The 57,671-nt window shown below is 71.7% G+C and carries 49 protein-coding genes and 1 pseudogene (2 of these 50 cut by a window edge); 38 read left to right on the top strand and 12 right to left on the bottom strand.

What is annotated here, in order from left to right:
* Nucleotides 1–284 carry the final stretch of an SAM-dependent methyltransferase gene (locus ABZU32_RS03175; protein WP_354916411.1) on the top strand. 571 nt of this gene lie to the left of the window's left edge, so only the last 284 of its 855 coding nucleotides appear in the window; its start codon lies off the left edge, out of view; the stop codon is at nt 282–284.
* Nucleotides 285–443: 159 nt separating this feature from the next.
* On the opposite strand, the gene treS is transcribed toward ABZU32_RS03175, so the two are convergent.
* Together treS and ABZU32_RS03185 are read right to left on the bottom strand one after the other, a co-directional pair.
* Nucleotides 444–2,132: a maltose alpha-D-glucosyltransferase gene (treS, locus tag ABZU32_RS03180; protein ID WP_354841727.1), complete on the bottom strand. Its 1,689-nt coding sequence runs from the start codon at nt 2,130–2,132 to the stop codon at nt 444–446.
* 304 nt (nt 2,133–2,436) lie between these two features.
* On the bottom strand, nt 2,437–4,176 hold the full coding sequence (locus ABZU32_RS03185; protein ID WP_354916414.1) for an asparagine synthase C-terminal domain-containing protein: 1,740 nt from the start codon (nt 4,174–4,176) through the stop codon (nt 2,437–2,439).
* A gap of 114 nt (nt 4,177–4,290) precedes the next feature.
* Here ABZU32_RS03185 and ABZU32_RS03190 point away from each other — a divergent pair, with 114 nt between their 5' ends.
* The gene (locus ABZU32_RS03190; protein ID WP_354916417.1) at nt 4,291–6,465 is read left to right on the top strand and encodes a hypothetical protein; all 2,175 of its coding nucleotides are present in this window, start codon (nt 4,291–4,293) and stop codon (nt 6,463–6,465) included.
* 324 nt (nt 6,466–6,789) lie between these two features.
* Here ABZU32_RS03190 and ABZU32_RS03195 read toward each other — a convergent pair whose 3' ends face one another.
* Nucleotides 6,790–7,422: a Uma2 family endonuclease gene (locus ABZU32_RS03195; RefSeq protein ID WP_354916420.1), complete on the bottom strand. Its 633-nt coding sequence runs from the start codon at nt 7,420–7,422 to the stop codon at nt 6,790–6,792.
* A 181-nt stretch (nt 7,423–7,603) separates the two neighbouring features.
* Here ABZU32_RS03195 and ABZU32_RS03200 point away from each other — a divergent pair, with 181 nt between their 5' ends.
* From ABZU32_RS03200 to ABZU32_RS03215, 4 genes are all read left to right on the top strand, one after another.
* On the top strand, nt 7,604–7,945 hold the full coding sequence (locus ABZU32_RS03200) for a VOC family protein (protein ID WP_354916423.1): 342 nt from the start codon (nt 7,604–7,606) through the stop codon (nt 7,943–7,945).
* A gap of 176 nt (nt 7,946–8,121) precedes the next feature.
* Nucleotides 8,122–8,550, top strand: coding sequence for a hypothetical protein (locus ABZU32_RS03205; protein WP_354841745.1), 429 nt, complete (start codon nt 8,122–8,124; stop codon nt 8,548–8,550).
* A complete protein-coding gene (locus ABZU32_RS03210; protein WP_354916427.1) occupies nt 8,544–8,777 on the top strand; it encodes a helix-turn-helix transcriptional regulator in 234 nt (77 codons plus the stop codon). Before ABZU32_RS03205 ends, ABZU32_RS03210 begins: the two co-directional genes overlap by 7 nt.
* Nucleotides 8,774–9,751, top strand: a complete 978-nt coding sequence (locus ABZU32_RS03215) for an NAD(P)-dependent alcohol dehydrogenase (protein ID WP_354841750.1) — start codon at nt 8,774–8,776, stop codon at nt 9,749–9,751. Before ABZU32_RS03210 ends, ABZU32_RS03215 begins: the two co-directional genes overlap by 4 nt.
* Before the next feature lie 45 nt (nt 9,752–9,796).
* Here the strand turns inward: ABZU32_RS03215 and ABZU32_RS03220 are convergent, their stop codons facing one another.
* Entirely contained in the window at nt 9,797–10,144 is a 348-nt protein-coding gene (locus tag ABZU32_RS03220) for a VOC family protein (RefSeq protein ID WP_354916632.1), read from the bottom strand.
* A gap of 47 nt (nt 10,145–10,191) precedes the next feature.
* Between ABZU32_RS03220 and ABZU32_RS03225 the strand changes: the two genes are divergently transcribed.
* Nucleotides 10,192–10,887 carry a transcriptional regulator gene (locus ABZU32_RS03225; protein WP_354916430.1) on the top strand — a complete coding sequence of 232 codons (696 nt, stop codon included), beginning with the start codon at nt 10,192–10,194 and terminating at the stop codon, nt 10,885–10,887.
* Nucleotides 10,888–10,938: 51 nt separating this feature from the next.
* Here ABZU32_RS03225 and ABZU32_RS03230 read toward each other — a convergent pair whose 3' ends face one another.
* The 6 genes from ABZU32_RS03230 to ABZU32_RS03255 form a co-directional block, all read right to left on the bottom strand.
* A complete protein-coding gene (locus ABZU32_RS03230; RefSeq protein ID WP_354916433.1) occupies nt 10,939–11,247 on the bottom strand; it encodes a helix-turn-helix transcriptional regulator in 309 nt (102 codons plus the stop codon).
* A gap of 214 nt (nt 11,248–11,461) precedes the next feature.
* Nucleotides 11,462–15,145 carry a S8 family serine peptidase gene (locus ABZU32_RS03235; RefSeq protein WP_354916435.1) on the bottom strand — a complete coding sequence of 1,228 codons (3,684 nt, stop codon included), beginning with the start codon at nt 15,143–15,145 and terminating at the stop codon, nt 11,462–11,464.
* A gap of 283 nt (nt 15,146–15,428) precedes the next feature.
* Entirely contained in the window at nt 15,429–15,857 is a 429-nt protein-coding gene (locus ABZU32_RS03240; RefSeq protein ID WP_354916438.1) for a VOC family protein, read from the bottom strand.
* 61 nt (nt 15,858–15,918) lie between these two features.
* A complete protein-coding gene (locus ABZU32_RS03245; RefSeq protein WP_354916441.1) occupies nt 15,919–16,884 on the bottom strand; it encodes a hypothetical protein in 966 nt (321 codons plus the stop codon).
* 221 nt (nt 16,885–17,105) lie between these two features.
* Nucleotides 17,106–17,312, bottom strand: a complete 207-nt coding sequence (locus tag ABZU32_RS03250) for an SDR family oxidoreductase (protein ID WP_354916443.1) — start codon at nt 17,310–17,312, stop codon at nt 17,106–17,108.
* Nucleotides 17,313–17,357: 45 nt separating this feature from the next.
* A complete protein-coding gene (locus ABZU32_RS03255) occupies nt 17,358–18,317 on the bottom strand; it encodes an NADP-dependent oxidoreductase (RefSeq protein ID WP_354916446.1) in 960 nt (319 codons plus the stop codon).
* 159 nt (nt 18,318–18,476) lie between these two features.
* On the opposite strand from ABZU32_RS03255, the gene ABZU32_RS03260 reads away from it, so the two are divergent.
* Nucleotides 18,477–18,860 carry a helix-turn-helix domain-containing protein gene (locus ABZU32_RS03260; RefSeq protein ID WP_354916449.1) on the top strand — a complete coding sequence of 128 codons (384 nt, stop codon included), beginning with the start codon at nt 18,477–18,479 and terminating at the stop codon, nt 18,858–18,860.
* Nucleotides 18,861–19,005: 145 nt separating this feature from the next.
* A complete protein-coding gene (locus tag ABZU32_RS03265; protein WP_354916453.1) occupies nt 19,006–19,527 on the top strand; it encodes an SRPBCC domain-containing protein in 522 nt (173 codons plus the stop codon).
* A gap of 16 nt (nt 19,528–19,543) precedes the next feature.
* Here the strand turns inward: ABZU32_RS03265 and ABZU32_RS03270 are convergent, their stop codons facing one another.
* The gene (locus tag ABZU32_RS03270; protein WP_354916456.1) at nt 19,544–19,810 is read right to left on the bottom strand and encodes a YciI family protein; all 267 of its coding nucleotides are present in this window, start codon (nt 19,808–19,810) and stop codon (nt 19,544–19,546) included.
* Between the two features lie 138 nt (nt 19,811–19,948).
* Between ABZU32_RS03270 and ABZU32_RS03275 the strand changes: the two genes are divergently transcribed.
* From ABZU32_RS03275 to ABZU32_RS03310, 8 genes are all read left to right on the top strand, one after another.
* Nucleotides 19,949–20,632 carry a Crp/Fnr family transcriptional regulator gene (locus tag ABZU32_RS03275; protein WP_354916459.1) on the top strand — a complete coding sequence of 228 codons (684 nt, stop codon included), beginning with the start codon at nt 19,949–19,951 and terminating at the stop codon, nt 20,630–20,632.
* 16 nt (nt 20,633–20,648) lie between these two features.
* Complete coding sequence (locus ABZU32_RS03280) at nt 20,649–22,211, top strand: phosphotransferase (protein WP_354916462.1); 1,563 nt, start codon at nt 20,649–20,651, stop codon at nt 22,209–22,211.
* A 5-nt stretch (nt 22,212–22,216) separates the two neighbouring features.
* A complete protein-coding gene (locus ABZU32_RS03285) occupies nt 22,217–23,119 on the top strand; it encodes a hypothetical protein (RefSeq protein ID WP_354916466.1) in 903 nt (300 codons plus the stop codon).
* A 127-nt stretch (nt 23,120–23,246) separates the two neighbouring features.
* Nucleotides 23,247–24,629, top strand: coding sequence for a diaminopimelate decarboxylase (lysA, locus tag ABZU32_RS03290; RefSeq protein WP_354916469.1), 1,383 nt, complete (start codon nt 23,247–23,249; stop codon nt 24,627–24,629).
* Nucleotides 24,626–26,044 carry a homoserine dehydrogenase gene (locus ABZU32_RS03295; protein WP_354841788.1) on the top strand — a complete coding sequence of 473 codons (1,419 nt, stop codon included), beginning with the start codon at nt 24,626–24,628 and terminating at the stop codon, nt 26,042–26,044. Before lysA ends, ABZU32_RS03295 begins: the two co-directional genes overlap by 4 nt.
* 135 nt (nt 26,045–26,179) lie before the next feature.
* Complete coding sequence (locus tag ABZU32_RS03300) at nt 26,180–27,454, top strand: family 2 glycosyl transferase (RefSeq protein ID WP_354916472.1); 1,275 nt, start codon at nt 26,180–26,182, stop codon at nt 27,452–27,454.
* A gap of 43 nt (nt 27,455–27,497) precedes the next feature.
* Nucleotides 27,498–29,408, top strand: coding sequence for a glycosyltransferase (locus ABZU32_RS03305; RefSeq protein ID WP_354916475.1), 1,911 nt, complete (start codon nt 27,498–27,500; stop codon nt 29,406–29,408).
* A gap of 352 nt (nt 29,409–29,760) precedes the next feature.
* Nucleotides 29,761–31,431: a glycosyltransferase gene (locus ABZU32_RS03310; RefSeq protein ID WP_354916478.1), complete on the top strand. Its 1,671-nt coding sequence runs from the start codon at nt 29,761–29,763 to the stop codon at nt 31,429–31,431.
* A 44-nt stretch (nt 31,432–31,475) separates the two neighbouring features.
* Here ABZU32_RS03310 and ABZU32_RS03315 read toward each other — a convergent pair whose 3' ends face one another.
* Complete coding sequence (locus ABZU32_RS03315; RefSeq protein WP_354916481.1) at nt 31,476–32,504, bottom strand: methyltransferase domain-containing protein; 1,029 nt, start codon at nt 32,502–32,504, stop codon at nt 31,476–31,478.
* Nucleotides 32,505–32,806: 302 nt separating this feature from the next.
* On the opposite strand from ABZU32_RS03315, the gene thrC reads away from it, so the two are divergent.
* From thrC to atpD, 21 genes and pseudogenes are all read left to right on the top strand, one after another.
* Complete coding sequence (thrC, locus tag ABZU32_RS03320; protein WP_354841803.1) at nt 32,807–33,865, top strand: threonine synthase; 1,059 nt, start codon at nt 32,807–32,809, stop codon at nt 33,863–33,865.
* Between the two features lie 269 nt (nt 33,866–34,134).
* Complete coding sequence (thrB, locus tag ABZU32_RS03325) at nt 34,135–35,073, top strand: homoserine kinase (RefSeq protein WP_354916635.1); 939 nt, start codon at nt 34,135–34,137, stop codon at nt 35,071–35,073.
* A 451-nt stretch (nt 35,074–35,524) separates the two neighbouring features.
* On the top strand, nt 35,525–37,633 hold the full coding sequence (gene rho / locus ABZU32_RS03330) for a transcription termination factor Rho (RefSeq protein ID WP_354916484.1): 2,109 nt from the start codon (nt 35,525–35,527) through the stop codon (nt 37,631–37,633).
* A gap of 735 nt (nt 37,634–38,368) precedes the next feature.
* Nucleotides 38,369–39,661 carry a sensor domain-containing protein gene (locus ABZU32_RS03335; RefSeq protein WP_354916487.1) on the top strand — a complete coding sequence of 431 codons (1,293 nt, stop codon included), beginning with the start codon at nt 38,369–38,371 and terminating at the stop codon, nt 39,659–39,661.
* Nucleotides 39,662–39,940: 279 nt separating this feature from the next.
* The gene (locus tag ABZU32_RS03340; protein WP_354916489.1) at nt 39,941–40,588 is read left to right on the top strand and encodes a response regulator transcription factor; all 648 of its coding nucleotides are present in this window, start codon (nt 39,941–39,943) and stop codon (nt 40,586–40,588) included.
* Nucleotides 40,589–41,140: 552 nt separating this feature from the next.
* Nucleotides 41,141–41,359: a 50S ribosomal protein L31 gene (gene rpmE, locus ABZU32_RS03345; RefSeq protein WP_354841816.1), complete on the top strand. Its 219-nt coding sequence runs from the start codon at nt 41,141–41,143 to the stop codon at nt 41,357–41,359.
* Nucleotides 41,360–41,479: 120 nt separating this feature from the next.
* On the top strand, nt 41,480–42,532 hold the full coding sequence (prfA, locus tag ABZU32_RS03350) for a peptide chain release factor 1 (RefSeq protein ID WP_354916492.1): 1,053 nt from the start codon (nt 41,480–41,482) through the stop codon (nt 42,530–42,532).
* Nucleotides 42,533–42,614: 82 nt separating this feature from the next.
* A complete protein-coding gene (gene prmC, locus ABZU32_RS03355) occupies nt 42,615–43,469 on the top strand; it encodes a peptide chain release factor N(5)-glutamine methyltransferase (protein ID WP_354916496.1) in 855 nt (284 codons plus the stop codon).
* A gap of 58 nt (nt 43,470–43,527) precedes the next feature.
* A pseudogene (locus ABZU32_RS03360) lies at nt 43,528–44,160 on the top strand (L-threonylcarbamoyladenylate synthase); the annotation flags it as partial.
* A gap of 674 nt (nt 44,161–44,834) precedes the next feature.
* Nucleotides 44,835–46,997, top strand: a complete 2,163-nt coding sequence (locus ABZU32_RS03365) for a hypothetical protein (RefSeq protein ID WP_354916499.1) — start codon at nt 44,835–44,837, stop codon at nt 46,995–46,997.
* 16 nt (nt 46,998–47,013) lie between these two features.
* A complete protein-coding gene (locus ABZU32_RS03370) occupies nt 47,014–47,391 on the top strand; it encodes a hypothetical protein (protein WP_354841827.1) in 378 nt (125 codons plus the stop codon).
* Between the two features lie 866 nt (nt 47,392–48,257).
* Nucleotides 48,258–49,481: a serine hydroxymethyltransferase gene (glyA, locus tag ABZU32_RS03375; RefSeq protein ID WP_354841830.1), complete on the top strand. Its 1,224-nt coding sequence runs from the start codon at nt 48,258–48,260 to the stop codon at nt 49,479–49,481.
* Nucleotides 49,482–49,542: 61 nt separating this feature from the next.
* Complete coding sequence (locus ABZU32_RS03380) at nt 49,543–50,781, top strand: MraY family glycosyltransferase (RefSeq protein WP_354916502.1); 1,239 nt, start codon at nt 49,543–49,545, stop codon at nt 50,779–50,781.
* 209 nt (nt 50,782–50,990) lie between these two features.
* Entirely contained in the window at nt 50,991–51,419 is a 429-nt protein-coding gene (locus tag ABZU32_RS03385) for a hypothetical protein (RefSeq protein ID WP_354841835.1), read from the top strand.
* A 289-nt stretch (nt 51,420–51,708) separates the two neighbouring features.
* A complete protein-coding gene (gene atpB / locus ABZU32_RS03390) occupies nt 51,709–52,500 on the top strand; it encodes a F0F1 ATP synthase subunit A (RefSeq protein WP_354841838.1) in 792 nt (263 codons plus the stop codon).
* 91 nt (nt 52,501–52,591) lie between these two features.
* Nucleotides 52,592–52,825 (top strand): ATP synthase F0 subunit C, encoded by a 234-nt coding sequence (gene atpE, locus ABZU32_RS03395; RefSeq protein ID WP_354841841.1) that lies wholly within the window; start codon nt 52,592–52,594, stop codon nt 52,823–52,825.
* Between the two features lie 32 nt (nt 52,826–52,857).
* Nucleotides 52,858–53,397, top strand: coding sequence for a F0F1 ATP synthase subunit B (locus ABZU32_RS03400; protein WP_354841844.1), 540 nt, complete (start codon nt 52,858–52,860; stop codon nt 53,395–53,397).
* A complete protein-coding gene (locus ABZU32_RS03405; protein WP_354841847.1) occupies nt 53,397–54,206 on the top strand; it encodes a F0F1 ATP synthase subunit delta in 810 nt (269 codons plus the stop codon). The genes ABZU32_RS03400 and ABZU32_RS03405 overlap by 1 nt, the downstream gene beginning before the upstream one ends.
* Nucleotides 54,207–54,246: 40 nt before the next feature.
* Nucleotides 54,247–55,896: a F0F1 ATP synthase subunit alpha gene (gene atpA / locus ABZU32_RS03410; protein WP_354841849.1), complete on the top strand. Its 1,650-nt coding sequence runs from the start codon at nt 54,247–54,249 to the stop codon at nt 55,894–55,896.
* A gap of 3 nt (nt 55,897–55,899) precedes the next feature.
* Nucleotides 55,900–56,802 (top strand): F0F1 ATP synthase subunit gamma, encoded by a 903-nt coding sequence (locus tag ABZU32_RS03415; RefSeq protein WP_354916505.1) that lies wholly within the window; start codon nt 55,900–55,902, stop codon nt 56,800–56,802.
* 9 nt (nt 56,803–56,811) lie between these two features.
* Nucleotides 56,812–57,671: the 5' portion of a F0F1 ATP synthase subunit beta gene (atpD, locus tag ABZU32_RS03420; RefSeq protein ID WP_354841854.1), read on the top strand. 568 nt of this gene lie beyond the right edge of the window; 860 of the gene's 1,428 nt are visible here — the first part of the coding sequence; the start codon lies at nt 56,812–56,814; its stop codon lies beyond the right edge, outside the window.

Raw genomic sequence — 57,671 nt, forward strand, 5'->3', positions numbered from 1 at the left:
CGCTCCCGTCGGGCAGCTTCCTGGCCATGTCGAACTTCTTCGACGCGCAGGACGAGCATCCTGAGTCGCACAAGCAGGCCGAGGTCATGGAGAAGGTCTTCAACGAGCACCTGGGCACCGGAAGGTGGCGCACCCGCGAGGAGCTCATGGGCTTCATCGGCGACTTCGAGCTGCTGGAGCCCGGCCTGGTGCCGCTCGCGGACTGGCGCGCCGAACCCGGGGAGTCCTGGGAGCGCTCGGCCACCTACTACACCTTCAGCGGCGCCGTCGCCCGCAAGCCGTAACCCGCCGCATCCTGGGACGAAGCCGGCGCCCTCGCGCCGGCTTCTTCTTCGACGATCGCGGGGCCGGAGCCGTCACCCCGCGGGCCCGGCGCCCGAGGCCGGTCCGCCTCGGAGTGGGAGAAGCCGTCGGCGCTTCCCCCACTCTTCCAGGGCCGTCTTCTAGGGGCGGGTGAGCGAGAACCAGTAGAAGCCGTGCCCGGGCAGCGTCAGCAGGTAGGGCAGCTCGCCGATGACCGGGAAGCTGACCCCGCCGCGGCACTCGACCGGCGTCATGCCCGTGAACCGGCGCAGGTCCAGCTCGACCGGCTGAGGGTGCTTGGAGAGGTTGTTCACGCACAGCATGCGGTCGTCGCCCTCCTCGCGGACGAAGGCCAGCACGCTGTAGTTCGGCGACCACAGCTCGGTGTAGGCGCCGGTGCCGAACACCGGGTGCTCCCGCCGCACCGCCAGCATCTTCCTGGTGAAGTGCAGCAGCGACGAGCCGCTCTTCATCTGGGCCTCGACGTTGACGGCCTGGTAGCCGTAGATCGGGTCCATGACGGCCGGCAGGTACAGCCGTCCGGGGTCACCGCCGGAGAAGCCGGCGTTGCGGTCGGGGCTCCACTGCATCGGCGTGCGGACCGAGTCGCGGTCCTCCAGCCAGATGTTGTCGCCCATGCCGATCTCGTCGCCGTAGTACATGACGGGGGAGCCCGGCATGGACAGCAGCAGCGCGGTGAACAGTTCGATCTGGTCGCGGTCGTTCTCCAGCAGCGGCGCGAGGCGGCGGCGGATGCCCAGGTAGGCGCGCATGCGCGGGTCCTTGGCGTACTCCGCGTGCATGTAGTCGCGCTCTTCCTCGGTCACCGTCTCGAGGGTCAACTCGTCGTGGTTGCGGAGGAAGATGCCCCACTGGGCGTTCTCCGGGAGCTTGGGGGTGCGCGACATGATCTCGGAGATCGGCTCGCGCGACTCGCGGCGCACCGCCATGAAGATGCGCGGCATCAGCGGGAAGTGGAAGGCCATGTGGCACTCGTCACCGCCGGTCGTCGGGTCGCCGAAGTACTCCACGACGTCCTCGGGCCAGCCGTTGGCCTCGGCCAGCAGCACCCGGTCGGGGTACAGGCGGTCCACCTCGGCCCTGACGCGCTTGAGGTAGATGTGGGTCTCGGGCAGGCCGGAGCAGGCCGTGCCCTCGCGCTCGAACAGGTAGGGCACCGCGTCCAGGCGGAAGCCGTCGATGCCCAGGTCGAGCCAGAACCGCAGGACCTCCAGCATGGCGTCCTGGACGGCGGGGTTCTCGTAGTTCAGGTCGGGCTGGTGGTGGAAGAACCGGTGCCAGTAGTACTGCCCGCGCACCGGGTCGTAGGTCCAGTTGGACTCCTCGGCCCCGACGAAGATGATCGGCGCGTCGGGGTAGCGCGTGGGGTCGTCCGACCAGACGTAGAAGTCGCCGTAGGGGCCGGTGGGGTCGTGCCGGGACGCCTGGAACCAGGGGTGCTTGTCGCTGGTGTGGTTCATCACCAGGTCGGTGATGATGCGCAGGCCCCGCTTGTGCGCCTGCTCGATCAACTCCACGAAGTCGGCCAGGTCGCCGAACTCCTGGAGGATCTTCATGTAGTCGGCGATGTCATAGCCGCCGTCGCGCAGCGGCGACTCGTACAGCGGCAACAGCCACAGGCAATCGACGCCCAGCCACTGCAGGTAGTCGAGTTTCTCGATCAACCCGCGCAGGTCGCCGGTGCCGTCGCCGTTGGAGTCGCGGAAGCCGCGGACCAGCACTTCGTAGAAGACGGCTCTCTTGTACCACTGGGGGTCGGATGAGATGAAGTCTTCGGAAACGGATTCCGGGCATGGTGAAGCGCTCATAGGTATCGCTCGCATCAAGGGAGTAGGGCGGTACAACACAGGGGCTCGCGCCGACGGAGCCGTCATCCCTGCGGCTCCCGCCCGACGCCGTCACCGAAGGGGTGGCTCGGTGCTCAGCGTGTTTCGGCGCTGTTTCGCCGAAGACTAGCAGGCCATTAGGGTCCCTCGGAGTCGATCAGTGGAGGTCACCCAGCGTGCCAACCGCGTAATCGACCGCACTCCCTCGAATGCTCGCGTATTTCGGCCGCCACCCTCCGTGTCCCCGCTGATGGGACGCGGAATTCGCCGGTATTGGTGAAACGGTTCACAATGTCTGCGCCCACGGTGGCGTGAGGTCGCCCAGCGCGTCCTCGTAGTCGGTCAGCCAGGAACCGAAAAGCACCAATCCACGGAGCCAGAACCGCGAGTTCCACGACCCGAACGCCGTCAGGGCGTCCGGGCCCCGCTCGACCGCCTCCAGCATCGGGCCCGACATCAGCCCCGGCACCGTCGCGGCCTTCACCAGCATGCGGTGGTTCCACTCGCGCGCGGCCGGGCCGTTCGAGCGCAGCGGCACCCGCCGGTGCGGCAGCGCCCCGTTGGTCGACGGCAGGGCGGCGACCCGCCGGTTGGCCGCCGTCAGGATCTCCCGGTAGAACCGCCCGCCCTCCTTGCGGTCCACCGGCACCGACAGGGCGGCGTCGAAGAGCTCCGGGTGCAGGAACGGGAAGACAGGAGTGATCTCCGGGCCCACCAGGTTCACCGGGGAACGGGCGATGCCCCGCGCGGTGCGGGTGTGCAGCACGCTCAGCGGCAGCTCCGAGCGGTGCCCGCGCAGCATGGACGTCGCCTGGCCGAACGCCGCGCCCACCCGGTCGTCCACGAAGGCCAGCGCCCGGTCCGACAGCATCGGGACGTGCGGCTCGCCGGTCGCCAGCGCCGACAGCAGGGCGGCCTGCCGGTCGGCCGAGGTGCCCGCTCCCACGGCGTCGGCGGTGATGAGGAAGTTCTTCATCAGCGGCCCGCCCGCCAGCCCGTCCACGACCGCCCGTCCCGCCTGGTGCACCTCGCGGGCGAAGGGGGAGTACCAGGCGTGGTGGCTGGTCAGGTACTCCAGTCTGCGCGCCGCCCACCGCGCCTCGCCGGGGTAGGCCGCGGCGTCCTGCGGGACGACCCGGTGCGGGATGCCGAGCTCGCGGGTGACGTGGCGGGCGAAGTCGATGTCGTTGTCCAGCCCGTCGTCCGGGCTCGTCGTCCAGGACACCACGTCCATCTTGCGGGCCACCGCCACCGAGGCGAGCAGCCGCGAGTCGTACCCGCCGCTCACCGGCACCAGCAGCGGCCGGTCGTCGAAGGGCTTGAGCGCCTCGTGCAGCAGCGCGACGATGTCCCCTCCGGTGACGCCCCGGTCGAAGGGCTCCTCGCGCACCCAGCGGGGGGCGCGCCTGTCCACGCCGATCCTGCGCGCGGAGCGGGACCACACCAGGGCGGTCGCGCCGGGCAGCCGCCTGACCTGCCGGTAGGGGGTGTCCTCCAGCAGCGGATAGGTCAGCTTGAAGATGGCCGCCCAGGCGTCCCAGTTCACCTCGTGCGGCCGGCGGGCCAGGGCCAGCAGCGGCTCGATGTTGCCCGCGAAGTAGACCGCGTCGCCCTCCGGGCCCGGCTCGGTCAGGTAGTACACGTCGATCAGCCCGAAGGCGCCGGTGTGCAGGGTCACCGTGTCGGGCTCGTCGATCAGGCCGGGCGTCTCCCACGTCTCGGCCACCGCCCACCACGGCATGGCGCCGGACGGCCGGCCCTCCGCCCACGCGAACCGCGCCCCGCCGCTCGCCGGGTGTCCGGAGGCGGCGTCCTGGCCGTCGTCATGGTCGGTTGGCGGTTTCGGCGGGGCCGCGTAGGGGGCCACGGGGGCCGAGCTCAGCAGGGCGGCCCCGGCGGCCCGGTAGACCTCGCGCACGGCCGGGCCCGCGCCGGCGAGCAGTCGCAGCCGGTCGGGGTCGTAGGCGCCGATGGCGCCGCAGACGTACGGCCGCGCGGCGTACTCCGGCCACTTCCCGTTGCGCACTGTGACGTCTCCCCTCAGCGAGTACCTGCCGAGTGTACGGACTTGCGGCGGTTCGAGATGGTCGGGCCGGATCTGCGATTATTCTTGCTCGACGTCTGGGGACACGGTGATGGCATGAGTGAAGAGTTGGAGAGCACCCGTCGGGCCCTCGAAGCGGCCGTGGCGGCGGCTTCGGGCGCGGCCGAGCTCACCCGCCTGCTGGCCGACTACCAGGAACGGCTCGCCCGCGCCGCCGTCTCGGAGGCCGAGGCGCTCACCCGCCTGCGCGAGACCGAGGCCAGGCTGAAGACCGCCGAGCGGCAGGTCGCCCAGCTCGCCAAGAACCTCGCCGAGCAGCGGTACCAGACCGAGGTCGCCCAGTGGCGCCTTGAGTCGGTGCAGGCCAGCCGGTGGTCCAAGCTCGGCGACGCCATCCACACCAAGAACCCCGGCGAGGTCGCCCGCACCCTGCGCGCCCCCGTCGGCAAGCGGCCCGCGCCCAGGCGCTCCGACTTCGCCCCCACCCCGCCCGCCGTCGAAACCGCGCCGGTGGCGGCCGTCACGCCGCAGACCGCCGGCCCCGAGGTCTCCACGGCGATGGCCGAGGGCTTCGTCGTGCCCAAGGGCCCGCTGACCCGGCCGTACCTGACCGTCGCCGCCATCGTGGACCGGCAGTCCGAGGCCCTGTTCCGGTACGAGTGGCGGCAGGTCACCAACTTCGGCCCGGACAACTGGCAGGCCATGCTCGACCAGCACCGGCCGCACCTGCTGTTCGTCGAGTCCGTCCAGGCCGGGCCGCGCCAGGGCAACGGCGGCCGGTGGCTGGAGGAGCTCGCCGGGCGCTCCCGCGGGCTGCGCGACCTGGTCGAGGAGTGCTCCCGCAGGGGCATCCGCACGATCTTCTGGCACTCCGCCGGCCCCGTCTCGACCGCCGTCCCGATGGCCTCCTACTTCGACCACGTGCTCGCCACCTCCGAGGCCAGGGCGCGCGAATGGCGCGCCGCGCTGCGCCACGACCGCGTCGGCATCCTGCCGCACGCCGTGCAGCCGCGGGTCCACAACCAGATCTCCGCCGCCGAGGGACGGCACGGGGTAGGCCTGCTCGGCACGGCCACGCAGGCCGCGGAGGTGCCGCCGGAGGCCGGGTGGCGGCCGCTGGTCACCCCCAAGGCCACCTACGACGACCTGCTGACGGCCTACCGCTCCGTCTCGATGGTGCTCGCCGGGCCGGACGCCGACGCGCGGACCGTCGAGGAGGTCTCCGCCTGCGGCACGCCGATCATGCAGCTCACCGCCCCGGTCGACCAGGCGTCACTGCCGGCGGCGCTCGACTCCGTCCGCGACTACCTCGCCGCCGAGGCCGAGTGCGCCTCCGAGGCCCACCTGGCCTGGCGCTCCACCGTGCCGGTGACCCCGCTGCTCGACCCGATCCTGCACACCGCCGGGCTCGCCTCGGTGCGCAACTCCGCCGCCGTCACCGCCATCGCCGCCGTCTTCGGCGCGGCCGAGCTGGACAACCTGCTGGCCCAGCTCGAACGCCAGGCCCACGCCCCCGGTCAGCTCGTCATCGTCACCGACGGCCTGGACACCGCCGTCGTGGAAAAGGCCGTTCGCGACCGCCTCTCCGGCATCCAGCGGTCCGGACGCCCCTTCGGCGACCCCCCGGTGACCGGCTCTCCCGAGACGGCGCACTCGCCCGGAAAGACGGACCTGTCCGAGACGGCCCACTCGCTCGGCAAGGCGGGCCTGTCCGAGACGGCCAACTCGCCCGGGAAGGGTGGCCTGTCCGGGGTGGCCGGCTCGCCGGGATTCGAGGATCTGATCGTCCGTGCGGCCGGCTCGCCCCTGACCCGGGGCGCCGCGCTCGACCGCGCACTGCGCCTGGCGGACGGCGACCTGGTGGCCGTCCTGGACCCCCGCGACCTGTACGGCGAGCACTACCTGGCCGACCTGTCGCGGTACTTCGCCGCCGTCGACGCCGAGATCGTCGGCAAGGCCTCCTTCTACGCGCACATCGCCGACACCGGCGCCACCCTGCTGCGCCAGCCCGGAGCCGAGCACCGCTTCCTGCCCGAACTCGGCGGCGCCACCCTGCTCGCCCGCCGTCCCGCCCTGGTCGAGCTCGGCATCGCCGACATGTCAGAGGAATGGGACGAGGTCCTCATGCGGCAGTGCCGCACCGACGGCGTCCGCGTCTACTCCGCCGACCGCTACTCCTACCTCTGCCGCCGCCCCTCCACCGAAGGCCGCCTCCTCACCTCCGCCCACTTCGAAGGCTACGTCCAACCCCACCCCCTGGCCCTGATCTAGCCGCTTCCAGGCATACGGTCCTCGCCGACGCGCGCTGCGCGCACTCCGGCTCGGCCTGTGTTCCCCAGGGGGCTCCGCCCCCTTCGACCCCCGATCGAAGGGCTCCGCCCCTCGAGCTCCCCCGACCGGGCGCCTGTGAGGCGGATCCGCGCTCCGCTCGCATGGCGTCATGCTGGGCCTTGGGAGGATCGACGTGTGCTGTAACCCGTGCGTCGGAGTTCAGTGCCGCCGCCGGCGGTCGCGGCAGGGGCGACGGTCGGCGGAGTTCCGCCCTCTTCGAAGGCTACGTCCAACCCCAGGCGGGTACGGTCGTCGTCCTGGTGTTCAGAACTGGAGGTCCGTCCAGTTGATGACCATGGGGATGGGGTTGGTCACCCTAGGAGCCTCGCCGAACTCGGACTCGTCCTTCATGAAGGTGCCGACGTGCTTGTACAGCATGGCCGCGGGGTCCAGGCGGTAGCGTTCGATGATCGATACGCCCGTTCGGTCCAGGCGGACGATCCAGTAGTGGGGAATACCTGCTTTGGCGTACTCACCCAGCTTGTCGGTCGTGTCCTGAGTCTCCGATCCGGGAGACACGATCTCCACGACCAGCAGAGCATGGTCGGCGCGCAGCCGTTCGCCCCGCTCTCTGTCGAGGCACCTGTAGAGCGCGACGTCAGGCCGCCGATTGAGCAGTGGCAGATCACGCAGGCGTAGATCCACATCATTGTTCACGGTCAGGCACTCGTAGCCCGCGTCCATCGCGGATTTGGCGTGACGTTCCAGCAGGTTGGCCAATCGCCTGCCGGCGGTCTGGTGATCAGGCGTCGGCGCCGCGCAGTAGACCACGTAGCCGTCGACGATCTCTATGGCTCGGGCGATCTCTTCGGGCACCGCGTCGTACTCTTCAGCGGTGACCCGCGCTGGTTGCGGGCGGATGCTGAGAAGCCAACTGTCATCCGGCAGGGCTGTCATCCGGCGTCTCCTCGTCACTGTCCGCGTCTGACGACGCAAGACTACGGTTACGGCCGGCGCTGCGCTCTGTGACGGACGACGACCCCGCTTCCGCGTCGCTCCGCCGCGAAGCAGGGACCGCCGAGTTCGGCCGTGATCCTCAGGGGGACGGAGTGTCGTAGTCGGTTCGTACCATCGCGGCATGGCTCTCGACTTGTTCGCCGGAATCCCGGTCACCCACTACGCGGCGGCGCTGGAGTGGTACGAGCGACTGCTGGGCTCCCCGCCGGCGTTCTTCCCGAACGACACCGAGGCCGTGTGGGAACTGGCGGAACATCGCTACGTGTACATCGAGGCCCGCCCGGAGCACGCCGGGCACGCCAGGAACACGCTGTTCGTCGGCGACCTCGACGCGCGCGTCGCCCAGATCGCCGGACGAGGGCTCGATCCCACGGCCCGGGAGACCTACTCCAACGGTGTCCGCAAGATCACCTATCGCGACCCGGACGGCAACGAAACAGCCTTCGGCGGCGCCTCCACCTGAGCGACCGGACCACCGGGCGGCGGGGCGAGACGCTCTCGGCGAGTCGCCATCCTTGCGACTTTTCACGCACCTGCCAGGGTCGGTGCGGGTCTCGTATGTAAAAAATTCTGTACATGAAGTCTAGGATGGCTTACATTGGAGGTGTCAAAGATTCTTAACATCTGGGAGGGCTGATCATGACGCTCGAGGAGAAGCGCGCGTGGATCCGGTTGTTCGCCGCCGTGATCTCGTACGCCGTGTACCTGGTCATCGTGCTGGGACGCGTGGACGGGCGCGCCTTACCCGACGTGCCCTACGCCACCGTCCTGCTGTGGACGGTGGGCGCGAGCATCGCCGGGGCGATCGTGGCCGAGATCGTCCTCGGCGCCCTGACGCCGGGCGCGTCACGCGCCAAGGACGTGCGCGACCGCGAGATCGGCCACCGCGGTGACCACATCGGCCAGTCGTTCGTCGTCATCGGCGGGGTCGCGGCGATGCTCATGGCGATGGCCGGATGGCATCAGTTCTGGATCGCCAACGTCATCTACCTCTGCTTCACCCTCTCGGCCGTCCTCGGCAACATCGCCAAGATCGGCCTGTACCGCGGGGGTTTCCCCCAATGGTGAAGGCGACCCGTGTCACCAACCGCATCCGCGCGCTGCGCTTCGAGCACGGCGAGATGACTCAGGCCCAGCTCGCCGAGCGCATCGGCGTGACGCGGCAGACCATCCTCGCCATCGAGCAGGGCCGCTACTCGCCGTCCCTGGAGATGGCGTTCCTAATCGCGCGGGTGTTCGGCGTTCCGCTCGACGACGTGTTCCAGTACCCCGACTCTCCGGAGGAGATGTCATGAAGGCGATCACCCAGGACGTGTACGGCTCGGCCGACGTGCTGGAACTGCGTGACATCGACCGCCCGTCGCCCGCCGGGGACGAGGTGCTCGTCCAGGTGCGTGCCGCCGGCGTGGACCCGGGCGTGTGGGTCTGCATGACGGGCAGGCCCTACGCCGCGCGTGCGGCGTTCGGGCTGCGCGCCCCCAAGGTCGGGGTGCGGGGTCTCGCCGTGGCCGGGGTGGTGACGGCGGCCGGTTCCGGCGTCACCCGATTCCGGCCCGGACAGGAGGTGTTCGGCACCTGCCGCAGCGGCTCGTTCGCCGAGTACGCGACCGCCAGTTGCGGACGGCTGGCCGCCAAGCCGCCGGGCATGTCGTTCGAGCAGGCGGCGGCGGTGCCCATCTCGGGGATGACGGCACTGCAGGGTGTGCGCGACGCCGCCGCCGTGCGACCGGGGCAGCGGGTGATGGTCATCGGCGCGGCGGGCGGCATCGGGTCGTTCGCGGTGCAGATCGCCAAGGCGTTCGGCGCGCGGGTGACCGGCGTGTGCGGCGCCTCGAAGGCCGACCTGGTCCGCTCCCTGGGCGCCGACGACGTCATCGACTACACGCGTGAGGAGGTCGACCGCGACGGCCCGCGGTACGACGCCATCATCGACACCGCCGGATGCCGGCCGCTGTCGCTGCTGTGCCGCGCCCTCACCGCGCGCGGGACGCTCGTGCTGGCCGGCGGCGGCCACGACGCCGGCGGGCTGCTGGGCGGCTACACGCGTCAGCTCCGCGCGCCGCTGGCGTCGGTGTTCACCCGCCGGCGGTTACGCGGCCTGATCTCCAAGGAGCGCGCCGAGGACCTCGCGGAGCTGGCACGTCTCATCGAGTCCGGCGCGGTCACCCCGGTCATCGACCGCACCTACCCCCTCCCCGGCGCGCCCGACGCCATCCGCTACCTCGCCCAGGGGCATCCGGCGGGGAAGGTCGTGGTCACCGTCCCCTGATCGCCGGCCCGTGACGATCACTGCGCTTGGTGGAGCCCGCCGGGGTCAGGCTCCGGCGCCGGGCAGTGTCTCCGACAACTCGGACATGTTGCCCCACGGGTCGCGGAAGAACGCCAGGCGGCGGCTGATCTCCTCCACCACGAACGGTTCGCCGACCAGGTCGACGCCCCGGCGGGCCAACTCCGCACGAGTCTGGTCGACGCTGTCGACGTGGAGGCACACGTGCTGGTAGCCGCCGTGCCTCAAGCTCACTTCCAGGTCGTCGAGGACCTCTTTGGGGAACTGGACCGGCCCCGCGAGGATCTCGACATGGAAGTCGTCGTCGTTCGGCGGGCTCAGGTAGGCCAGGCGAAGCCCGCCGTACGGCCACTCGTGCAGGACGCGGAAGTCCAGTTTCTCGGTTGACCGGCATCGGCATGACGAACTCCTGGAGCCTTCGAGTGAGGGAGGCCCTCCACCTTGATCCGCTGGAGCGGCGGCACCTGTTCGACCTGGTTAGGACCGCCTCTGGGCCCGCCGTCGATCTCGGCTCGGCCGAACGCCCACGAGCCCGGCCCGCGCTGCGCATGATGCTCGACGCCCTCGATCCCGTTCCCGCCGTGCTCCACGGTCCCTGTCTGGACGTCGTCGCGATCAACCGCATGGGCAAGGTCCTGCTGGACGACTTCACGGCTCCGGACGTCGGCCGCAACATGCTCCGCTGGATGTTCCTCAACCCCAAGGCCCGGCAGGTCTACCCGGACTGGGCGACCATCGCCGAGCAGATGGTCGCGATCCTGCGCGTCACCGCCGGTCAGGGCATGCACGACCCGTACCTCGGCCGGTTGGTCGACGACCTCGGCGGCCGGTCGCCGGAGTTCGCCCGATTCTGGGCGGACTACAGGGTCTACCAGCACACCCACGGGACGAAACGCATGCACCACCCACAGGTGGGCATCATGACTCTCAACTACGAGTCGCTGGTTCCGCCGACGGACCCGGGCATGTGGCTGATCCTCTACTCGGCGGCCACCGGCTCCCCCTCAGAGGACAAACTCAGGTCCCTCTCAGAATGGGCTGCCACCCACGACCCGCCCCCCCGCGGCCGAGCCACCCCCGCCGAACCTCCCCACGCGAACGAGCAGTCGGCCCCCTGACTCCTCACGCGACCGCCGGACACCGGACTGGGACGCTCGGTCCTCGCGCGCTCAGGCTGCGTGCGCCTCGAAGGACACCGAGCCCACATCATGGCCCGAGGTCAAGCGGACATCGGCGTTCAGTGCCGCGGCAAGCCTTCGCAGCAGAGGTACCGTCGGTGCTGTACCGCCCTCTTCGATGCACTCGATCGCATCTTGCGTCATGCCGACTCGCTGGGCCAGTTCCACCGTACTGAGGCCCAATGCCAGGCGTCGGTCATACAGGGCCTTCCCGAAAGCCATCGCCTCGCGGATCGCGATCCGCTCGGGGTCTTCGGGCGGATCTTCAGGACGCACCCAGCGGGTGTGGTAACCACCCATCAGACCTGCCTCTCTTACGTCTCGGGTACCGCCCCCGGTGGTGGCCTTCGCGCAGTCTCCGGGCAATGCCTCCCGCTCCGCGATGACCTCCCGCGGCCCATGGTGGCGAAGCGTGATCGAATCTTTGCTCTCTGTTCGTCCGGGCCGAAGGACCGGATGGCGGGTGCCAGGGCCCGCCCTCTGGAGGAGGGCGGGCCCTAACTGGGTCGAGGCGTCAGTGGAGGCCGGTGGCTCGGGTGATGGTCTGGGTGACGGCGTTGCCGGCGGAGTCTTTCGCGCCGGCTCTGAGGGACATGAAGGACGCGGTCCTGGGGGCGGACAGGCGGTACCGGCCGTCGTGGTCGCAGGTGACGCGGTGCCAGGTCCTGCCGTCGTCGTAGGACAGGTCCAGGGTGACCGGGCCGATGCGCCCGGCTCCGGCGGCGCGCGGCAGTGCGGTGGCGGAGACGGACAGCGTGGCGTTACGCGCCGCCCTGCCGGCGTCGTCGGTGGCGATCTCGTAGTCGAGCTGGATCAGCGGCAGGACCGCCTGGGCGTCCTGCTGCGCGGGGGCCTGCGAGGTGAAGGTCCAGTCGGTGTGGGTGGTGGAGGAGTACGGGCTGAACGCCGCGTCGCGGCTGTTGTCCACGACGAGCCGGTAGGGCAGCAGGCCGTCCGCGGGCGCCGTCCCGCCGACGACGGTGCCCGTCCCCTGAGCCAGCCGGGTCTCGCCCTGGTAGAGGGTGAGGGTCTGCCGGCTGAGCTGGTAGTCCATGGACATGCCGACGTGGTCGGCGCCGCCGTAGCCGGGGACGTCCAGGCTGAGCCAGTTCCCGCTGCGGCTGGGAAGCTTGTAGTTGTCGTTGAGGTGGGGACGCTCGATCGGCTTGAACCACTCCTGCGACCGGGTGCTGCCCGGCCGGTAGGTGGCCCGAGGCTCGATCTCGTAGATCAGCCCGTCGACGTACGCCTCCTGTCCCCAGGCGTTCGCGGCGCCGGTGGAGACCCAGTCGACGCGCCGCCCCTTGACCGGTTCGCGCATGGTGGTGCCGATGCCCCACTCGGAGTAGGACGGCCAGTCGAAGCGGTACTCGCCGCCTCCCCGCTCCGGGCCGGGGCCGGCGAAGGTGACGTCCACTCTGGCCAGGTTCTTCGGACCGCCCTGCACGACCAGGTCGGAGGGGATCTCGTTGTGCCAGGTGCGCATGAGGTCGTACACGTACGGGCTGACCGGCCGCGAGTCGACCGTGAGCGTCGCCCTGCCGTCGCGGACCTGCTGGATGAGCCTGTCCCCTTCGTCGGTGCTGAGCAGCGCGACGTCGATCGGGGCCGGGGTGAGCGGATCGGCGTTGTAGGGACGGACGCGCCGTCCCGGCTCGTCGTTGCGGACGAGCAGGAGTTTCGCGCCCGCGCGCGCGGCGGCCGCCGCCTGGTCGGCGTCGGCGACCGCGCTGGTGCGGCGCACCACCACGGCCTTGCCGCGCGCGTCGAGGCCGGCGTAGTCCGCGCTCGCGCCGTCACCGGCGTAGACGGCGGGCAGCTTGTAGCGGCCCTCGGGCAGCGGGGTGACCGAGTCCTGCCGCAGCACGTCGGTGAAGTCGGTCGTACGGCTGGAGACGCTCAGCGCGGGCAGTTCCTTGCGCCACCGGGCGGCCAGGTAGAAGTCGCCGTGGGTGACCTCGTCGGTCGTCGGCTGGGCCCAGAGGCTGTCGTAGCTGGTCTGGACCTCCATGTAGTCGCGCCACGACCAGCCGCCCATGGAGCGGAAGTACTCAAGGCGCTGGTAGGTCACCTCCGCCTTCTGCGGGGTGGTCATGTCCACCCGGCGGATCTTCCCCGCGTCGAGGGTGACGGTGGTGTCCTGGTCCATCTTGACCTCGGGGTCGCCGAGCAGCGCCATGCCCTGCGAGCTCGGGCCGTGCACGCCCTGGACGGCCTTGAAGGCCAGCACCGAGTACACGTCGTTGGGCAGGTACGTCTCGGCCGTGCCGGATTCGTCGATGATCCAGAACTCGGGGAGGTCCTGGCCCGACCTGAGAAGCTGGACCACCCCCGGCATCGGCTCGCCGTGCGCGTCCTTGAGGACCATGGTGAGCTTGTGGGCCACGTCGCCCAGGGACACGGCGGTGTGCGCGGCCACGTGCCCGTCCGGGCCGGTCGCCAGCACCTGGCCGCTGTAGCGCTCGTCGCCGCTCGCCCGCGAGCCGTCGATCGTGACCGTGACCGCGGCGGTTCCGTGCGCGGGCACGACCACCCGGCCGGCCGACAGCCGGAACATGCCATCGGGGGCGCTCGGCGCCGCGACGGCGAGATCGAGGGTGACCGGGGTCGCGGTGGTGTTGGTGTAGGTCACCGGACGGTCCACCGCGCCGGATGCCCCGGCCTTCACCTGCCCGGCGAAGGCGGTGGCCGAGGCGAAGACGCCCGCCTGCGCGGCCGCCGCGACGTCCAGCCGGCCGCTGCCGCCCTGGAACGCGTCGTACGACGGGGTCGGCCGGGAGGTGCTGGTGAGCAGGTCCTTCAACTGGCGGCCGTCCAGCTCCGGGTGGGCGGCGGCCAGCAGGGCCGCGGCGCCCGCCGCGTGCGGCGTGGCCATGGAGGTCCCGCTGAGCGTCTGGTAGTCGCCCTCACCCTCGGAGGCGTACCGCGAACGCGCCGCGAGGACGTCGACGCCGGGGGCGGTGATCTCGGGCTTCAGGGCCCCGTCGCCGACGCGCGGACCCTGGCTGGAGAAGGACGCCACCGCGTCGGTGGAGTCGACCGCGCCGACGGTCAGCGCCGCGTCCGCCGCTCCGGGGCCGCTGATGCTGTAAGGGGCGCCGGTGTTGCCGGCGGCGACCACGAACAGCGCTCCGGTCTGGGCGCTGAGGCGGTCGACCGCCGCGCTCAGCGGGTCGGTGCCGTCGGAGGGGACGTCCGAGCCGAGGCTCATGTTGATCACCTTGGCGTGCTGGTCGACCGCGGCCCACTCCATGCCGGCCAGCACCCAGGAGTCCATCCCCGAGCCGCCGTTGGACAGCACCTTGCCGATGTGGAGCTCGGCGCCGGGCGCCACGCCCTTCTCCCGGCCGTCGGAGGCGGCACCCGTCCCGGCCACGGTGGAGGCGACATGCGTGCCGTGCCCGTTGTGGTCCTCCGCGTCCTCCTCCGGCACGAAGCTGCGTGTGGCGGCCAGGCGGCCGGCCAGGTCGGGGTGGCCGGTGTCGACGCCGGTGTCCAGGACGGCGACGTCCACGCCCTGCCCGGTGTCACCGCCCGCCCACACCTCGGGGGCGCCGATCTGGGCGGTGGTGTCGGCGAGATCGGCCTTCACCACGCCGTCCAGCCAGATGCGCGTGATGCCGCCGGCGAAGGGCGAGCTCGCACGCGCGGCCTTGGGGGCGGCGGTGACCGCACTCCAGAAGTCGGCCGAGCGGGCGCGGTCCTGCGAGAGCGCGGCGCCCTGGACGCCGGCGAGGTCCCGCACCCGGGTGGCGCCCGGGGGCGGGCCGCTCGCGCGAAGACCGGAGGCGTCCTGCGCGTAGGCGACGATCAGCGGCAACCGCGGCCGGTGCGCGTCGTCGTAGCCGTCGGCGACCAGGTCGGTGATGTTGAACAGCCGCCGGTCCAGGATTCCGCCGGCCACGTACGGAAGGGCGGACTCGGGGTAGACGTAGAGGTCGCCCCCCGACTCCGTGACCCGGGCCTGCGCGGGGGACCCGCCGGGCCCGCGGACGACGACCGTGCCGCCGGACCGTCCAGGCTCCGGGGACGGGCGGGTGGTGACGACGTCCCCGGTGATCAGCGTGACCGAGTGGGTGCCCGGCGGCACACCCTCGGAGACCGTGCCGGTGGGGGAGGAGGGGGCGCGGGAGGCGTCCGCCGAAGCGGTGACCGGGCTCGACAGCGCCAGAACGGACACGGCGGCGATCGCCGACACGCTCCAGCGTCGATGTGGTTGTTTCAAGGGGGTCCCTGCAGTTGATCAACAGTGCGGGGACGATTGTCTCTAATGACCAGGCATCACACCATATGTGGATAATGCCGGATTTTTCGGCGTTTCCTCCCAAGTTCCCCGGGTGTCAGTCGGACAGGCGTGACGCCGGTTCGGCCCGGCGCGGTCGGCATGGTCCTCCTCGACGGCCATGGGGCCATTGCATCGAGATCACGCACGACGACGGGCGACAGGTCTCCGCCGGAGGGCGCGAGCGTCGACGGGCGGCTCAGGTGACCTGGAGGGAGCCGTCGTCGTTGAAGGGGGAGGCGCCCCAGGCGACCTCCCACAGGTAGCCGTCGGGGTCGGTGAAGTAGCCGGAGTAGCCGCCCCAGAAGGTGTCCTCCGCCGGTTTGACGATCTCGGCGCCGGCGGCTGCGGCGAGGGCCAGCACCTCGTCGACCTGGTGGCGCTCGCGGACGTTGTGCGCCAGGGTGATGCCGGAGAACTTCGACCGCGGCACCTCCCAGCCTGGGCCGACGTCCTTGGCCAGCTCGTCGTACGGGAAGAGCGCGAGCGTCGCCCCCGAGGTCCGGAAGAAGACGATGCCCTCTTCGGGCGTGCGGCTCGTCGGCAGGCCCAGGCCGTCCTTGTAGAACCGGTGGGACCGCGCGAGGTCGGCGACGCCGAGGGTGATGAGAGAGATCCGGGCTTCCATGCCCCGCAGTATGCCCACCGCCACCGACAACTCCGCCCCCGGGCGGTGCTCGCCCGCCTCGTCACTCGGAGGGGAGGAGGTATCGCCAGGAGAGGGCGTAGGTGTGGTCGTGGTGGTCGCGGTAGAGGGGCCAGGCGCCCTTCTTGGGGTCGCGGTGGACGAGGCGCACCACGGCGCGGGCCTTCGCGCCGGACAGGTGCCTGATGGCGATCGACTCGTTCGTGGCCGAGGGCTGGGGGACGGGACCCGGCCACGGCGCGCCGCTCTCGCCCGGACGAGGCTGAGCCACCAGCAGGACCCGGCCGGCGGTGTAGGGCGACGAGGTGCGGGCCACCCGGGCCGCAAGGCCGTTCATCGTGTCGAGCGCGCGGTAGAGGGCGGCCGGATAGCCGTGCTGGGAGCGGGTCTCCTGCAGGGCGTAGGCGGTGACCGACCGCATGGTGCCGCCGCTGCGGACCGCCAGCACCGTCGTCATGGCGTCGGAGACGCGCGGGCCCGCGGTGGGGGACGGGGTGGCGGCCTGGCCGCCGAGATCGCGGCGAAGGGTGCGCACCAGGGCGGTCACCTCGGCCGGCTTCACGGTCACCCGCCGCTCGGCGCCGGCGACCACCAGTCCGTCGCCGTAGACCGCGATCTTGGGTGGGGTGAGGTCCCTGCGGGTGCCCGCGAACCCTCCGAACGACTCCCACTGCGCCACCAGCCGGCGGGGCCGGCCCTTGTAGTCGATGGAGGCGGCGTCCCGGCCGCCGGTCGAGGAAGATCCGCCGGTCCTGGAGGCGCCGACGGTGCCTGAAGTGCCGGTGGCCGCGGCAGAGCCGTCCGGGGGAGAGGGGGACCCGCCCTGCGGGCCGTCCGCGGGGTACGGCGCTGATGAGCGCGGGGCGGCGGGTGTGGGGACGGCACTGGCGGCGGCTCCGGTCGTGGTGGCGCCGCATCCGGCGAGGGCCGCCGCCAGGAGGGCGGCCGGCAGGGCCGCCGAGAGGGCGGCCGGTATGACGGACGCCGTTCTCGTGAGCGGGCATCTCATCGCGACCACTCCTTGTCCCCGGCTCCAGGCACGAGGCTATCGCGGCGGCGCCGAGGGGTCCTCTGTCTCCCCGGCCAGATCGCGACCCGCGCCCGCCGGTTCTCCCACACGCCCGGGCTTCCCGGGCGGTTCACGAAACGACGCCGGTCGCTCCCCGCCGCTCTTCCGCTTCTCCCGGAAAGACGGCTCCGCGCTTCAGCGGCGGACGGCGGATGTCCCCGTCAGCCCGCGGTCATTCCCCCGTCGATCGCGAGCGCGGCTCCGGTGATGAATCGCGCTTCGTCGCTCAGCAGGAACGCCGCGAGCGCCGCGATCTCCTCGGGTCGGGCGATCCGTCCGGCCGGGTGCATCGCGCCGGCCGCGCGCAGCGAGTCCTCCGGCGAGGGGCCCATGTTGGCGATGACCTTCTCCGCGAAACGTGCGGACATGGTGGAACTCCTTTGTCGGTGAGAGCCGGTGAGAGTCGGTGGAGGTCAGAAGGTGAGCACGAGCCGGCCGCGGACACCGCCGGCCTCCAGCGACCGGTGCGCGTCGGAGGCCTGGGCGGCGGGGAGGGTCGCCGCGACCCTCGGGGTCAGCACACCCGACTCGGCGAGCCGGCGGATCTGGTGCAGCTTGTCGGTCCGCCCCGCGTAGTCGGGGACGAACACCGCCCGCACGGAGACCGCGCCGCCGTCGTCGAACCGGTGCCCGCCGGGTTCGTCACCGCTGCGGAACCGGGCGTAGGCGCCACCGTTGCGTACGGCGCCCAGCAAGCGAGGGCCTATCAGCGCCGGGTCCGCCACGGCGTCCACGCCATCGGGATGCCGGGCTCGGATGCGTTCGGCGACATCGGCCCCCCTGGCCACGACGTCGGCCGCGCCGAACCCGCGGACCAGGGCCTCGTCGGCGGGCGCGGCGTCGGCGACCACGGTCAGCCCCGCGTGCCTGCCCAGTTGGACCAGGTATCCGCCGAGGGTGCCGGCGGCCCCGGTGACCGCCAGGACCGAGCCGGGGGCCAGTGCCAGCCGGTCGAGCGCCAGCAGCGCCGTGAGGCCGTTCATCGGCAGCGTCGCGGCCGCCGGATGATCGACGCCCGCCGGTGCGGGGACGACCCAGCCGGCCGGCAGGACCACGTACTCGGCATAGCCGCCCGTGGCCGGCGGCAGTGGATGCACCATCGCCATCACCGGCTCGCCCATGGACAGGCCGGTCCGGGGCCCTGGACCGATCTCGTCGATCACCCCGGCGATGTCCATCCCGAGGACGTAAGGGGCCGGCGTTCCGGCGAACGCCCCCGCGTGCGCGCCGGAGCGCAGCAGTGTGTCCGCGGGGTTCACCGCGGCGGCGTGCACCCGTACCCGGACCTGGCCGGGCCCGGCATGTGGTTCGGTCAGGTCGACGACCCGCAGTACTTCGGGTCCACCGAACTCGTACACCCCGATCGCTCGCAAAGTCCCAGCTCCTTCATGGTTCTCGATGTATACCAGGTCTGTTATTCGTACCGTTGCATCGATGGGGTGAAGGCGGCAAGAAGGCACTTCGCCATGACCTGGTATCGCCGGGAGAACCGTTCAGGAGCGGAACCTGGTACCTCTCGTATACTGCTGGTCATGGCACCTCCGATCCCCGAGGCGGACGAGGCCGCTCTGTCCGAGCACACCCGCCGCGCCTTGATCCGCGACGTGCTCGAACGGATCGGTGACAAGTGGTCGGTCGTGGTCATCTGCCAGCTCGGCGACACCACCCGGCGGTTCAACGAGCTGAGCCGGATGAGCGAACCCATCACCAAACGCATGCTCAGCGCGACACTCCAGGGGCTGGAGCGCGACGGCCTGGTGACGCGGACCGTCTACGACACCAAACCCCCGCGGGTCGACTACGCGCTGACCGCGCGCGGGCACAGCCTGCTCGAGGTCGTCCGCACCCTGGCCGGGTGGGCGGAGGACAACGCCTCCGGCATCCTTGAGTCGAGGACGGCCTACGACGCCCGATGACCCCGGTCACGGGTTCGCCGTGCGGCCGGTCACGGCGGCCGGCATCAGTGGAGATCCGGCCGGTCCACGACAGGTGGGCCGACAAGTACACCGGGCGTCTGGTGACGGCGCTCGTCGATCGCAAGGCGGAACCGGAGGACCGGGCATGACCACCCCCACGCCCGGCGCGGCGGACAGCCAGGTCTACCGCGTCTACATCAAGGCCACCCCCGAGCGCATCTGGGAGGCCATCACCAGGCCCGAGTGGACGGCCCGGTACGGCTACACCGGCCTGGCCGACTACGACCTGCGCCCCGGTGGCGCGTACAAGGTGCGCGCCACCGAGCAGTTCAAGGCGGCGGGCGCGGCCGGCGGCCGGGAGGTCCCCGACGTGGTCATCGAGGGGGAGGTCGTGTCGGCCGACCCGCCACGCAAGCTCGTCACCACCTTCCGCATGCTGATGGACCCCGAGATCGCCGGTGAGCGCGCCACCGTGATCACTCATGAGATCAAGGAACTGCCGGGCGGGGTCTGCTCCCTGACCCTCACCCACGAGCTGGCGGGCGCCCCCAGACTCGCGGCGCTGGTCGCCGGCCAGTGGGAGGACCACGGCGCGGGCGGCGGCCACGCCTGGGTCCTCAGCGAACTCAAGACCCTCCTGGAAACCGGCAGGACCTTCGCCGAGTGAGCGGTCGGCCCCGCCTTCAGGCGGCGGGGCCGACGATCGGCGACCACTCCCGCACGGCCGCCACCCCGACGCCCGGCGTCCGGTAGTACGGGTCGTCGCCGAGGATCTCCGCCAACTCGGCGCGTTCCACGTCGAAGACGAGCAGCGCGCCGGAGTCGTCCGCCCAGGGACCGGCGGCCACCAGCCGGCCTTCCTGGTGCAGGCGGAGAAGGAGGGAGCGGTGCGCGGCACGGGCGGCCAGACGCTCGGGGGCGGGGGTGAAGGCGAGTTCGACGATCATCATGCGCCCGACGGTAGGTTCTCGGTGATGACTCGGTCTGTATCACCCGATACGCCGGAATCCGATACGCCGGAACCCGCTGCGGCATCGGCCGGAACGGCCGCGCCCGACACCGCCGGCGGATGGCGCTCCCTGGGCGGCGTGCCGCTGCTGTCCGGGGTGGCGGACGACCGGTTGCGCGAACTCTGGAACGTCTCGGTGACACGCCGCCACCCCGCCGGCGAGACGTTGCGCGACACGGGGGACCCGGCCACGCACCTGTTGCTCCTGCTGCGCGGGCGGGTGGCGGCCACGGCCACCGCCCGCTCGGGACGGGTGGTCCGCTTCGGCGAGTGGGGCGGGCCCTGCGCTCTGGACAAGGTGGCCGTGATCGACGGCCGCGGGCACACCGCCACCCTCACCGCGCTCACCCCGTGCACCGTCCGGAGCCTTCCGCGAGACCGCTTCCTGGCACTGGTGGACGACGCGCCCTCCGTCCGCGGACACGTGCTGCGCGTCCTCGCCGCCCATGCCCGGCACCGCCAGGAGCAGTTCGCGACCACGGCGACGCTTTCCGCCGAGGCCAGGCTGGCGGCCTGGCTGCTGGACCGGGCCGCCTCGGCGGGGGAGGGCGGCATCGTCACGCTGCCCGGCACCCGGCAGGTCATGGCCGACCTGCTGGGGGTCACGCGGGTGACGGTCAGCCGGGCCCTTTCCCGGCTCCGCCGCGATGGACTGATCGGGGTCCACGGCAGGACGGTCGCCATCCTCGCCCCCGAGCTCCTCGCGCTGCGTGCCGATGGACGGCTCCGTACCGCGATATTCGGTCGCCGGCCGGGCGGGTGACGGTCAGACTGGCCGGATGGGACGGACGGTCAGCGCGTGGGTGACCTCGGGCGAGGAGGTTCTCGGCCTGGCCGGGCCCTTCTCCATGGACATCCCCTGGTGGGCGGAGGTCGAGCAGTTGCTCGGCCACCTGCGGCGGATGCTCGAGGCCGAGGTGGCGGTGCTGCGCCTGCTCCGGGTCGAGGGCGGCGAGGGTGGCCGTGACGGCCACGCCGTCTACCACGCCGAGGCACTGGAGCGACCGGCGCGCCTCCCGGCGGCGGAGCGGCCCGTGCACGTCGAGGCGCCGGAGTCACCTGAGCGCGTGCAGCCGTCGGAGCGGCCCGCCGGTGCGGAGCGCGAGTGGGTGCCCGGTGTCGAGGCCCGGCGGCGTACAGGGCGTGACGTGACGCCGGTTTTGGCGTCGAGGTCGGTCGCGGCGTCGAGGTCGGGGTCGGGATGGGAGTCGGGATCGGAGTCTGGGTCGGGGTCGAGGTCGGAGTCGGGGTGGGTACGGGAAGATCTCGCCGCCATCGCCGGGAATCACGAACTGCGCGCGCCGTGGGCACGGGCCGAGGGGCTGCGCGAGGCGTTCGCCTGGGCCGCGGACGCGCTGGCGCGCGCCGGTCGTCCCCTGAACGGGCCGATCCGGCAGCGCCGCACCTGGAACCTGGCCGGGCTGTTCCGCCTGCCCACCGATCGGGGGCCGGTCTGGCTGAAGACCACCCCCCGATTCGCCGCCGACGAGGCCGCCGTGATCGCCGCGTTCGCCCGCCACGACCCCGGCCTGGTCCCCGCCGTTATCGCGGCGGACCGGGGACGCGTCCTGCTGGACCACGTGCCCGGTGAGGACTGCTGGGACGCCGGTGAGGACGTCGTCACCAGCGCGGTGGCCCGTCTGGTCGCCGCGCAGGCGGCCCTCGCCCGGGAGGCCCTCGCCCGGGAGCCTCGCGCCGGGGAAACCCGCGCCGGGGAGGACCGCGCCGGTGATGCGGCAGGGCCTTCACGGGTCGCCTGGGACGACCGGCTCGTTCTCGACGACCGGCGCGGGCCGGTGGTCGCCGGGCTGGTGCGCGACCTGCTCGCGGGAGACGTGGGCCGCGAGCTGACCGCCGAGGAGGTCAGCCGCGCGCTGGAGCTGGTCGAACGCTGGCCGCTGCTCGCCGAGTGCGGCCTGCCCGCCACGATCGTGCACGGCGACTTCCACCCGGGGAACCTGCGCGGAGACGGCGGCCCGCCACGCGTCCTGGACTTCGCGGACGCGCACTTCGGCGATCCGGTGCTGGACGGGCTGCGCATCCGCGACTTCCTGCCGCGGGCCGCACGCCCGGCCGCCGCCCGGGCGTGGGCGGACGCGTGGGCGTCGGAGGTGCCCGGGTGTGATCCGGCCAGGGCGCTGGCCCTCGCCGAGCCGCTGGCGCACCTGGTCTATGCCGTGCGCTACCAGGAGTTCCTGGACGGCATCGAGCCGTCCGAGCGCGTCTACCACCTCGGCGACCCGGCCGCGGTGATCCGCAAGGCGCTGCGCCTGGCGGCGGCGCCCGCCGCGGACGCCCCGGCGGCGGTGGCGGGGAGCGCCGGTGGCTGCCCCGTAGCCTGAGCTCTGTGCGACCTATCGTGGCAGCGCTGCGTGCCGTGCTCGGCACTCCACCCGTGCCTGAAGGGTCCTGGGAGCGCGAGGCGGTGTACGTCTCGACGGCGGCGCTCCGGCGGGCGGCGGGGCGGCCCGTGCCGGCGGTGGCGGAGGAACTGGCGGCGCGGCTGCGGTCGGTGCCGGGCGTGCGGGCGGTCCAGGCCCGGCCGAACGGCTTCCTGGTGATCGAGCTGGCGGTGCCCGGGATGATCGTCCCGGAGATCCTGGCGGAGCCGCCGCCCCCGGCGCCTGCGCACGGCGGTCCGCTGACGGCGCCGTGGCCGGACCGGCCGCGCGGCTGGAGCAATCCCGGCTTCGCCGTCCGGTACGCCTACGTGCGCGCGGGCTCCGTCCAGCGCTGGGCCCGCGACCTCGGCCTGGGCGCCGCCCTGTGGCCGGAGCCGGGCCTTGCGGTGGCGTCCGATGCCGCAGTGTCCGATGCGGCGATGTCCGACGCTGGAGCGTCCGATGCGGAGGCGTCCGATACGGGGGCGTCCGACGCTGGAGCACCCGATGCGGGGGCGTCCGAGGAGAGTCAGGCGGAGCCGGGCCTTGCGGGGGTGCCGGGGGAAAGTCAGGGGGCGCCGGCGGCTTTCCGGGGTGAGTCGCTCGACGATCGGCGTGACCGGGCGGTGCTGCGGGTGCTGGCGGAGCTGCCGAGCAGGCGGGCGGGGCGCGACTCCGGCCGGCCGGCGTACCTGGAACGGCTGGCGTGGGCCTACCACGAAGCGTTCGAGCACGCTCCGGCGATCCCGATGGGCGACCAGGCGCCGACCGGCACGCATGTCGCGCGCCTGTGGATGGCGCGGGCCGTCCGCAAGGTGCTCGGGGAGGAGCTCACGGAACTCGGGCAGACCCTGCCGGGCAAAATATGACTAAAAGCGGCAAATGGCCGGAAGTGGTACGCCTTGCGGCCTGTCGCGCGGAAGATCTTCCTTATCGCCGTCTCGCCAGGTGGGCACAGGGCGCGGTGGGATCACAGGGTCGGATAGCCTCGTTCGGGTGAGTCGATTCGCCCATCCCGCCGGTGACCGGCACGCCGAAGTGCTGCCCGAGGAGCGCCCTCCGCAGGCCCCCGCCGACCTGAACACGCTCGCCCCCACCATCTGGCCGCGAACGTCCGGCCGCGCGGACGGGGCCGTCACGATCGCCGGCGTGGACGTCCGCGACCTGGCCCGTGAGTACGGCACCCCTCTCTACATCGTGGACGAGGACGACTTCCGCTCCCGGTGCCGCGACTACAAGGCGGCCTTCCCCGGCGACGACGTCTACTACGCGGGCAAGGCGTTCCTGTGCAAGGAGGTCGCCCGCTGGGTCGACCAGGAGGGCCTGGGCCTGGACGTCTGCAGCGGCGGCGAACTGGCCGTGGCGCTCAGCGTCGGCTTCCCGCCCGAGCGCATCGCCCTGCACGGCAACAACAAGTCCTACGCCGAGCTCAAGCGGGCGCTGTCGGTGGGCGTCGGGCACATCGTCGTCGACTCCTTCCAGGAGATCGCCCGCGTCGGCTACCTCGCCGAGGAGCTGGGCGTCCGTCCCAAGATCCAGATCCGGGTCACCACGGGCGTCGAGGCGCACACGCACGAGTTCATCGCCACCGCCCACGACGACCAGAAGTTCGGCCTGTCGCTCAACAGCGGCGCGGCGGCCGAGGCCGTCCGCCGCATCCTGGCGCTGCCGCAGCTCGAACTGGTCGGCCTGCACTCCCACATCGGCTCCCAGATCTTCGACACGGCGGGCTTTGAGGTGGCGGCCCGGCGCCTGGCCATGCTACTGACGCAGATCAAGGACGAGCACGGCGTCGTCCTGCCCGAGCTCGACCTCGGCGGCGGCTACGGCATCGCCTACGTCGACGGCGACGACGCGCCCGACATCAAGGTCGTGGCCGACAACCTGCGCATGATCGTGACCCGGGTCTGCGAGGACGCCGGCCTGCCCGTCCCCCGGCTCACCGTCGAGCCGGGGCGGGCCATCTCGGGGCCGGGCGGCATCACGGTCTACGAGGTCGGCACGGTCAAGGACGTCGAAGGGCTGCGGTCCTACGTCAGCGTCGACGGCGGCATGAGCGACAACCTGCGCACCGCCCTGTACGGGGCCGAGTACACCTGCGTGCTCGCCTCGCGCGCCAGCGACGCGGCCCCCATGCTGTCGCGCGTGGTCGGCAAGCACTGCGAGAGCGGCGACATCGTGGTGCGCGACGTGTGGCTGCCGAAGGACGTCGCCGCCGGCGACCTGCTCGCGGTGCCGGCGACCGGCGCGTACTGCCGCTCGCTCGCGCACAACTACAACTACCTCCTCAAGCCCGCCGTGGTGGCGGTCAAGGACGGCGAGTCACGCGTCATCATGCACAGGGAGACCGAGGACGACCTGCTGAGGGGGCAAGTATGAAACCGGTCGAGCCCGAGGGGCCACAGGGATCCGGCGCGGCGGCCACGCCCGGCGCGGAGGTCCCGGCCGCCCCGGGGGCCCGGGGCAGGCACGAGAGGCCGGGCGATCCCGGCGAGCCGCGCACGCCGCTGAAGGTCGCGCTGCTCGGCTGCGGCGTCGTCGGCTCCCAGGTGGTGCGGCTGATGCACGAGCAGGCCGACGACCTCGCCGCCCGCATCGGCGCGCCGCTCGAACTGGCGGGCGTCGCGGTCCGGCGGCTCGCCCGCAAGCGCGACGGCGACGTCGACCCCGCCCTGCTCACCACCGACGCCGAGGCCCTGGTGGCCAGGGACGACATCGACATCGTCGTGGAGGTGATCGGCGGCATCGAGCCGGCCCGGTCGCTGATGCTGGCCGCCATGTCCGGCGGCAAGTCGATCGTCACCGCCAACAAGGCCCTGCTCGCCGAGGACGGCGCCACCCTCCACGGCGCGGCCGGGCGGCACGGCGTCGACCTGTACTACGAGGCCAGCGTGGCCGGGGCGATCCCGCTGCTCCGGCCGCTGCGCGAGTCCATGGCGGGCGACCACGTCCGCCGCGTGCTCGGCATCGTCAACGGCACCACCAACTACATCCTCGACAAGATGGACTCCACGGGCGCCTCGTTCAGCGACGCCCTGGACGAGGCCCAGTCGCTCGGGTACGCCGAGGCCGACCCGACCGCCGACGTCGAGGGCTTCGACGCCGCCGCCAAGGCCGCCATCCTGGCCGAGCTGGCCTTCCACAGCCGCGTGACGGCCGCCGACGTGCACCGCGAGGGCATCACCGAGATCACCGCGACCGACGTCGCGAGCGCCAAGGCCATGGGCTACGTCATCAAGCTGCTGGCGATCTGCGCCAGGTCCGACGACGGCCGCTCGGTCGGCGTGCGGGTGCACCCGGCGATGATCCCGAGGAGCCACCCGCTCGCCGGGGTCCGCGAGGCCTACAACGCGGTCTTCGTGGAGGCGCGCTCCGCCGGGCAGCTCATGTTCTACGGCAAGGGCGCGGGCGGCGCGCCGACGGCGTCGGCGGTGCTCGGAGACCTGGTCGCCGTGGCCCGCAACCGCCTGGCCGGCACCCACGGCCCCCAGGCGTCCACCTACGCCGACCTGCCGGTCCATCCGATGGGCGAGACGGTCACCCGCTACCACGTGTCGCTGGACGTCGCCGACAAACCCGGCGTGCTCGCCACGGTCGCCGACATGTTCGCCAAGCACGACGTGTCCATCCAGACCGTGCGCCAGGAGGGGCACGGCGACGACGCCCAGCTCGTCCTGGTCACCCACCGGGCCAGTGACGCCGCGCTTTCGGCCACAATAGACGGGCTGCGCGAGCTCGACATCGTCAGAGGCGTGACGAGCGTGATGCGCGTCGAGGGCGACGACACGCCCTGACCCGGGCCCGCCCGGGGACGCCGCTCCGCGCATCCTCGCGGGACCTCGGCGCCGTGCGGCGCCCCTGTCCCGCGCGGTCCTGGGCGTCTTTCCCCCCGCCGCCCCCGGCGGGGCCGGCAGTTGAAAGGTGAGGCCTTGGCAGAGGGCGACCCGACACCGCTCGGCTACGTGCGGACGCCGACGGCCGATCCCGGCGAGCTGTCGTTCTCGGGCGCCCGGCCGGTGCTCGCCGGACGGCCCGCCGCCGCGCCGCTGACCGCGGCCGACATCGTGCCGCTCCGCGCCCTCCCGGGCCTGCGCGTCCGCTGGCCGCAGGCCGTGGGCACCGCGGAGGCGTCCGCGACGGGCCCGGCCACGGCGTCCGGGCCGCCGGGCGCGACCGAGGCCGCGGGAGTGCTGGAGACGATCCGCGCGCTGGCCCGCGCGGGCGTGCCCCTCCACGCGGACGACGCGCCCGCCTGGATGCAGCAGGCCGATCCCGGCCTCGCCGCGCTGCTCACCTCCTGGGCGCCGGGCCCGCGCGACCCCTCGGTGGGCTCGGTGAGCGATCTGCGCAGGGAGGAGCACAGCCTCCGCCTGCGGCGCCACGCCCTGCGCCACGGCAACGACGGGACGGCGGGGGCGCGCGGCTCCGCGCCCACGGCGCCGGCCGCGTCGGCCCCCCTCGCGATGCCGCCCGCGCCGGCCGTCCCTGCAGCGACGCCCGCGCCGGCTCTGCCGACGGTGAGCGTCGTGATGTCGAGCAAGCGGCCCGCCCTGCTCGCCTCCGCGCTCGCCCAGATCGCGCGACAGCGGCACGTCCAGGTCGAGGTCCTGCTGGGGCTGCACGGCGTCCCCGCCTCCCACCAGGACGTGCGCCGCGCCGTCGCCGGGTTCCCCCTGCCGCTGACCCTGGTGGAGGCCGACGAGGCCACGCCGTTCGGCCAGGTGCTGCACGAGGTGGCGGCCAAGGCGGGCGGCGACGACATCGCCAAATGGGACGACGATGACTGGTACTCCCCGGAGCACCTCGCCGACCTGCTCATGGCCCGCGCCTACAGCGGGGCCGACATCGTGGGCACCGCCGCCGAGTTCTTCTACCTGGAGCCGCTGAAGGTCACCGTGCGCCGCACCGACTACACCAGCGAGGTCTGGTCGGACCACGTGGCCGGCGGTACCATCTTCCTCGCTCGTGAGAAGTACCACGAGATCGGCGGGTTCGAGGGGGTGTCGCGGGGGGTGGACGCCCAGCTCCTCAAGACCGCCCACGCCGCCGGAGCCCGCATCTACCGCACCCAGGGGCTCGGCTACGTCCTGCGCCGCGCGCTCGCCGCCGGCCACACCTGGCAGCTGCCCCTCGCGCACTTCCTGCGCGTCTCGGCGAACCAATGGCGCGGCTTCCGGCCGAGCCGCATCCTGGAGACGCAGTGACCCGTCCCGGCGGCCCCGTGCCCCGCCACTTTCTGGGAACCCGATGAGCGGCCAGACCCTGCGCCCCGACGACACGGCGCCCGCGGCGGCCGGTCCGGCGGTCCCGCGCGTCCGCGGCAACGACTACACCGTGCTCGACCCGCCCGCGCTCGGCGCGTGGACGCCGAGCCTTCGCGTCAGCGTCGTCGTGCCCGCCTACAACGGCCAGGACAAGCTCGATCTCGTCCTCGCCGGGCTGGCCGCGCAGACCTACCCCGGCGAGCTCACCGAGGTCGTCGTGGTGGACAACGGCAGCAGCCCGCCGCTGCGCCTGCCGGAGATCCGTCCGGGCGACACCCGGCTGGTCGTCTGCGAGGTCCCCGGCCGGGCCGACGCCCGCAACGCCGGCCTTGCCGCCGCCACCGGCGACGTCGTCCACTGGCTCGACTCCGACGTGGTCCCGGACCGGCACGAGGTGGAGGCGCACATGCGCTGGCACCACCTCGCCCCCTACCTCGTCGTCACCAGCTACCTCAGGTTCACCACGGCCCCGCTGCCCGATCCCGGGGCGGTGGCGGCCACCGCCGACCTGTCCGCCCTGTTCGAGCCCGCCGAGCCGCACGAGTGGCTGGTCGATCTGGTGCAGCGCACCAACGGGCTCACCGACACCCCCAACCGGGCCTTCAGCCTGCACGTCGGCGGGGCGACCTCGGTGGCCCGCCGGCTGATCGACGCGGCCGGCCCCATGGACGAGGAGCTCATCCTCGGCCAGGACACCGAGATGGGATACCGCCTCGCGCAGGCCGGCGCGGTGTTCGTCCCCGAGCCGCTCGCCCGGGGCTACCACCTCGGCCCGTCGATGCGCATGCGCGACAAGCAGCCCATCGACCGGGTCAGCCACGCCCTGATCGGCGACCGCATCCCGCAGTACCGCTGGCTCCGCGCCCACCCCGCGCGCCAGTGGAAGGTGCCGTACCTGGAGGTCGTGGTCGAGGCCGCCGGGTACGAGGACACCCGGGCCACCGTGGACGCCGTCCTGTCCGGCACCCTGCCGGACGTGTCGGTGCTGGTCACCGGGCCCTGGGACACGCTGGAGCCCGAGCGCCGCGCGCCGCTCACCGATCCCCGCCTGGACCTCGCGCTCATCCTCGGCCACTACGCCCATGACGGCCGCGTGCGGTTCGCCTCGGGCGGCGCCCCGCGCGTGGCGCCGTTCCGGCTGTGCCTGCCGGCCGGGTGGGTGCCGGAGGAGGACACGCTGGCCAAGCTGCTCGACCTGGCGGTGGACGACGGGCACGGCCTGGTCGGCGTGCTGCTCGCCGAGACCCCCGAAGAGCTGGCCACGGCACGCCTGGAGCGCCGCGCCGCCTTTGCCCGCGCCGCGCTCGTCCTGGCCGCCGAGCCCTCCTCCACCCTCGCGGGTCCCGCCATGGACGACCTGGTGGACGACCTGGTGGACGAGGTCTACGGCGCGCTGTGGATCGACGGCGAGACGCTCGGGTTCGTCCCCGCGTCCCAGGCCGTGCCCGCCAGGGGACGCCGGATGGCCTACCGCGCCCGGCTGGAGACCGAGGCCGAGGTGGTCAGGCTGACCAAGGAGGCCGAGCGGCTGCGCGGGCAGGTCGCCAAGTGGCGCGAGGAGGCGGGACGCTGGCGCAAGAGCGCCGTCGACCTGCGCAGGGAGGTCGGCGGGCTGCGCCGGGAGGTGGCCAGGCTCAAGGCGGGCCGGCTGCGCACCATGATCAAGCGCATCTCCGTGCGCCGCGCCGCCCAGGCCCCGAGCGAGCCGCTGAACGGCCCGTCGTCGCCCGTGACGATCCCCGGCGAGCCCCCGAACGGCACGGGGAGCGAACAGGCGGGCGGCGCTTCGGGCGTGCGGGGAAAGACCGATGGCGTTCCTGGCACAGGCGTGAAGGCGAACGGCGCCGCGGATGCGAGCGGCAAGACCGACGGCGCTACGGGCGCGGGCGGGTAGCCGGACGGCGCGTCGGCCGGGTGGGCGGACGGCGCTTTGAGGGAGCGGCTGGGTGGACGGCGCTTTCAGGGCGAGCGGGAGGCGGACGGCGCGTCGGGTGGGGGAGCGGACGGCGGGCCGGGTCGCCGTGATCGGCCGGAGGCCGCCGACGCGACGAGGGTGGCGCCCCGGAGGTCCACTCGGAGGCGGCCGGCGCGGTAAGGGCGCATGTCAGACGGCGCGGGCCGCGCATGATCCGCGCAGGCGGGGAAGACCGGCAGGTGACCGCGCCACGGGCCTCTCATGAACCTCCCAGCTTGTTTGGGTAATGTCGGCTCCGGCGGCGAACGGAACCGACGAAGGAGCGATCATCTTGACCGCCTCCACGAACGTGACCGGTGATGGCGGTGAAGGCTCGGCCTCCCCGAACGGCGGCGGCGGTCCCGCGCGGCCGGTGATCCGGCACAACGACTACTCGCCGCTCATCCCGCCGCCGCTCGGCGCGTGGACGCCGTCCCTGCCCGTGAGCGTGGTCATCCCCGCGTACGGCGGGCAGCACCGGCTCGATCTGACGCTCGCCGCCCTGGCCGCGCAGACCTACCCCTCCCACCTGATGGAGGTCGTCGTCGTCGACGACGGCAGCGAGCCGCCGCTGCGCCTGCCCGGCATCCGCCCCGAGCGCACCCGCCTGGTGCCCGGCGCCCCCGGCGGCTGGGGCATCGCGCACGCCATCAACACCGGCGCGCGCCTGGCCGAGGGCGAGATCGTCCAGCGCCTCGACTCCGACATGGTGATCTGCCGCGAGCACATCGAGGCGCTCATGCGCTGGCACCATCTGGCCGACTACGTGGTCACCATCGGCGCCAAGGTCTTCGTCGAGGAGCAGGCGCGCACCCCCGAGCAGGTGCACGCCGCCGTGCGCGACGGCGACTTCGACGGGCTGTTCGACCTGTCCACGGCCGTCCCGAGCTCCACGGAGGCGACGATCAGGCGGCTGGACGGGCTGCGGACCAGCAAGAACCCCTATCACGTCTGCACCGGGCCCACCGTCTCCTTCCGCCGCGCGTTGTTCGCGCGCGCCGGGGGTTTCGACGCGCGGGTCCTCAGGGGCGAGGACACCGAGTTCGCCTACCGGCTCGCCATGACCGGCGCCGTGTTCGTGCCCGACATGGAGGCGCGCGCCGTCCACCTGGGGCTGCCGGCCCAGCGCGTCGACACCGACACGACCGTCCGCGTCGTGGCCCCCTATCTGGCCCAGCGGGTCCCGCTGCGCCGCGACCTGCGCAAGGAGCCGGGCCGGCGCTGGCTGGTGCCCTACGTCGAGGTCGTCCTTGAGGCCGAGGGGCACGCCGAGCCGCGGGTGCGGGCCGCCGTGGCCGCGGCGCTCGGCGGCAGCCTGCCGGACGTGCGGGTCACGCTCGTCGCGCCGTGGGACCGGCTGACCGAGGGCCGCCACCGCGTGCTCGACGACCCCGACCTGGAGCTGCGGCTGGTCCGGGAGCAGTTCCGGCACGACGAGGGGGTGCTCCTCGCGTCGGCCCCGGCGCGGGACGCCGCGCCCGTCCCGTTCCGCTACACCGGGCCGGTGGAGGTGCCGCTGCACCGCCGCTCGCTCGAGGTCATGATCAGGATGATCAACGACAAGCGGGCCGGGCTGCTGGTCGTGGAGTTCCCCGACGGGAGAACGGCGCGCTTGGAGCGCACCGACGCCGTCAACCGCGCCCGCCTGCTCGCCGGCCCCGGCGACGACCTCGACGCGGTGATCGAGCGGACGCACGGCGTGCATCGCGCTCCCGCGGCCAAGTTCTGGCCGCCGGCGCCGGGCGATCGGCCGAGGACGCAACCCGGGAAGGCGGCCCCTTCGAGCGTCCCGGCGGACTCGTCCGCCCCGGCGTCATCGCCGTCGTCCCCTTCCGGGCCCCTGCCTTCGCAGGCCGCCGAGAAGCCGCCGTCCGGCGCTCAGCCGGCGAGCGCTCAGCCGTCGTCCCCGCCTCCGGCCGCGCGGAAGCTCGTCAACCGCATCCGGTCGCTCCGCGGCCGATGAGATCTTCGGTGCGGGGACGCCGGTCCGCGGACGCGCGGTACGGCTCAGGGTTCCGTCCGGCCGGGCAGGGCGCGCCGGGCGGACGGGGGAGAGCCGATCGCCACGGGGTGCTGCGCGGCCGGCGGGGCCTCGCGAACCGAGGAGTAACGCACCCGCCGGTAGGCCGTGATCAGGCGCCACGCCCGCGAGCGGCGCAGGCGCGCGATCAGTTCGCGGTACTCGGCGAGGCGGCCTTCCAGATGCCGCATCCGCTGCAGCAGGCGTGTCGCCTCGGCGCGCAACTGGGCGTTGCGGCCGAGCAACTCCTGCCCGGCGCGGGTCAGGGTGGCCTCGCGGTCGCTCAGTTCGGCGCACAGGGCGCGCAACTCGGCGATCTCGCCGTGCAGGTGCCGCTCGCGCTGGAGGAACGCTGTCTCGGCCCGGCTCAGCGCGAACCCCGGGGTGCCGCGCGGCTCGTCCCTGCGGACGGCGACCCCGGCGAGGTGGTGGCGCAGCACGGTCAGCTCGCGGATCTCGAACAGCGGTTCCACCAGGTGGCGCAGGCTGCCGTGGTAGAAGACCCGCCGCCGCTCGGCCTCGTCCTCCCCGGTGTCGCCCGGGTCCTCGGCGTGGTCGCCGACGGCGTGGGCGAGGCGCAGGACGGCCTCGTTCACGCCGTAGGGCACCGTGAAGACGAGCGTCGCGGCCGGGCGGAGGGTGCGGTGGAGGGCTTCGAGCACCTGGACGGGGTCACCGACGCGGTCGAGGATCTCCCCGGCCACGGCCGCGTCGAAGCTCTCGTCGGGAACGCCGTCCAGCGCGTGCCCATCCCCGACCTCGAACCCGACGCGCGCGGCGACGTCGGCGGACAGCCGGCCGGCGTGCCGGCGCGCTTCGGCGACCAGCCGCGGGTCACGATCGACGCCGGTCACCTTGTCGCCCCGCTCGGCGAGCAGGAACGACAGCTCGCCCTCGGCGCAGCCCAGGTCGAGGACGGAGACCGGGCGGCCGGGACGGCTCGCGGGCAGGTGGTCCAGGAGCCAGTGCAGGCGGTCGCGGTCGTCCCCGGCCCGGATTCTGCTCGCGGCGGTCACGGCGACGTTTTCCTTCCGGCATGGCGGGTCTTGCCCCAATTGTGAGGCAAAAGAGGTTAAAGAGACAGTGAGCTTTCCGGGGTTCTTCAGGGATGCGATATTGACCGCTACCCGGTGTATCCCTGGTGCACCTTGCCCGAGTATGGAAAGTGCGGCCGCCGGAGTGGTCCACCCTGTGGACAACAGGCGCGGGGGCGCCCGGCGCCTGCGTAGACTCGGTGCCTGATACCGCTGGTAGCGGGACCCCATGGTTACGCGCCGTCGTGCCCGCTCGAACCGGGCCGGGCGCGGGAGGAGTGACGATGCTCAGGGCTTGGCGTGGCCTTATCGAGGAATACCGTGACCGGCTCCCCGTGACCACGACGACGCCCGTCGTCACCCTGCTGGAGGGCGGCACGCCGCTGGTCCCGGCCAGGCGCGTCTCCGCGCTCACCGGCTGCGAGGTGTATCTCAAGGTCGAGGGCCTCAATCCCACCGGCAGCTTCAAAGACCGCGGCATGACCGTGGCCATCAGCAAGGCGCTCGAAGAGGGCGCCAAGGCCGTCATCTGCGCCTCCACCGGCAACACCAGCGCCTCCGCGGCCGCCTACGCCGTCCGGGCCGGGCTCACCTGCGCGGTGCTCGTGCCGCGCGGCAAGATCGCCATGGGCAAGCTGGCGCAGGCCCTGGTGCACGGCGCCCGCCTGCTCCAGGTCGACGGCTCCTTCGACGACTGCCTCGAGATGACGTGCAAGCTCGCCGAGAACTATCCGATCGCCCTGGTCAACTCGGTCAACCCGCACCGCCTCCAGGGGCAGAAGACCGCGGCGTTCGAGATCGTGGACGCCCTCGGCGACGCGCCGGACGTCCACTGCATCCCGGTGGGCAACGCGGGCAACATCTCCGCCTACTGGATGGGCTACCGCGAGTACGCCGAGAGCTCGGCGGCCACCCACACCCCGCGCATGCTGGGCTTCCAGGCCAAGGGGGCGGCGCCCATCGTCGACGGCGCCCCGGTCACCCATCCGCAGACGATCGCCACGGCGATCCGCATCGGCAACCCGGCCTCCTGGCATCTCGCAGAGGCCGCGCGCGACGAGTCCGGGGGCGACATCCAGGCCGTCACCGACCGCCAGATCGCCGCCGCGTACAAACTGCTCGCCCAGGAGGAAGGCGTGTTCGTCGAGCTCGCCTCGGCGACGAGCGTCGCGGGCCTGCTGCAGGCCCACGAGCAGGGGCTGGTCCGCCCGGGCCAGCGCGTCGTGTGCACCGTCACCGGCAACGGCCTGAAGGACCCCGACTGGGCGATCTCCGGCGCGCCCACCCCGCTCACCATCCCGGTCGACGCCTTCGCGGCGGCCGCCGCGCTCGAACTCGCCTGACACACCGGGCGCCGCCCCGAGACCCACCCGCCGGTGATCCGGCGGGTGGACTCTTCCGTCCACGTGGACCGGCCCCGCGAAGGGGCCGTTCCCATGCGACCCGCCGAGCGGTGACCGCACGGCCGCCCCGGCGGCGCCCCGGCGGCGGCCCCGCGGCGACCCGGGCGACCCGGCGGCGACCCGGGCGACCCGGCGGCGACCCCGCGGCGCATGACGCGCGGCGCGGTCGTATGATCGGCCGAGATCGACCCCATCCCTTGAGGAAACGCATGTCACCGAGCAGCACCGTCATGGTCCGCGTGCCCGCCACCAGCGCGAACCTCGGGCCGGGCTTCGACTCTCTGGGGCTCGCCCTGACCCTGTACGACGAGGTCGAGGTCTCGATCCTCGACGACACGCCGGGCGCCGAGGGGGACGCCCCGGGCGTCGAGGTCCACGTCGAGGGCGAGGGCGCGGGCGAGTTGGACACCGGCGAGGGCCATCTGATCGTCAGGGCCGTCCGTGCCACGCTCGATCTCGCGGGCGCGCCGCAGCCGCGGCGCCTGAGATTGCGGTGTCACAACCGCATCCCGCACGCGCGCGGCCTCGGATCCTCCTCGGCGGCCATCTGCGCCGGCATCCTCGCCGCCCGTGCGCTCGCCGCGCCCTCGCTCTCCGACGACGACGTCTTCGCGCTGGCCACGCGCATGGAGGGGCATCCCGACAACGTCGCGCCCTGCCTGTCAGGAGGGCTCACGATCGCGTGGAGCGACTTGTCCGGAACACCGCATAAGCTGGAACTGAGCCCGCATGGGGGCGTCCGACCTGTGGTGTGCGTGCCGAGAACCCGGCTCTCCACCGAGGAGGCGCGCGGGCTTCTGCCGAAGGACGTGCCGCACGCCGACGCGGCGGCCAACGCCGGACGCGCGGCCCTGCTGATCGCGGCGCTCACCCAGCGACCCGAGAGCGGGCTGTTGCTCGCCGCCACCGAAGACCGTCTCCACCAGGCCTACCGCGCGCCTGCGATGCCGGGCACCGCCGATCTGGTAGAACGTCTCCGCGTGGCAAGGGTTCCCGCCGTGGTCTCCGGAGCCGGTCCTACGGTTCTGGTGTTCGGAACGGCGGATACCCATGATTTGATCGCGTCGGAAGTGGGTAGTGACTGGCACATCCAGCCATTGGACGTCGATCGGTCCGGCGCGAGCGTTGAATCTCCCGAGACACGCTGATGCATCTTCGACCTTCAGGGAATAGCAGTGTGCGCTGGTGATGTTAGGCTGATAGCCGCACCAGATGCCCCCGTTGCGGGTGCGTGCTTGTCAGCCATACATCGCTGGATCGCGCCTTGGGTCGCAAGACACAGGCCGCACAGCGGGCTTCCCGAATTCATCGCCTCCGGTTGCTCCACATCCGGTTGGTGCGTCGAGGAGCGGCGTAATCGGGGACATGCGCGTTCGACTGACATCGACATCTGGTCGGCGGTAACCAGCCGGGGGGCGACCCCCGGGCCCCCAACGGCTCACGAATCTCGACGGTGACGGCCACGGGCCGGTTCGACGCACCGGTTTACCGACACCTTAGAGCTTCGTCCAGCCCGACCCGGTCTGTCCCGCCGGGTCGCACCACCGGGACGCCTGGCTGATCGTGGCCGACGCCCGACCCCTGGGAAGGACCTTTTAGTTGAGCGACACCACCGAACTCCTCTCCGACGCCCCCGGCGCAGCGCCGTCGGCCGCCGGCGACACCCCCACCCGCGCCGCGGCCAGGCCGCGCCGTCGCTCCGGCACCGGCCTCGCGGCCATGGTGCTGCCCGAGCTGCAGGCTCTCGCGTCGAGCCTGGGCATCAGCGGGACCGGACGGATGCGCAAGAGCCAGCTGATCGCGGCCATCCAGGAGAAGCAGGGCGTATCTGCTGAAGGTGCCTCCACCTCCGCCCCTGCCGCCCCGGCCGAGCCTGTCGCCGCCCCGGCTCCCGCGGTCGCCGCCGAGCCGGTGGCCGAGCGCCCGGCCCGTACCCGTCGGGAACGTTCCCGCCCCGCGCCGGTCGAGGCCGTCATCGAGACCCGCGAAGAGCGCGCTCCCGTGGCCGAGACGCAGGCTCCCGAGCAGGCCCCGGCCGCCCCGGCCGCCGTCTCCACGCCGGTCGAGGCCCCGCAGGCCGAGGGCCGTCCCGAGCGCGGCGAGTCCCGTCGTGAGCGCGGCGAGCGCCGCGGCCGTGGCGCCGACCGTCGTGACCGCGGGGACAACCGTCCCGACAACCGCAACGACAACAGCCGTCCCGAGCAGCGCGCCGCAGACGCGGGCGAGGCCCAGGGCCGCCGCGAGCCGACCCGCGATCAGACCCGCGACCGCGACCAGTCCCGTGACCGCGACCAGTCCCGTGACCGCGACCAGTCCCGTGACCGCGACCAGACCCGCGACCGCGACCAGACCCGCGACCGCGACCAGACCCGCGACCGCGACCAGTCCCGTGACCGTGACCGCGACCAGGGACGCCAGCAGACGCGCGACCAGGGTCGTGACCAGGGCCGCGATCAGGACCGTGACCTGCAGGGCGACGACGACCGCCGCGGACGCCGCGGCAGGTTCAGGGAGCGCAACCGCCGAGGGCGCGACCGTTTCGACAGCAACGAGCCCGTGATCGGCGACGACGACGTCCTGATCCCGATCGCCGGCATCCTCGACATCCTGGACAACTACGCGTTCGTCCGCACCAGCGGCTACCTGCCGGGCACCAACGACGTGTACGTCTCGCTCGCGCAGATCCGCCGCAACGGCCTGCGCAAGGGCGACGTCATCACCGGAGCGGTGCGCCAGCCCCGCGACGGCGAGCGCCGTGAGAAGTTCAACGCCCTGGTGCGGCTGGACACCGTCAACGGCATGGACCCCGAGCAGTCGCGCAACCGCCCCGACTTCTCCAAGCTCACGCCGCTCTACCCGCAGGAGCGTCTGCGGCTGGAGACCGACCCCAACATCCTGACGACGCGCATCATCGACATGGTGGCGCCCATCGGCAAGGGCCAGCGCGGTCTCATCGTCTCCCCGCCGAAGGCCGGCAAGACGATGGTGCTCCAGGCGATCGCCAACGCGATCACCCGGAACAACCCCGAGTGCCACCTGATGGTCGTCCTGGTGGACGAGCGTCCTGAAGAGGTCACCGACATGCAGCGGTCGGTGAAGGGCGAGGTCATCCACTCGACCTTCGACCGTCCCGCCGAGGACCACACCACCGTCGCCGAGCTCGCCATCGAGCGCGCCAAGCGGCTGGTGGAGCTGGGCCACGACGTGGTCGTCCTGCTCGACTCCATCACCCGCCTCGGCCGCGCCTACAACCTGGCGGCCCCGGCGTCCGGGCGCATCCTGTCCGGTGGTGTCGACTCCACCGCCCTGTACCCGCCCAAGCGGTTCTTCGGCGCCGCCCGCAACATCGAGAACGGCGGCTCGCTGACGATCCTCGCCACGGCGCTGGTCGAGACCGGCTCCAAGATGGACGAGGTCATCTTCGAGGAGTTCAAGGGCACCGGCAACGCCGAGCTGAAGCTCAACCGCTCCCTGGCCGACAAGCGCATCTTCCCCGCGGTGGACGTCGACGCGTCCGGCACCCGCAAGGAAGAGATCCTGATGTCCAGGGACGAGCTGCAGATCGTCTGGAAGCTGCGCCGCGTGCTGCACGCCCTCGACATGCAGCAGGCTCTGGAGCTGCTGCTGGAGAAGATGCGCGAGACGCAGTCCAACGCCGAGTTCCTGCTCCAGGTCCAGAAGACCACGGTCAGCTCCGACCGCGACTGACCCGGCCCGCCCCGCCCGGGCACGCCCACGTCACAGCCCGTCCCTGTCCGGCCCCGGCCGGGAGGACCGGCCTGCCGACCAGGGCCTCCCAGGGCGGGCGCGGCAACCGGCCGGACCACCCACCTCCGCCGCCCCGGAAACCTTCCGAGGGCGGCGGTCGTGTTCTCCCGCTCCCTCAGGTCCGTGTCGGTGACCCGATCCACCCGAGGGCGGCGGTTGTGTCGCCCCGCTCCGTCCGTGGCGGTGACCCGGTCACCTGTCGGCCCGAGGGCGGCGGTCGTGTTCTCCTTCTCCCTCAGGTCCGTGCCGGTACCCGGTCCACCCGAGGGCGGCGGTGGTGTTGCCTCGCTCCGTCTGTGGCGGTGACCCGGTCACCTGTCGGCCCGAGGGCGGCGGTGGTGTTGCCTCGCTCCGTCCGTGCCGGTGACCCGGTCAACCCGTCAGCCGAGGATGGCGGTGGTGTTCCCCGCTCCCTCTGGTCGTACCGGCTATCCGGTCCGCCCCTCAGCCCGAGGATCGCGATCGTGGTCTCCGGGTCCTCCCGCCCATGCCCGTACCGGCTCACCCATCCGCCTTATCGCCGATCGGCGCTCAGGTGCAGGGAGGGAGGTAGGGCTGGCCACACCCCACTCCTGGTGCCATCTCCATGGCGCCGAGCCCGCGGGCTTGGCAGGCTCTTTCCGTACGGCTGGACGGGCCGTCGCCGATGACGCGATTCGGATCGGAGGGCATGCCATGGCCGGCGAGACGGCGTCCGGGCGCCCGCCGTTGCGGCTGAGGGTGCCGCTCGGCGCGCGTGGCCCGCTCGGGCTGCTCGTCGATCCCCTCACCTGGCGCGCGGTGCCCTATCTGCTGCTCAGCATGTTCTGGGGCGTCACCTGGTTCGTCATCCTCCTGACCGGTCTGGCGCTCTCCTTCGCCACGGTGGCCATCTGGGTCGGCCTGCCGCTGCTGGTGTTCACCATGCTCGTCTGGCGGGGCGGTGCCATGCTCGAACGGCGGCTGCTCCGCCTGGCGTTCGGCGTGACCATCCGCGATCCCTACCAGCCCATGGCCGGCGGTGGTGTCCTGGCTCGTCTGCGCCGACTCTTCGCCGACCCCGCCACCTACAAAGATCTCGGCTATCTGTTCCTGCTGTTGCCCCTCGGGCTGGTCGAGTCGCTGGCGACGTTCACGCTGGGCGTCGTCTCCGGTGTGCTGATCACGCAGCCGATCCTGGTGCTGTTCGGCGTGCCCACCCGCGTCAGCGAGCGCCTTCTGATCGACACCCTGCCCGAGGCGCTGCCCTGGGTGCCGGCCGGGCTCGCCCTGCTCTGCGTGACGCTGTACGTCGTGCGGGGCATGGCGTGGATCCACGGCATGCTGGCCGGGGCGCTGCTCGGCGCGGGCGACGAGGCGCGGGTCAGGCACCTGCAGGCCAGCCGGGCCAGAGGTGTGGACGCCGCCGAGGCCGAGCGCCGCCGCATCGAACGCGATCTGCACGACGGCGCCCAGCAGCGGCTGCTGGCGGTGGTGCTCGATCTCGGCAGGGCGCAGGCGAAGTTCGACACCGAGCCCGACGAGGCACGCGGGCTGCTCGCGCAGGCCCACGCGGGCACCAAGGCCGCCATCGCCGAGTTGCGCGACCTGGCGCGCGGCATCTATCCGGCCATCCTCACCGACAGAGGCCTGGACGCCGCGCTGTCGGCGCTGGCCGCCCGGGCCCCGGTGCGGGTGACGGTCTCGGTGGACATCGCCGATCGCCCGCCCGCGGCCGTCGAGAGCATCGCCTACTTCATCGTCGCCGAGTCCCTGGCGAACATCGCCAAGCACTCGATGGCGACGGAGGCGTCGGTCTGGGTGGGGCGTCAGGAACAGCGGGTGGTGGTCGAGGTGCGCGACAACGGGGTGGGCGGTGCCGGGGCGCGGCCGGGCGGCGGCCTCGCGGGACTGGCCGACCGCGCGGCCACGATCGACGGCACGCTGACCGTCGAAAGCCCGCCGGGCGGCCCCACTCTCGTCCGCGCGGCCTTACCCTGCGAATGGTGACCTCCCCACCGATCAGTGCGGTCCACCGATCAGTGCGGTGCACCGACCGGCGCGGTGCACCGGCCCACGCGGTCCGGTGGCCGGCGCACTGGCGCCGACAGAGCCGGGTGGTACGTCACGAAGCGGGCGCGCGGGTTCGGCGCGGCGGGCCGACCGGCATGGCGGTGCGGGTTACTGCGGTGATCTCGGCTGCGCCGCCGCCAGGGCCGCCGCGGCCGCGGCCGGCGCCCCTTGAGGGGTCGTGCGGTCTGAGGTGAGGGTGAGGATGGAGGTGGACGGGTGCGGGTGGTGATCGCGGAGGACTCCGTGCTGCTGCGGGAAGGCCTGGTCAGGCTGCTCGGTGACGGCGGCATCGAGACCGTGGCCGCCGTGGGCGACGGGCCCGGGCTGGTCGAGGCCGTACGCGCGCACCGGCCCGATCTCGCGGTGGTCGATGTCCGCATGCCGCCGAGCCACACCGACGAGGGACTGCGCGCGGCGCTGGAGGCCCGGTCCGTGCTGCCTCGTCTTCCGGTGCTCGTGCTGTCGCAGTACGTCGAGGAGCGGTACGCCGCCGAGCTCATCGGGCGGAACGCCGCCGCGGTGGGCTATCTGCTCAAGGAGCGGGTCGCCGATGTGACCGAGTTCCTCGAGGCCGTCCGCCGGGTGGCGGGCGGCGGGACGGTCATCGACCCGGAGGTCGTGATCCAGTTGCTGAGCCGCCGGGGCGGCCACGAGCCCCTGGACTCGCTCACCGCCAGAGAGTCGGAGGTGCTGGCGCTGATGGCGGAAGGCCGGTCGAACAACGCGATCGCCGCGCGTCTCGGCATCAGCGACGGTGCGGTCGAGAAGCACATCTCCGGCATCTTCGGCAAGTTGGGCCTCGATCCCGCCCCCGATGACCATCGCCGCGTCCTCGCCGTCCTCGCCTACCTCCGCCGAGTCTGATCCCGGCGACCACCGCCACGCCGCTGCCGTGCTGGCCCTCTCCTGCGGGTCCGATGCCGGTGATCCGCCGCCGTGTCCTCGGCCACTCCTTTGATCCCGGCGACCACCGCCACGCCGCTGCCGTGCTGGCCCTCTCCTGCGGGTCCGATGCCGGTGATCCCGTCGCCGTGTCCTCGGCTCCTCGTGCCTGGCCGGACCTCATCCTGGCGGTTACGTTGCTCTTCGTTCGCCTGTCTTCGTCGTGTCGGGGGCCCAGCTGCGAGGGGTGACGGGGGCTGCGCTCGGCACTGTTACCGAGCTTTTGCGGTCCTGTGGGGGATTTGTGGGCAGCGGCGGGGTCCGGGGGCCTAGGCTCGGCGGGTCACCTGGGCCGCCCGGGGACAGGTGCCGGGTCCGGCCCTCGCCGGGGAATGCGCGATGGCCTGGCGAGGTTGGAGGATCTGGCACACTGGTAGCCGACCCAGTTCGGCGGTTCCGGTTCCCGCCCGTCCGCGTGTCACCTGACCGCGAGAGACCAAGGCGACCCGGCGGCCGCGCCAGAGAGGATTACAGATGAAGCCCGACATTCACCCGGACTATGTCACCACCCAGGTGACGTGCAGCTGTGGCAACAGCTTCACCACCCGCAGCACCGCCAAGAACGGCGTGATCCACGCCGACGTGTGCTCGGCCTGCCACCCCTTCTACACGGGCAAGCAGAAGATCCTGGACACCGGTGGCCGGGTGGCCCGCTTCGAGAAGCGTTTCGGCAAGAAGCCCGCGAGCAAGTAGCTCCGCGCCCGACGCCGGCTCGGCATCGCTCCCGCTCGCGGGAGCGATGCCCGGGTCGGCGTTCTTGGTAGAGGGCCCAGGTGGTGCAGCAAGCCGGTGGTGAAGGAAGAAGGACGCACGGTGAATCTCGACGAGTTGCTCAACGAGTATGCGGAGCTTGAGCAGAGGCTCGCCGATCCCGCTGTGCACGCCGACCAGAACCAGGCGCGCACCCTCGGCAAGCGCTACGCGCAGCTGACCCCCATCGTGTCGGCCTACCGCGAACTCGAGAACGTCCGCGACGACCTGCAGGCGGCCAAGGAACTCGCCGCCGAGGACGCCGCGTTCGCCGAGGAGGCCGTGCAACTGGAGGGCCGCGTCGCCCCGCTCGAAGAGCGGCTCAAACACCTGCTCATCCCGCGTGATCCCAACGATGACAAGGACATCATCATGGAGATCAAGGCGGGGGAGGGCGGCGAGGAGTCGGCGCTTTTCGCCGGCGACCTGCTCCGCATGTACCTGCGGTACGCCGAGCGCATCGGGTGGAAGGCCGAGATCATCGACGCCCAGCACTCCGATCTCGGCGGCTACAAGGACGTCACGGTCGCGGTGAAGGGCAAGGGCTCGGACGGCGTCTGGTCCCGTCTGAAGTACGAGGGCGGCGTCCACCGGGTCCAGCGCGTGCCGGTCACCGAGTCGCAGGGCCGCATCCACACCTCCGCGGCCGGCGTCCTCGTGTACCCGGAGGCGGAGGAGGTCGACGTCCAGATCGACCCCAACGACCTGCGCATCGACGTGTTCCGCAGCTCCGGCCCCGGAGGCCAGAGCGTCAACACCACCGACTCCGCGGTGCGCATCACCCACGTGCCGACCGGTGTGGTCGTCTCCTGCCAGAACGAGAAGAGCCAGCTCCAGAACAAGGAGTCCGCGCTGCGCATCCTGCGGGCGCGGCTGCTGGCGATCGCACAGGAGCAGGCCGACGCCGCGGCCTCGGCCGAGCGCAAGTCGCAGGTGCGCACGGTCGACCGCTCCGAGCGCGTCCGCACCTACAACTATCCCGAGAACCGCATCTCCGACCACCGCGTAGGTTTTAAGGCGTACAACCTCGACCAGGTGCTGGACGGTGACCTCTCCGCGGTCATCCAGGCCCTCACCGACGCCGAGATGGCCGAGAAGCTCGCGGCGCACTCCTGACCACGTGACCTCGCCCGCCCCGCCCCCCGGCACGCAGCCGGACGCGACCACGACACCGCCGACGCCCTTCACGAAAACTCCCATGACGCTGCTGATGGACGAGATAGCCCTCGCCACCGCCCGGCTCGCCGAGGCGGGGGTGCCCTCACCGCGCACCGACGCCGAGGAGATCGCCGCGTTCGTCCACGGCGTGCGGCGCGGCCAGCTCCACACGGTGCCCGATTCGGAGTTCGACGCGCTCTTCTGGGAGGGCATCGCGCGGCGGGAGGCCCGCGAGCCGCTTCAGCACATCACCGGCCGGGCCTACTTCCGCTACCTGTCGCTTGAGGTGGGCCCAGGGGTGTTCGTGCCGCGTCCCGAGACCGAGGTGGTGGCGGGCTGGGCCATCGACCGGCTCCGCGAGATGGACGTGGCATCGCCCCTCGTCGTCGACCTCGGCACGGGGTCGGGCGCCATCGCCCTGTCGATCGCGCAGGAGGTCGCCCTCGCGCAGGTGCACGCCGTCGAGGTCGATCCCGTGGCCTACGGGTGGGCGAAGCGCAACATCGTCGAGCACGGGCAAGGACGGGTCTCCCTGCACCCGGAGGACCTCGCCGACTGCCTTCCCGAGCTGAACGGCCAGGTGGATCTGGTCGTCTCCAACCCGCCCTACATCCCGCCGGGGGCTGTGCCGCGCGACCCCGAGGTGCGCGACTACGACCCCTCGCGGGCCTTGTACGGCTCGGGGGAGGACGGACTGGACGAGGTCCGGGCCGTCGAGCGCACGGCCCGGCGCCTGCTGCGGCCGGGCGGCCTGGTCGCGGTGGAGCACGCCGACCAGCAGGGCTCGGCCGTCTATCTGGTGTTCTCGGAAGACCGCGGCTGGCGGGACGCGCGCGACCACGCCGACCTGGCCGGCCGCGACCGGTTCGTCACGGCCCGCTACGGCCAGGAATGATTGCGGGGCGGGGGATCCCGGCTCAGACCGGCCCGCCCACGTGGGAGGATGACAAGTCGTGAGCCGACGTTATGACTGTTCCACCGCCGAGCAGCGCGCCGCGGGCATCGCCGACGCCGCGTCCGCCATCCGGGCCGGTGAGCTGGTGGTGATCCCGACGGACACCGTCTACGGCATCGGGGCCGACGCCTTCACGCCCTTTGCCGTCAATGCCCTCCTCGAGGCCAAGGGCCGCGGCAGAGACATGCCCGTTCCCGTCCTGGTCGGCACCGTACGCGCCGCCACCGCCCTCATCGAGGACCTCGGCACCTACGGGCAGGACCTCATCGACACCTTCTGGCCCGGGCCCCTGACGATCATCTGCCGGGCGAGCCGCTCCCTCAACTGGGACCTCGGCGAGACCAAGGGCACCGTGGCGGTGCGCATGCCGCTGCACGTCGTCGCCCTTGAGCTGCTCAAGGAGACCGGTCCGATGGCGGTCAGCAGCGCCAACCGGTCGGGCGCGCCGCCCGCGACGACCGCCGCCGACGCCGAGGAGCAGCTCGGGGAGTCCGTCGCGGTTTATCTCGACGGCGGCGCCTGCGCCGACACCACGCCCTCGACGATCATCGACCTGACGACGGCCGTCCCGCGGGTGCTGCGCCAGGGCGCCATCCCGGTGGAGAAGCTGCGCGGCGTCATCGGGTACGTCGCCACCGACGCGGCCCCTGACACCGACGTCTCCGGCCTGACGGGCGCGCGGCAGGCTCTCGCCGAGGCCGCCGAGCCCACCGGCGATGCCGAGCCGGAAGACACGGCCAAGCCCGGCGAGATCGTCACATCCGACAAGACGGCGAAGCCCGACGACGCCGTCACGTCCGACGACGTCACCGCCGCGTCCGTTGAGACCGAGAAGCCCGGCGAGACCGTGAAGCGGGACGAGATCGCGAAGCCGGACGAGACGGTGAAGCCGGGCGACGGCGCCGAGGTCGAGGCGGCCGTCAGGCCGGAGGAGACCGTCGAGCCCGCAGAGACGGCCAAGTCCGGCCTGACCGCCAAGCCCGACGAGACCGTGAAGCCCGACGACACCCTCAAGAGTGACGACACCGCCAAGAGCGACAGGGCGATCACGGGTGGCGTGGAGACGCGCACGGGCGACGAAGGTCGGTCCGACAAGCGTCCGTGATGGCGGTAGCCGGGTTGTGACCGCTGTGACTCATGCCGTATGGCTATCGTGCGGGCTCGGGGTCGAGATGCCTCAGTAGCGTGAGGTGCGTCTGTGCTCTTGAGCGACGGCCGATGGCGAGAGAGCATGGCTGCGAGCGGGCGCGAGCCTTCTCTGGAGGCGCACCAGAGGAGCGGCGGTCACGACCACGGGAGACGCCCATGGGCAAGCTGGACGGAATGGACCCCAAGCTGGTCCGTGAGCTGTTGGCCGAAGTGGGGCGCGCGGGCAAGCAGATGCGCGGCGTCGAGGGCCGTGTCACCCAGCTGACCAGCGCCGCCGGCCTTTCCGTGCCGACCACGTACCGGCCGGCCCAGGTGGCGGACGCCGGCGAGGCGTTCGTCCGTGATGTCAGCGCCCGGGTCGTCCTGCTCGAGAAGAAGGTGAAGCAGAACGACACGGTGACCGGGCCCAAGAACATGGGCCAGAAGGCTCCCGACAAACACGACGACAAGAACGACAAGAACGACAAGAACGACAAGACCCATACCGCCGACCAGGACGGGCATCCCACGTCCGACAAGGGCGACAAGGACGACGCCCCCAAGGCCAAGAACGAGAAGGGCGGCCCGCCGAAGGTCGAGAAGATCGACAAAGACGACGCCCTCAAGCACGACAAGCACGACAAGAACGACGCGCCCAAGGCCGACAAGCACGATGCGCCGACGTCCGACACCCAGGACAAGACTCACAAGGTCGACACGCACCCCGACCAGCAGGACAAGACCGAAAAGCAGCAGCCGCCAAAGGCCGAAAAGCCCGACGCCACCCCACGGCACGACCCCGCGCCCAAGCACGACCCTGCGCCCAAGCATGACCCCGCGCCGAAACACGACCCCGCGCCCAAGCACGACCCCGCGCCGAAACACGACCCCGCGCCCAAGCACGACCCCGCGCCGAAACACGACCCCGCGCCCAAGCACGACCCCGCGCCTAAGCATGACCCTGTGCCCAAGCACGACCCGACGCCCCGTGTGGATTCGGGGCCTCAGGGAGGCGAGCCGCAGTACATCGAGCCCACTGACGGCAATCCGCAGGCCGGCCCGGACAGCCAGTCTCCCCTCACTCCTCCCGAGCAGCCCGACACTCCCGACCAGCAGCCGCACGCGGTCGATCAGCGTCCCGACGCGCCACAGCACCAGTCGCCTGTCCAGGATCAGCCGCCCTCGACCCCCGACCAACAACCGGGTGCGCCGGACCAGCAGCCGCACACAGTGGATCAGCGGCCTGACGCGCCGCAGCAGCAGTCGCCCGGTCCCGATCAGCAGCCGGATGGCGTGCATCAGCAGCCGTCGGTTCCTGATCAGCAGCCGAGTGCGCCGGACCAGCAGCCGAACGCGGTCGATCAGCGCCCCGATGCGCCGCAGCAGCAGCCGAGTGCGCCGGATCAGCACCAGCCGTCGGCTCCGGATCATCAGCCGAACGCGGTGGATCAGCAGCCGTCGGTTCCTGATCAGCAGCCGAGTGCGCCGGACCAGCAGCCGAACGCGGTCGATCAGCGCCCCGATGCGCCGCAGCAGCAGCCGAGTGCGCCGGATCAGCACCAGCCGTCGGCTCCGGATCATCAGCCGAACGCGGTGGATCAGCAGCCGTCGGTTCCTGATCAGCACCAGCCGTCGGGCCTTGATCAGCAGCCGCATGGGGTGGATCAGCGGCCTGATGCGCCGGGGCAAGGGCCGGATGTGGGGGATGGGCAGCTTGATACACCTAAGGTGGACAATCCTCATGACATCGACACCTCGCAGGAACGGACGCGGGTGATCGACGTCGACGGGGTGCGTGTCGTCGAGGTGACCATGAAGCCGCCGAGCGGGGAGTACCTGCGCTGGCTGGTGCAGAACATGGACAAGATCCCGCCGATGGACCAACCGGTGATCGTGCCGCCGGACGGGGCACACCCAGGGCATCCGCACCCGGATGGTCCTGTCGGCCACATCCAGCCCAACGAGCCGTCCGATACGGCCAAGCCGTCGGCGCCCCTTCCACCGGACTCGCCCGCCTCGTCCGCCGACGCCGCTTCGTCGGCGTCCTCCGGCAATTCCGGTCCGGCGGGTTCCGGGGTCGCCGAGAGTGGCCATGCGGCTCTACAGGGGCACGTGGAGCCGGGTGAGCATGTCCGGTCGGGTCTGTACTCCCCGTCGGAAGGTGAGGCCCGTTACGGCCATTTCAGCGCCCACGGAGGGCACGCCGCCACGTTCGCGGCCGGTGACCCTTACGAGAATGGGGCTGGTGACCCGTATGAGGACCAGGCCGGTAGCCCGTACGAGGACGGGGATTCCGGTTCGTCGTCGCGGGGCAGGTTCGATCCGTCGTCCGGTTCGTGAAGGAGGGCCGCCAGAGATGTACGCCGATCCCCCGGCTCCGCAGCCGCTCCAGCCCGGAGAGAGCCCGCCCGGCTCGGCCGACCCGTTCAGCCCGGACGGGCAGGCGACGAGCTGGCGGTTCAACCCCGAGTACCAGAAGCTCATCGACCTGTGGCAGCAGGTGATGCCGATGCTGGAGCAGCTCACCACCTCGCTGGACAAGGCGCAGCAGATGGCCCGCAGCAGGGATGTCTGGGACGCGCCGGTCGCCGAGCGCTACGTCCAGGACATGAGCGAGTGGCGCAACCGCCTGAGCATGTACCGCCAGTCGGTGCTCTCGGCGATCAGCGACCAGGCCGCGGACACTCCGCGCTGGGTCCCGGTCGCGGCCGGCGCCCCACACGCCTACAGCTGACCCGCTCGGTAGCCGACCCGCTCAGTTATTGCCCCGAGCATGCGTTCGATCCGGGTCTCGAATGACGCGGAGGCATGTGTCGCTCCGAGGCATGGGCTGATCGAGTCGGCGGTCCGCGCCGCGGCATCGGCTGATCCTGGCTGCCGCCCGATCCGCACTGCCGGGTGATTCGGAGTCGCCGGCGGTTCGGACCATCCGCCGGCCTACGCCATCGGCCGCTCAGAACCGCCGGCCGATCCGAACCGCCGGCCGAACCGAACCGCCGGCCGATCCGAACCGGGGGCCGATTCGAACCGGGGCCGATCCGAACCGCCGGTCGGTCGGGACGGCCGGCCGGTCCGGGCTCGGGGCCGGTCAGGACGAACGCCGATCCTCGGTGGGTGCGGATGGCGATGGGGGCGGGCTTACAGCCGGGCTTACAGTGGGGAGATCGGTGTCCTTACCACGCACGGGTCCGTGCGAGGGGAAGGAGTGGTGAGCCAGCCATGCACGCGAGACGGCCTGACCACGAATCACCCGGTCGGGGCGACCGCCCCGACCGCGACTCCGCACCGGATGCGCGCCCTGTCCAAGGCTTCGCCGCGAATGCGCGTCCGGATCGCGCCCCCGCCGACGACGCGCGTCCAGAGCGCGACCCCGCCGGCGACGCGGGCCTTGGCCGGGACCTTGTCGAGGATCCGGGCTCTGGCCGTGACTCGGCCGCGGATGCGCCTCCCGGTCGCGCCCCAGCCGACGATGCGCGTTCTGAGCGCGATCCGTCGCAAGGGGGAGGTGGCTCTCGCGCTTCTGCTCAGGGTGGACGGGGTGACGGGTCTGTTCAGGGTGGACGGGGTGACGGGGAGTTCTACGGGCCCGACTTCGGGGAGTTGCGGCGGCGCGATCCGGAGATGGCGCAGGTGCTGCTCGACGAGCTCGACCGGATTCGCGGCGGGCTGCAGCTGATCGCCAGCGAGAACTACGCCTCGCCCGCCGTCATCGCGGCCCTCGGGTCCACGCTGACCAACAAGTACGCCGAGGGCTACCCGGGCAGGCGGTACTACGGCGGCTGCGAGGTGGTGGACCGGGCCGAGCTGCTGGCGATCGAGCGGGCGAAGGCGCTGTTCGGAGCAGATCACGTCAACGTCCAGCCGCATTCGGGCGCGTCGGCGAACCTCGCCGCGTACGCCGCGCTGCTCCGGCCGGGGGACACGGTGCTGGCGATGGCGCTGTCGCACGGCGGCCACCTCACCCACGGCTCCAAGGTGAACTTCTCCGGCCGCTGGTTCGACGTGGTGGCCTACGGGGTGCGGCGCGACACCGAGATGATCGACTACGACGAGGTCCGCGATCTCGCGCTGCGGCACCAGCCAAAGATGATCATTTGTGGCGCCACGGCCTACCCGCGGCTCATCGACCACGCGGTGTTCCGCGGGATCGCCGACGAGGTGGGCGCGTGGTTGCTGGTGGACGCCGCGCACACCATCGGCCTGGTGGCAGGCCGGGCGGTGCCCTCGCCCGTCCCGCACGCCGACGTGGTGACGTTCACGACGCACAAGGCGATGCGCGGGCCGAGGGGCGGCGGCATCCTGTGCACCTCCGAGCTGGCCTCGCGCATCGACCGGGCGGTCTTCCCCTTCACCCAGGGCGGCCCGCTGATGCACGCGGTCGCCGCCAAGGCGGTGGCGTTCGGGGAGGCGCTGCGGCCGGAGTTCCGGGCGTACGCCGCGCAGGTCATCGTGAACTGCCGCGCGCTGACCGACGCGCTGGCGGCCGAGGACATGCGCCCGGTGTCCGGCGGCACCGACACCCATCTGGCGCTCATCGACCTGCGCGGCGTCGGGGTGACCGGGGCGGCGGCCGAGCAGAGCTGCGCGCGGGCGGGCATCATCCTCAACCGCAACGCGATCCCCTACGACCCGGAACCGCCGACGGTGACCTCGGGCATCCGGGTCGGCACACCGTGCGTGACGACGCAGGGCATGGGGGTCAGCGAGATGAAGGAGATCGGATCGATGGTGGCGCAGGCCGTGCGTCATCCGGGTGCGATAGCGTCGGTGGCCGAGAGGGTGACGCAGCTCACGCGGGGTCACCCGGCATATCCACGTGGTTAATGTGCAGTTCTGTGTAATTTTTCGGTCACATCTGACCGAACAATCCGGGAAACTGGGGTCTGTGCGCGAATACCTCCTCATGGCGTCGGTGGCAGCGGTGGTCACCTACCTGCTGGTCCCGCTGGTCAGGGTTTTCGCCCTGCGCATCGGGGCCGCGCCCGAGATCCGCGAGAGAGACGTGCACACCGTCCGCACCCCTCGGCTGGGCGGCCTGGCGATGTACGCCGGCATGCTCGCGGGGCTGTTCGTGGCGAGCCGGCTGGACCACATCGGCGAGAAGCTCGCCGACCCGCGCATGGGCGACGGCCACACGGTCATCGCCCTGGCCCTCGCGGGCGGGGTCATCGTGGTCATCGGCTTCCTGGACGACTGGTGGGGCATGGACGCCTTCGTCAAGCTCGGCGGCCAGATCGCCGCGGCGGGGCTGCTGGTCGCCTTCAAGCTGACCCTGCTGTGGATCCCGCTGCCGAACGGCCAGACGGTCAGCCTGGACAACACGCTGACCACGATCATCACGATCATGGTGGTGGTCGTCGCCATCAACGCGGTGAACTTCGTGGACGGCCTGGACGGCCTGGCGGCGGGCATCGTGTGCATCGCGGCGATGGCGACCTTCGCCTGGACCGTCGCGCTGACCGACAGTCTCGACCAGGGGCGCCTCAGCATCACGGCGGCCATCACGGCCATCCTCATCGGCATGTGCCTGGGCTTCCTGCCGCACAACTTCCACCCCGCCAAGATCTTCATGGGTGACACCGGGGCGATGCTGATCGGCCTGGTGCTGGCGACCTCGGTCGTCACGGTGACCGGCACGGTCGACTACAACGGGGCGGCCGGTGACATCAACCGCTTTCCCGTCGTCCTGCCCATCCTGCTCCCGCTCGCGGTGATGGTCCTCCCGCTGGCCGACTTGATCATGGCAGTGGTGCGGCGCACGTCCTACGGCAAGTCTCCGTTCGCGCCCGACCGCGGCCACCTGCACCACCGTCTGCTGCAGGTCGGCCACTCGCACCGGCGCACGGTGCTGATCATGTACGCGTGGACGTTCCTGTTCGCCGCGACGGTCGTGGGTCTGTCGGTCGGCGGCGTGCCGCTGATCGTCTTCCCGGTCGTCGTGCTGCTGGCGCTGGCCGTGCTGGTGATGATGGGCCTTCCCCTGTGGCGGTCCGGCCGGGGCGGGCGCGGTGGCGGCGTCCACGCCACGCGCCGGGGACCGGCTCCCGACGCCGGGCCGGCGGCCGAGGACCCATCGGTGCCCGGGACGGCAGGCGCTTCCCACGTCACGGCCACCAGCGGCTGACCCGGCCCGCATCCGGGCCTGCATCCGGGCCCGCGCGCAGATCATCTTCTGCTCTCGCCCGGGCGTTCACCTGCACGAAAGCCCAGGTAAAGGCGGCACTCCCTGAGCTTGTGATATCTTTCACTAGCAGTGGGCCCGGCAAGGCCCGGGCAACGCCAGCCCTGTAAGGTAGCAATCGCTCGCTTGACAACTGATGCCCTGGAGCACCGATGCAGGACAACGATCTCCGAATACTCAGAGCAGCCGTGATCCCGACGGCTCTGGTCGGCCTGATCGCTGTGGTGGCCGCCGCGTTCCTCGCGGGCTCCAAGGGCGCGCTCGGCTCGGGCATCGGGGTCCTCGTCGTGGTCGCCTTCTTCACCATCAGCCTGATCGCCGTCGCCTACGCCGCGCGCATCTCTCCGACGATCATGATGGCCGCGGCGATGGGCACCTACCTGGTGAAGATCCTGCTGCTCGCGGTGCTGCTCGAACGCTTCGCCGACGCCACCACGTGGGATCCGCAGTCGTTCAGCCTGACCGTCATCGCCTGCACCATCTGCTGGACCATCGGCGAGGCGCGCGGTTTCCTGCGTCTTCGCATGCTCTATGTCGATCCCGAGGTCAAAGTTCCCGGCCAGGTCGAGGAGAAGAGGTGAGCCGTCATGCTCCGCACCGCCGCTTCCCTTACACTCTCATCGGCAGACGAGGTTCGACCGCTCACCGTCGGGCCCCCGAGATGACGATCTCTCGAGGCTGGCTCGATATGACTAGTCACAGCCGCGCCTGCTATTGTCGCGTGCGCGGTAAACAAGGTTGGGGAACATCTGTCGGAGCCATCGAGCCCTGGCCTCCTCGCCCTCTTTCTACTTCTCATCCGGTCCGCCCGTCCGCGGCGAGGTCACCGGATGGCCACTTGACCGATCAACACGACGAAGGGAATGACGAGTGAGCGCCACGCTGACGCCTCTCGCCTCCGATGAGTTCCAGGCTCCGGGGCTCGGCATTTTCGACTGGCCGCCGCTCGTCGAAGGTCAGGCCTGGTTCAACAAGCCGGCCCTCCTCGCGCTGGTCGGCACGCTGCTGGTCATGGTGCTCACCTATTTCGCGTTCTCCCGGCCGAAGCTCGTGCCGCGAGGGTTCCAGAACGCCGGTGAGCTCGCCTACCAGTTCGTCCGCGAGCAGATCGCCCGGCCGAACCTCGGCAAGGACAGCGACCGCTGGATGCCGCTGCTGTTCACCCTGTTCCTGTTCGTGCTGGTCATGAACCTGTTCGGGTCGGTCATCTTCATCCAGTTCCCCGTGATGTCGCGCATCGGCTACCCGGCGATCCTGTCGATCTTCGTCTGGCTGCTGGTGATGTACCTGGGCATCAAGCACCAGGGGCCCATCGGCTTCTTCAAGAACGTGATGTTCCCCCCCGGGCTGCCCGGCTGGATCTACGTGCTGGTCGCGCCCATCGAGTTCATCTCGACCTTCTTCCTGCGCCACATCACCCACGCGGTCCGGCTGTTCGCCACCATGATGGCCGGCCACCTGATCATCGCGCTGTTCTCCGAGGTCGGCTGGCACTTCCTGGCCACCAACCTGACTCCGCTCGGCGCGCCGCTCGGCATCCTGGGCGTCGCGATGACCATCCTGCTGACCGCCTTCGAGATCTTCATCCAGGCGCTGCAGGCCTACGTTTTCGCGCTGCTCGCGGCGATGTTCATCAACGACGCGCTGCACCCGGCCCACTGAGACCCGCCCTCTGCGGCACCCCTTCCGTTAGCCCCGCCCGACACCTCCGGTGGGCACACACCCACTGGTCGATAGAAAAGGAAAACCACGCATGTCTGCTGCTGTTCTCGCCGAAGTGACCGGCAACCTCGGTTCCATCGGTTACGGCCTGGCGGCGATCGGCCCCGGCATCGGCATCGGCATCATCTTCGGCCAGGGCGTGCAGGCCATCGCCCGCCAGCCGGAGGCCTACGGCCTGATCCGTCAGAACATGATCCTGGGCTTCGTTTTCGCCGAGGCGCTCGCGCTGATCGGTATTGCGCTCGCGTTCGCCTTCCGGGCCTGACAGACGACCGGCTCTGAAGGAAGGCGGCATTCATGTACGCGCTAGCGGCAGAGGAAGCGACCAACCCACTCCTGCCTGACCTGGCCGAAATGGTCATCGGCGGGGTGTCGTTCCTGGTCGTTCTGTTCTTCATCGGCCGCCTCCTTGTGCCCCGCATCCAGAAGACCCTGGAGATGCGGACCGAGGCCATCGAAGGCGGCCTCAAGAAGGCCGAGGAGGCCCAGGCCGAAGCCCAGCAGACGCTGGAGGACTACCGGGCCAAGCTGGCCGAGGCCCGTCACGAGGCCGCCCGCATGCGCGAGGAGGCCCGCGAGCAGGCCGCGCAGATCAAGGCCGAGCTGCGCGAGGAGGCCCAGGCCGAGGCGCGCCGTCTCATCGAGGCGGCGCACGCCCAGATCGAGGCCGACCGCCAGCAGGCCTTCACCCAGCTGCGCGCCGAGCTCGGCCGCCTGTCCATCGAGCTGGCGAGCCGCATCGTCGGCGAGTCGCTGGAGGACCAGGCCCGGCAGAGCGGCGTCGTGGACCGCTTCCTCGATGAGCTGGAGTCCGCCGGCGAGGCGGCGGTGCGCTGATGAGGGGCCTGAGCCGTAGTTCGTTCGCCGAGGTCGAGGAGCGCTTCAACGCGGTCGCGGCCTCGGCAGACCTCGGCCGGCTGGCGCAGGATCTCGGCGCGGTCGCCGTCCTGCTCGACAACGAGCACGGGCTGCGGCGCAACCTCGCCGACCCGGCCCGCCCGGTGGAGCGCAAGGCCGAGGTCGTCCGCGGCCTGCTCGGCGGCAAGATCGCCGACGCCGCGCTGGAGACCGTCATCGCGGCCGTCTCGGCGCGGTGGTCCAGGTCGCCCGACCTGTCGGACGCCCTGGAGCGGCTCAGCGTCATCGCCTCGGCCGCCGAGGCCGAGTCGGCGAGCAGGCTCGACGACGTCGAAGACGAGCTGTTCCGCTTCGGCCGCATCGTCGAGGCCAACCCCGCGCTGCGCATGGCGCTGGTCGACCCCGCCGTCCCGGCGGACGCCAAGCGGGGGCTGGTCGCCGACCTGCTGCGCGACAGGGTGGCGCCGACGTCCCTGCGCCTGGTCACGCAGCTCGTGCTGCACCCGCGAGGACGTAGTTTGGAACGTGGGCTGGAGGAGTACGGCCAGCTCGTGGCGGAGCAGCGGCAGCAACTTGTCGCCGTGGTGCGCAGCGCGGTCCCGCTGACCGACGCGCAGAAGCAGCGCCTCACCGCCTGGTTGCGCACCACCTATGGACGGGACGTCCACCTCAACACCGAGGTGGACCCGCGGGTGCTCGGTGGGTTCTCGGTCCGGCTCGGCGACGAGCTGATCGACACCACGATCGCAGGACGTATTGAAGAAGTCCGCCGCCGGTTGGCCGGCTAGCAGTGTCAGGGCGGCCGATGATTAGGGAGACTGAAGAGAGATGTCGGAGCTGACGATCCGGCCGGACGAGATCCGGGACGCGCTTGAGCGCTTCGTTCAGGCGTACGAGCCGGAAGGCGCCGCGCGCGAGGAGATCGGGACCGTCGTCGACGCCGGCGACGGCATCGCCCACATCTCCGGCCTTCCTTCCGCGATGGCGAACGAGCTGCTGGAGTTCGAGGACGGTACGCGCGGTCTGGCGCTGAACCTGGATGTCCGCGAGATCGGCGCGGTCATCCTGGGCGAGTTCAGCGGCGTCGAGGAGGGCCAGTCGGTCCGCCGGACGGGCGAGGTCCTGTCCGTGCCGGTCGGCGACGGCTTCCTCGGCCGCGTGGTCGACCCGCTGGGCAACCCGCTCGACGGCAAGGGCGCCATCGAGGCCGAGCGGCGTCGTCCGCTCGAGCTGCAGGCCCCCTCCGTCGTCCAGCGCCAGCCGGTGAAGGAGCCGCTGCAGACCGGCCTCAAGGCGATCGACGCCATGACGCCGATCGGCCGCGGCCAGCGCCAGCTGATCATCGGCGACCGCGGCACGGGCAAGACCGCGATCGCCGTGGACACCATCCTCAACCAGCGCGAGAACTGGGCCACCGGCGACCCGACCAAGCAGGTCCGCTGCGTCTACGTCGCGGTCGGCCAGAAGGGCTCGACGATCGCGCAGGTCCGGGCACGCCTGGAGGAGGCGGGCGCGATGGAGTACACCACCATCGTCGCCGCCCCGGCCTCCGACCCGGCCGGCTTCAAGTACCTGGCGCCCTACACCGGTTCGGCCATCGGCCAGCACTGGATGTACCAGGGCAAGCACGTGCTCATCGTGTTCGACGACCTGACCAAGCAGGCCGACGCCTACCGCGCCGTGTCCCTGCTGCTGCGCCGTCCGCCGGGCCGCGAGGCGTTCCCCGGCGACGTCTTCTACTTGCACTCCCGTCTGCTGGAGCGCTGCGCCAAGCTGTCGGACGACCTCGGCGCCGGCTCGATGACCGGTCTGCCGATCATCGAGACCAAGGGCAACGACGTCTCGGCGTTCATCCCGACCAACGTGATCTCCATCACCGACGGTCAGTGCTTCCTGGAGACCGACCTGTTCAACTCGGGCGTCCGCCCGGCGATCAACGTCGGTGTCTCGGTGTCCCGAGTCGGCGGCTCGGCGCAGATCAAGGCGATGCGCAAGGTCGCCGGCACGCTGCGCCTGTCGCTGTCGCAGTACCGCGACCTGGAGGCCTTCGCGGCCTTCGCCTCCGACCTGGACGCGGCCTCCCGCGCCCAGCTCGAGCGCGGCGCCCGTCTGGTCGAGCTGCTCAAGCAGCCCCAGTACACGCCGTTCCCGGTGGAGAAGGAGGTCGTCTCGGTCTGGGCCGGCACCAGCGGCGAGCTGGACGACGTCCCGCTCGAGGACATCCGGCGCTTCGAGACCGAGTTCCTGGAGACCCTCTCCACCTCCTACAAGGGCGTCCTGGACGCCATCCGGGAGACCAGGGAGCTCGGCGACGACACCGTCACCACCCTCAAGGACGCGATCACCGAGTTCAAGAAGGGCTTCCAGACCTCCTCCGGTGAGATGCTGGTGCAGGACGAGCCCGTCGAGGCCCTGAGCGCGGACGAGGTCGGCCAGGAGAAGATCGTGAAGCACGTCCGCCCGACCGAGAAGAAGTAGCCCATGGGTGCCCAGCTAAGACTGCTGCGGCGGCGGATCCGGTCGGTCAGGTCCACGGCGAAGATCACGCGCGCCCAGGAGCTCATCGCCTCGTCCCGCATCATCAAGGCGCAGCAGCGCATGGAGGCGGCCGTCCCGTACGAGCGCGAGATCACTCGCGCGGTGTCGGCCGTCCTGAGCAACAGCGCCGACATCGACCACCCGCTGACGGTCGCCAAGGAGCGGCCGTCCACGGCGGGCGTGCTGATCGTCACCAGCGACCGCGGCTTCGCCGGAGGCTTCAACGCCAACATCCTGCGCGAGGCCGAGGCGCTGGCCGGTCACCTGCGCGGCCGCGGCATCGAGATCAAGCCGTTCGTCGTCGGGCGCAAGGGCATCACCTGGCACCGCTTCCGCAGCCGGGAGATGAGCGGGGAATGGTCGGGCTTCTCCGACAGCCCCGCCTACGCCCACGCCAAGGAGATCGCCGGCGCGCTGGTCTCGGCGTTCGAGGACGAGAACGGCATCGACGAGATCCACGTCGTCTACACCGGGTTCGTCTCGATGCTGACGCAAGAGGTGCAGGTCAAGCGCATCCTGCCGCTCGAGGTGGAAGAGACCACCGAAGAGCCGGCCGAGGGTCCGCTGCCGTACTACGAGTTCGAGCCGACCGCGGGCGAGGTGCTCAACCAGCTCCTTCCCCGCTACATCGAGTCGCGCATCTTCAACGCGCTGCTGCAGTCGGCCGCCTCGGAGCACGCCTCGCGTCGCCGGGCGATGAAGTCGGCGACCGACAACGCCAACGAGCTCATCCGCGTGTTCACCCAGCAGATGAACCAGGCTCGTCAGGCCGAGATCACCCAGGAAATCAGCGAGATCGTCGGTGGAGCGAACGCGCTCGCCGACGCCTCTGCGGGGAAAGAGTGAGAAACCACAATGACTGTTGAGACCGTCGCGACCGCCGTAGGTCGTGTGGCCCGCGTCACGGGTCCCGTCGTCGACGTGGAGTTCCCCGTCGAGGCCATGCCGGAAATCTACAACGCCCTGACCACCGAGGTCGCCCTCGGCGAGCAGTCCAGGACGCTGACCCTGGAGGTCGCCCAGCACCTCGGCGACAACCTGGTCCGCGCCATCTCCATGCAGCCCACCGACGGCCTGGTGCGCGGCGCCGCCGTCACCGACAGCGGCGGCCCCATCTCGGTGCCGGTCGGCGACGTCGTCAAGGGCCACGTGTGGAACGCGCTCGGCGAGCCGCTGGACACCGACAAGGCGTCCCTGCAGGTCAGCGAGCGCTGGGGCATCCACCGCCCGTCGCCCGCCTTCGACCAGCTCGAGTCGCGCACCGAGATGCTGCCCACCGGCATCAAGGTCATCGACCTGCTCACCCCGTACGTCAAGGGTGGCAAGATCGGCCTGTTCGGCGGCGCCGGCGTCGGCAAGACCGTCCTCATCCAGGAGATGATCCGCCGCGTCGCGCTGAAGTTCTCCGGCACGTCGGTGTTCGCCGGCGTCGGCGAGCGCACCCGCGAGGGCAACGACCTGTGGCTGGAGATGGACGAGGCGGACGTCCTGAAGGACACCGCCCTGGTGTTCGGCCAGATGGACGAGCCGCCGGGCACCCGCCTGCGCGTCGCCCTGTCGGCCCTCACCATGGCCGAGTACTTCCGCGACGTCCAGAAGCAGGACGTGCTGCTGTTCATCGACAACATCTTCCGGTTCACCCAGGCCGGTTCCGAGGTGTCGACGCTGCTCGGCCGCATGCCCTCCGCCGTGGGTTACCAGCCGACGCTGGCCGA

The sequence above is a fragment of the Sphaerisporangium sp. NPDC005288 genome (assembly GCF_040607475.1).
Lineage (GTDB): Bacteria > Actinomycetota > Actinomycetes > Streptosporangiales > Streptosporangiaceae > Sphaerisporangium > Sphaerisporangium rhizosphaerae.

What these genes read in the sequence shown, in the direction of transcription:
- treS (WP_354841727.1), bottom strand. Translation starts at nt 2,132, where the DNA reads ATGAGCGCTTCACCATGCCCGGAATCCGTTTCCGAAGACTTCATCTCA.
- ABZU32_RS03190 (WP_354916417.1), top strand. Translation starts at nt 4,291, where the DNA reads ATGAGTGAAGAGTTGGAGAGCACCCGTCGGGCCCTCGAAGCGGCCGTG.
- ABZU32_RS03195 (WP_354916420.1), bottom strand. Translation starts at nt 7,422, where the DNA reads ATGACAGCCCTGCCGGATGACAGTTGGCTTCTCAGCATCCGCCCGCAA.
- ABZU32_RS03200 (WP_354916423.1), top strand. Translation starts at nt 7,604, where the DNA reads ATGGCTCTCGACTTGTTCGCCGGAATCCCGGTCACCCACTACGCGGCG.
- ABZU32_RS03205 (WP_354841745.1), top strand. Translation starts at nt 8,122, where the DNA reads ATGACGCTCGAGGAGAAGCGCGCGTGGATCCGGTTGTTCGCCGCCGTG.
- ABZU32_RS03210 (WP_354916427.1), top strand. Translation starts at nt 8,544, where the DNA reads ATGGTGAAGGCGACCCGTGTCACCAACCGCATCCGCGCGCTGCGCTTC.
- ABZU32_RS03215 (WP_354841750.1), top strand. Translation starts at nt 8,774, where the DNA reads ATGAAGGCGATCACCCAGGACGTGTACGGCTCGGCCGACGTGCTGGAA.
- ABZU32_RS03230 (WP_354916433.1), bottom strand. Translation starts at nt 11,247, where the DNA reads ATGGGTGGTTACCACACCCGCTGGGTGCGTCCTGAAGATCCGCCCGAA.
- ABZU32_RS03240 (WP_354916438.1), bottom strand. Translation starts at nt 15,857, where the DNA reads ATGGAAGCCCGGATCTCTCTCATCACCCTCGGCGTCGCCGACCTCGCG.
- ABZU32_RS03245 (WP_354916441.1), bottom strand. Translation starts at nt 16,884, where the DNA reads ATGAGATGCCCGCTCACGAGAACGGCGTCCGTCATACCGGCCGCCCTC.
- ABZU32_RS03250 (WP_354916443.1), bottom strand. Translation starts at nt 17,312, where the DNA reads ATGTCCGCACGTTTCGCGGAGAAGGTCATCGCCAACATGGGCCCCTCG.
- ABZU32_RS03260 (WP_354916449.1), top strand. Translation starts at nt 18,477, where the DNA reads ATGGCACCTCCGATCCCCGAGGCGGACGAGGCCGCTCTGTCCGAGCAC.
- ABZU32_RS03265 (WP_354916453.1), top strand. Translation starts at nt 19,006, where the DNA reads ATGACCACCCCCACGCCCGGCGCGGCGGACAGCCAGGTCTACCGCGTC.
- ABZU32_RS03270 (WP_354916456.1), bottom strand. Translation starts at nt 19,810, where the DNA reads ATGATGATCGTCGAACTCGCCTTCACCCCCGCCCCCGAGCGTCTGGCC.
- ABZU32_RS03280 (WP_354916462.1), top strand. Translation starts at nt 20,649, where the DNA reads ATGGGACGGACGGTCAGCGCGTGGGTGACCTCGGGCGAGGAGGTTCTC.
- ABZU32_RS03295 (WP_354841788.1), top strand. Translation starts at nt 24,626, where the DNA reads ATGAAACCGGTCGAGCCCGAGGGGCCACAGGGATCCGGCGCGGCGGCC.
- ABZU32_RS03305 (WP_354916475.1), top strand. Translation starts at nt 27,498, where the DNA reads ATGAGCGGCCAGACCCTGCGCCCCGACGACACGGCGCCCGCGGCGGCC.
- thrC (WP_354841803.1), top strand. Translation starts at nt 32,807, where the DNA reads ATGCTCAGGGCTTGGCGTGGCCTTATCGAGGAATACCGTGACCGGCTC.
- thrB (WP_354916635.1), top strand. Translation starts at nt 34,135, where the DNA reads ATGTCACCGAGCAGCACCGTCATGGTCCGCGTGCCCGCCACCAGCGCG.
- ABZU32_RS03335 (WP_354916487.1), top strand. Translation starts at nt 38,369, where the DNA reads ATGGCCGGCGAGACGGCGTCCGGGCGCCCGCCGTTGCGGCTGAGGGTG.
- rpmE (WP_354841816.1), top strand. Translation starts at nt 41,141, where the DNA reads ATGAAGCCCGACATTCACCCGGACTATGTCACCACCCAGGTGACGTGC.
- prmC (WP_354916496.1), top strand. Translation starts at nt 42,615, where the DNA reads ATGACGCTGCTGATGGACGAGATAGCCCTCGCCACCGCCCGGCTCGCC.
- ABZU32_RS03365 (WP_354916499.1), top strand. Translation starts at nt 44,835, where the DNA reads ATGGGCAAGCTGGACGGAATGGACCCCAAGCTGGTCCGTGAGCTGTTG.
- ABZU32_RS03370 (WP_354841827.1), top strand. Translation starts at nt 47,014, where the DNA reads ATGTACGCCGATCCCCCGGCTCCGCAGCCGCTCCAGCCCGGAGAGAGC.
- ABZU32_RS03385 (WP_354841835.1), top strand. Translation starts at nt 50,991, where the DNA reads ATGCAGGACAACGATCTCCGAATACTCAGAGCAGCCGTGATCCCGACG.
- atpE (WP_354841841.1), top strand. Translation starts at nt 52,592, where the DNA reads ATGTCTGCTGCTGTTCTCGCCGAAGTGACCGGCAACCTCGGTTCCATC.
- ABZU32_RS03400 (WP_354841844.1), top strand. Translation starts at nt 52,858, where the DNA reads ATGTACGCGCTAGCGGCAGAGGAAGCGACCAACCCACTCCTGCCTGAC.
- ABZU32_RS03405 (WP_354841847.1), top strand. Translation starts at nt 53,397, where the DNA reads ATGAGGGGCCTGAGCCGTAGTTCGTTCGCCGAGGTCGAGGAGCGCTTC.
- atpA (WP_354841849.1), top strand. Translation starts at nt 54,247, where the DNA reads ATGTCGGAGCTGACGATCCGGCCGGACGAGATCCGGGACGCGCTTGAG.
- ABZU32_RS03415 (WP_354916505.1), top strand. Translation starts at nt 55,900, where the DNA reads ATGGGTGCCCAGCTAAGACTGCTGCGGCGGCGGATCCGGTCGGTCAGG.